The sequence below is a fragment of the Bacteroides sp. HMSC067B03 genome, assembly GCF_001811315.1.
GTDB classification, from domain to species: domain Bacteria; phylum Bacteroidota; class Bacteroidia; order Bacteroidales; family Bacteroidaceae; genus Bacteroides; species Bacteroides faecis.
Genome location: NZ_KV804471.1, coordinates 57,672 through 115,342, shown reverse-complemented (window position 1 = coordinate 115,342; position 57,671 = coordinate 57,672). Strand labels below are relative to the sequence as shown.

Below are 57,671 nucleotides of genomic sequence, written 5' to 3'. Positions count from 1 at the left end.
GCATACAGCGAAAGATTCAGTCCGTCTATTAATGGAGATGTTTCCTTTAGTTTCAGAATAAATAAAAAGGTAGTATCCCATGAATTCTCTGTAAAAGTCTTAAATGTAGGTATGCGTACCGGAATGCACTTCTACCAATATAATGAGAAAACCAATGAAATAGAAAAGAAGGACGGACTCGGCATGATACCTAATATAAGCTATAAGATTTATTTCTAGGCAATAGGATATCTTATCTCTGGATTCAGTTGAAGGCTTATCCTTCAACCTTTTTCAGTAATTGTGGTATAACAATCTGTAATATACCATCATCTCGTCTAAATACCTGTATATTTGCTACGTAAATAAAATTAGTCATTCATTATATGCGTATCATCAAGAAATTTAGAATCCGTATGATCATAGGAAGTATATTAGGTATAGCACTATTGCTGGTAGTGACAATCTTTGTCTTTATCAACCAGCCCAGTTTTGGCAGAACTCCCCGCGGCGAACGTCTGGAAAGAATAAAACAATCTCCCAACTATAGAAACGGAGAGTTCCAGAACCTTCATGAAACAACTTTAATGACCTCGGACAGAGGGCGGTTTGCAGGTATTTTAGAATTTCTTTTCCGAAAGATAGAAGGTCTGCGCTCCGACCAACCTGTAAATGCAATAAAAACAGACCTCCGACAAGTCGGACGGGACAAAGAAATGCTGGTATGGTTCGGGCATTCATCTTACCTGATTCAGACAGGAGGAAAACGAATACTAGTAGATCCGGTATTTTGCATGGCTTCCCCTGTTTCTTTCGTCAACAAACCTTTTAAAGGCACCGACATTTACAAACCGGAAGACATGCCGGATATTGATTATCTGATCATTAGCCATGACCATTGGGATCATCTGGATTATAACACTGTAAAAAAACTGAGAGACAGAATCGGAACTGTCATTTGCCCTTTAGGTGTAGGCGAACATTTTGAATATTGGGGATTCGACAAAAAACAGATTGTGGAACTTGATTGGAACGAAGATTCAAGTCTCGAAACTGGTTTCAAGGTCTACTGTTTGCCCGCCCGTCACTTTTCCGGGCGCGGTCTTTCTTCCAATCAGTCGTTATGGGCTTCTTTTTTACTGCAGGCTCCTTCACAGAATATTTATATCGGTGGAGATGGAGGATATGATACTCATTATGCGGAAATAGGTGAACGCTTCCCCAACATCGATCTTGCAATTCTTGAAAACGGCCAATATAATGAAGAATGGAAATTAATCCATATGATGCCGGAACAAATGTCACAAGCAGCTAAAGACCTAAATGCGAAGAAGATCCTTACGGTACATCATTCTAAATACGCATTAGCCAGACATCCTTGGGATGAACCTTTGCAAAACGCAGAGAATATGCGAAACCATGATTCACTGAATGTACTGATTCCGGAAATAGGAGAAATAGTCAAATTAGAATAGAAATATCAGTCAGAACTGCAATTATCTGATTCTGAAAATTTCATAATCTGTAATATTGGTATAACTTTCTGTAATTTATATAGTGTGATAACAAATCACTCTGCTTAAATTTGCATCGATAAAAAGACTAAAATTCGATTCGGATATTGAAAATAATATTGGGATATAACTACTATAAATTGATAATTTAATAAATTTATGCTGCGTACTATCAGACTTACAGCCGCAATCGTGTGTTTTGCACTTATTACCTTACTGTTCCTTGATTTTACGGGAACACTTCACACATGGTTCGGATGGCTGGCGAAAATTCAGTTTCTGCCGGCAGTATTAGCCTTGAATATAGGTGTTGTACTATTCCTTATTGTACTTACGTTATTGTTCGGACGTATTTACTGCTCGGTCATTTGCCCGTTAGGAGTATTTCAAGATGCGGTTTCGTGGATTTCCGGCAAACGGAAAAAGAATCGTTTTCGTTATTCTCCGGCTTTAAGATGGCTTCGATATGGAGTGCTGACCGTGTTTTTCATTGCCTTAGTTGCCGGATAGAACACTTTTGTAGTCCTATTGGCTCCTTATAGTGCTTATGGTCGTATGGCTTCCAGCCTGTTGGCACCATTCTGGCAATGGGGTAATAATCTTATGGCATATTTTGCCGAACGGGCAGAAAGTTATGCTTTCTACGAAGTGGATGTGTGGATGAAAAGTCTTTCAACACTGATCATTGCCATCATTACTCTCGTCGTTCTTTTTATTCTGGCATGGCGGAACGGACGTACTTATTGTAATACGGTTTGTCCTGTCGGCACAATATTGGGATTTATCTCACGATATTCAATCTTCAAACCCGTAATTGATACATCTAAATGTAACGGCTGCGGGCTGTGTGCACGTAATTGTAAAGCATCCTGCATCAATACAAAAGCTCACGAAATTGATTATAGCCGTTGTGTAGCTTGCATGGATTGTTTAGAGAAATGCAAACAAGGGGCTATCAGATACACAAGACGAATTCCGAAAAAAGAATCGGCTGCAACAGAAACAGTTCAGGTTAAATCAGTCACCGCAGAACAAGTGAACAATGCCCGCCGTAGTTTCCTTTCCGCATCTGCTGTCGTTGCGACTACTGCCGTACTGAAAGCACAGGAAAAGAAAGTAGACGGAGGTCTGGCAGCCATCGAGGACAAGAAGATTCCCAATCGGGAAAACCCGATTTATCCTCCAGGTTCATTGAATGCACGCAATTTTACCCAGCATTGTACTGCATGTCAGTTATGTGTTTCCGTCTGCCCCAATCAGGTATTACGGCCCTCCGGTAATCTGGCTACTTTAATGCAGCCGGAAATGTCCTACGAACGTGGTTATTGCCGTCCGGAATGTGCAAAATGTGCGGAAGTATGTCCTACGGATGCTATCCATCTGACCAGCCTCGCTGAAAAATCCGCTATTCAGATCGGACATGCAGTATGGATTAAAGAAAACTGTATACCGCTGACAGACGGAATGGAGTGCGGCAACTGTGCCCGTCATTGTCCGGTTGGTGCTATCCAAATGGTAGCTTCCGATCCTGATAATGAGGATTCATTGAAAATTCCGGTAGTAAACGTCGAACGGTGTATCGGTTGCGGAGCTTGTGAGAATCTTTGTCCGTCCCGGCCTTTTAGCGCCATTTATGTGACCGGGCACCAGATGCACAGAATTGTATAATCTAAATCAGAACAAGATTATGGAAGAAAAAAATAAAAAAGACATAAACAGAAGAGATTTCATAAAAATCGTGGGTATCAGCGCGGCTACATCAACAGCCATATTATACGGATGTTCTCCCCGAAAAACGTCTTCTTCAAGTAGTGTTACAGCGGAAGGAGAGGTACCCACCGATAAAATGACATATCGCACCTCTCCAACTACAGGCGACCGTGTTTCACTTTTAGGATACGGCTGTATGCGATGGCCACTCAAACCGTCTCCCGATGGTAATGGTGAAATCATCGGCCAGGATGCCGTGAACGGACTGATAGATTATGCTATCGCTCACGGAGTAAATTACTTCGATACATCTCCGGCATATGTGCAAGGTTTTTCGGAGAAATCAACGGGCATTGCATTAAGCCGTCACCCACGCGACAAATACTTCATAGCTACCAAACTGTCCAATTTCTCTCCGGATACATGGTCGCGCGAAGCTTCACTTAAAATGTATCATAAATCATTTGCAGACCTTCAGGTTGACTACATTGACTATATGCTGCTTCACGGCATCGGCATGGGTGGAATGGATGCTCTCAAAGGGCGGTATCTGGACAACGGAATGCTTGACTTTCTGATCAAAGAGCGAGAGGCTGGTCGTATCCGGAATCTTGGCTTCTCCTATCATGGTGATATTGAAGTATATGATTATCTGCTTTCCCGGCATGATGAAATAAAATGGGACTTTGTGCAGATACAGCTTAATTATGTAGACTGGAAGCATGCGAAAGAAACAAATGCCCGAAATACCGATGCCGAATATCTGTACGGAGAGTTACACAAAAGAGGTATCCCGTCTATTATCATGGAGCCGCTTTTGGGAGGCCGCTTATCTAAGTTGAATGACAACCTGGTAGCACGACTCAAACAACGGAGACCTGAAAGTAGCGTAGCTTCATGGGCCTTTCGTTTTGCCGGGTCGTTCCCCGATATACTGACTGTATTAAGCGGTATGACTTATATGGAACATCTGCAAGATAATCTCCGTACCTATTCTCCGTTGGAACCGCTTACTGATGAAGAAATGGATTTTCTGGAAGATACGGCGCAGTTAATGCTGAAATACCCCACTATTCCCTGTAATGACTGCAAATATTGCATGCCATGCCCGTATGGACTGGATATCCCGGCAACACTGTTACATTATAACCGTTGTGTCAACGAAGGTAATGTGCCTAAAAACAGGCAGGATGAGAATTATGTCAAAGCCCGTCGTGCCTTCCTCATCGGATATGACCGTAGTGTACCTAAACTCCGGCAGGCAAGTCATTGTATCGGATGCAATCAATGTGTACCGCATTGTCCGCAAAATATCGATATACCCAAAGAACTGCATCGGATAGATCAATTTGTAGAACAACTGAAACAAGGAACTTTATGATAGAAGAATTAATAGACTTATTACACTCGGGAGGATATTCCTGCGCGATTGCCAACGGAGATATCATACGCACTTTTACTCAACGTGGAGTGGCTGATTTGTATGATTTGCTGACACAGGAACCGGATTTCCTGAAAGGAGCGTTGATTGCTGATAAAGTGGTAGGAAAGGGAGCTGCCGCCCTGATGATTTTGGGTGGCATAAAGGAACTCCATACAGATATAATCAGTTCAAAGGCTTTGGAACTGTTTCAGGATTCAGATATAAAGGTCAGTTTCATACAGGAAGTACCTTTTATCTGGAATCGGGACCATACAGGCTGGTGTCCGGTAGAAACAATGTGCAGTGAAGAAAAATCTGCAGAAGCTATATTACCTTTGATTCATAACTTTCTCAAAAGAATAAGAAGTGGCAGGAAATAACAGAAGAAATAAAAATATGGAATAGAATATGAAAAGAATTGCAACATGTCTGTTTTTGTTTAGTAGCCTGCTATCTACTTCCGGAATGGCTCAGAGCGGAAAAGACACTACACAACTCAGAAGAAACTATATCATTGATGAAGTCGTAGTCACCGGAACACGTAATGAGACAGATATACGTCACCTTCCGATGACCATTTCAGTAGTTGGCAGACAACAAATAGAGAAAAGATATGAACCTTCACTTTTGCCATTATTGACAGAGCAAGTCCCCGGATTCTTTACTACCAGCCGCGGTATCATGGGATATGGTGTATCTACAGGTGCGGCAGGTGGTATGAGCCTGCGTGGTATCGGCGGTAGCCCGACGGCAGGTTTATTGGTCCTGATTGACGGGCATCCTCAATATATGGGATTGATGGGACATCCGATAGCGGACGCCTATCAATCTATGATGACAGAGAAGGTGGAAATATTACGAGGACCTGCCTCGGTACTTTATGGTTCGAATGCGATGGGCGGAGTCATTAATATCGTCACTCGCAAACAACAGCAAGAGGGAGTGAACACAAATATGCAAGTTGGGTATGAATCATACAATACGTTACAAACAGAGTTTTCCAACCGAGTAAAAAAAGAACGCTTCAGCAGCATCGTTACCGGCTCTTACAACCGTACCGACGGTCATCGTCCCGATATGGAGTTCGAACAATATGGAGGATATGCCAAGTTAGGCCATGACTTCAGCAACTCCTGGAAACTGTGGGGGGATGTGAATGTAACTCATTTCAATGCTTCCAATCCGGGGACGGTACAAGTTCCGCTTATCGACAATGACTCACGTATCACTCGTGGTATGACTTCATTTGCGTTGGAGAACAATTACGAAAAAACGGCAGGTGCCTTAAGCTTTTTCTATAATTGGGGACGACATAAGATAAACGATGGATATAAGACAGGAGAACAACCACAGGCATCGCACTTCAATTCTAAAGATAAAATGTTCGGCATCTCTTGGTATCAGAGTGCAACTTTCTTCACAGGCAATCGCCTGACAGCAGGCTTTGACTATCAGCACTTCGGTGGCGAATCATGGAACAAGGTAGTTGCTACCGGAGAACGCAAACCGGGCGTAGACAAGCAAATGGACGAGTTTGCGGGATACGTTGACTTCCGTCAGGATATAAATAGCTGGCTGTCGCTGGATGCGGGCATTCGTGTAGACCATCATTCACATGTAGGTACGGAATGGATACCCCAAGGAGGGCTGGCCTTTCATCTTCCGGAGAATGCGGAACTGAAAGCAATGGTAAGCAAAGGATATCGCAATCCGACTATCCGGGAAATGTATATGTTTGCTCCTGCAAACCCGGAACTGAAACCGGAAAAACTGGTGAACTATGAACTTTCCTATTCTCAACGATTATTGGAAGGAGCGTTATTCTATGGAATGAACCTGTACTATATCAATGGTGATAACGTAATTATGAGCAATGGCCTGACACCTCCACTAAATGTCAATTCCGGAGAAATAGAGAATTGGGGTGTTGAAGCAAACATCGGATATCGGTTAAGCTCCCACTGGAACGTGAATGCCAACTACAGTTGGCTGCATATGGAAAATCCGGTTCTTGCCGCTCCGGAACATAAATTATATGCAGGTGCAGATTATGTCAAAGGACATTGGACCGTATCAACCAGTATACAATATATAAAGGGACTTTATACATCTGTCATCATTAATAATAAAGGTGTTGAGCAACAGGATAGTTTTGTTCTGTGGAATCTGCGGGGAAGTTACCGAATCTGTCGTTTTGCCGACATCTTCGTGAAAGGTGAAAATCTGTTGGCGCAACGTTACGAGATAAATGCAGGTTATCCTATGCCCAAAACAACATTTATGGGTGGTATTAATTTGAACTTTTAATTTTTATCAGATAACAGGAACAGTGGGAGAATGGATCTATATAGGAAGCTTCTACAGTGCCATTCAGGATTTCCGTATTGGAATTCCCGGAATGTGCCTGCAAGTATTCGGAGGTTATCTGTTCATTAAATGCTTGATATGCAGCTAACATTCCGAATCTTCCTGAGATGCATCATCTTCAATGATACTGGAAGAAACACCATTTACCTTGGCATATTGGCTCGGACTCATCTTATATTCTTTCTTGAATACTTGCCGGAAATATTTACTTTCTGAGAAACCGCACATTTCTGAGATTTCAGTAATATTATGCACGCCTTCTTTCAATAACTGCGTAGCACGCTTCAAACGGATATTCTTAATAAACTCCTGAGGAGGAAGCCCTGTTAGCGCTTTCAGTTTGTTATAGAAACGGGTACGACTCATATTGTGCAAATCCTTAAGCACATCAACGGAAAAGGCGGGGTTATCAATATTGTCTTCGATGCTTTTCTTCACATCCGACAAAAATTGCCAGTCGAGACTATTTGTACATTTTGCCAACGGTGTTTTTTCTTCTATATCAATTTCAAGATTAGCATATTTGCTACGCAATAATGCCCGGTTCGCCAATAAATTAGCAATACTGGCTTTTAAGATTCTCACACTGAATGGTTTTACAATATATTCATCGGCACCAATATGAAGACCATCGAGAACATTCTGTTCTTCTCCCAAAGCTGTGAGTAACAAAACAGGAATATGTGATGTTTCAATATCATTCTTGATAGTGGTACACAATTCATCCCCCCGCATTTCCGGCATCATAATATCAGAAAGAATCAACTCCGGCTGGTATTCTTTTACAATGACCAACGCTTCCTTACCATTGCTGCAAGCCTGTACGTTGTACATAGGCGATAGTGAATTGACCAGATAAGCACGTAATTCATCATTATCCTCGACAATAAGAATACGCTGCAGATCTTCGTCGTTTGCCATGACAGGCGTTTCGGAAATCACCGGAGCATCCAATTCAGCTTCCTGTCTGCGGGGTTTCTCCGGTTCTATCAGATTCGAATGATGGAAATGTTTATTCCCCTTCGGGAAGACAACAGTAATAGTAGTACCCTGCTGTTCGACACTCTCAATATTTATCTTGCCACTATGGAGGTGAACTAATTTCCCCACCAACTTTAATCCGATTCCACTACCGGTTATCTTTGCATTAATAGCATTCGTACCCCGGAAGTGCATCTTGAATAATTTGCTCTGTTCATTCGACGGAATACCGATGCCGGTATCTCTGACCTCCAGCTTCCAAGAATCTTTAGTCTCAGAAACATATACACTGACCGTTCCATTCTCAGGAGTATATTTCAACGCATTGGATATCAGATTCTTTAAGATGGAGTCCATCTTATCTTTATCAAACCATACATTCAGATAATTAAAGTCACTCTTGTAAGTAAAATCAATATGCTTGATATTGGCATACGAACGAAAACTTTTATAGATTTCATTCATATACGTATTAAGCTCATATTCAGAGACATGTAGCTCGGAAGAATAGACATCCGCCCGTTCGAAGTTGATTAAATTAGTACTCAACCGTAAAAGAGCGTTTACATTTCTCAAGGCTGTATTTATACGCTGTGAACCGATCTCTGTCAATGTCTCTTCTTCAACAAATTCTTCCAGAGGAGCCTTTATTAAAGTAAGCGGAGTACGGATATCATGGGCAGTATTTATAAAGAAATGCGTCTTTTCATCTGATATCTTTTTCTGCTTTTTCAGAATCATTACCCGGAAGGCAATACTGAATATAAACACAATCAAAAGTATATAAGCAAATATAGCCCATCCGCTCAACCACAAAGGATGCGCCACTATCACTTCAAGCTGGCGTTCTTCGAAAACAATACTAGGCTCTTCTTTAGATATGGCGCGCACATAAAGTTTATATTTACCGGGACTCAAATTAGTGAAACGGATCAGACTATTGTCATTCAACTGCACCCATTCATTATAGGAAGAACCCTCCAGTCTCCAATAATATATGGAATGAGAAGGAAAATCATAATTGATGGAAGAAACACGAAATGAGAAAGTATTCTGACCATATTTTAAAGTCAGTACGTCTGTCTTATCAATATCCTTTTCCAAAGGGGAATCTTTATCTCCGGGATAAATAGGCTGATAAGAAATATGAAAATCGCTGAATATCATTTTTGAATACTCATAATCCGGTAACTTTATACCTGCGGGAAATTCCACAGCACCATCAACGCTTCCAAAAACAAAACTCTTGTTTTTTCGCAACACACCGGAAGTTGCATTGAAACAGGCAGACATCATTCCCTGCTCCCGACTCCAGTTATGGAATGATCTCTTCTCCACAGAAAAACTGGTGATTCCGTTTTCCGTACTCATCATTATCTGTCCGTCCATTTCCGGCAGAATGGTATAGATGCTATTTGAAACAAGTGCCGAATTTTCTGCAAAATAATGTTCGAAAGTTCTGTTCTTCGGGTTATATATAAGTACTCCCGAACCGTTTGTTCCAATATACAGTAATCCGTCATTCGCCTGATAAAGCGTGTTGATATAAGTCGATTCCACAGGCATTAATATATACTCATACTCACCGGAATTCCGGTCGAGCAGAAAAAGCCCCGTAGCTGTACCTACCCAAATAAAATGAGTATCTTTTTCCTCAATAGCGGTAACAGTGCTCACTCCGGGATACAGACGAACAGAATTCTTTATCGGATCGATACATTTAAGATTATAATATCCTCCCGACCATATATATCCTTTTGAATCTTTGATCATATCCCGGATGTATTTGTCCGGACGTATGTTGGCAGAACTTAACAGAAAAGGAGAGAAGTACTCTACAGACAGTGCCTTCTTGTTAATCTTATAGATCCCGGACGTAAAGCCTCCTGCCCAGATAATGCCCGGAGAAACTTCGCATAAAGTAATGAAAATATGGTTCTTATCTTTCAACTGCTTGTCGAAAGAACTTAAAAAAGAATGCCACTGACCGGTTCGGGAATTATAGAAACTTATTCCATTACTGGTACCAAACCATAAATCACCTTCACTGTCCTCAATGACTGCATGCACCTGATCGTTGACGATAGACTGCTTATTACCGATAGAATGTTTTATCCAATGATAATTCTTATAACGAGGATCGACTACCGTAACCCCTGCCGGATAATTAGCAAGCCAGATTCGTTTTTCTTCATCAATATAAATATCCGTGATGTTATTTCCGTTCATTTCATTATAGCTTTCGTAGTTGGCTACAATATATGGAGACGTTTTACAAGTATTTACATCAATTTTATGTACCCCCATTCCTTCTGTCGCAACCAATAATTCCTTTGGATTCAACGGTCGGATATGAGTGATACTCACATCACCCAAAGCTGTATCTGATTTTATAATCTTTTGAGTAGACATATCATAAGCAAAGGTACCGTCACTAAAAGTACCAATAAAAAGTCTTTGAAGTTGTCGGTGGAAATAGAGCCCGTTGATTTGTGTATAGACATTATCAAGTGTTTCTAAAGGAATAATATGCAGAGTTCCTTTATCAAGCTGGGTGTATCGGACTCCCATTTCTGTTGCTATAAAGAAATGAGTATCATCTGTTTGTTCCACTACTGTGATGTCATCATCCAATACATTGGGAAACTGTGTCGTTTGGGTAGTTTCCGTATTATACAACAAAATAGAATCTTTACTACATAACCAGATAGTACTGTTATGATCCATATAGCCATAATTGATAACGTCTGTGGCTTCCGGCAATTTATAAACCATTTTGAAATGATCATATTTCTCTTCATACCGGAAGATACGTCCTTTTTTCCCAACTACCCATATTCCACCTTTTTTATCTGCATACAACCATCCGAGATTTACCTCCGAATTTAATTCTCTGTTTGCCTCAATTAATTTATAGTGCCTTATATCATGACCATTATATCGGTCCATACCTTCGCTAGTGAGAAACCACATATATCCCTGACGATCTTTCTGGATATTGTATATTCTCCGATTACTCAAACCATCCTCTACTCCAATATATTTGTATGTCTGTCCATACGCCATCAACGGCAGTAAAAATAAAAATAATATAATATTCCTCATATAGATATTTGTATTTAAAGTAGTGCTATAGACCACCTCCAAATAATAGTTAACAAAATAAATAAAAAAGGACGAGATAATCAAGTAAAATGTTCAACAAAATTCACTTTATTTCCATAGTTAATTATTTGTTGGCTGAAATATTATAGTTTTGAGAAATAATTGTTTAGAATCTGCAACTAAAAGTATAGCTGTCAACCGAGTTTCCTTTTATAAACCCAGATGCTTAGCAGGAAATAAACAATCACCTGAATCCATAAAGTAATGTATTCAGGTCGGATATCCGCCATATTTGCCCCCATTGAGTTCAGTTGCACAAAGGCAAGTGTGGCAGGTGCTGCCGGAAAAATATAATGGGCAGCTTTCCAGTACCAAGGCATCAGCTCCATCGGATAGGAAACACCGGAAAGAAAAATCAGTCCTACCGAGAAAAAGGCAATCATAAGCAATGGTGCTTCCGAATCAGTGAAATATCGGGAGGCTGCCAGCCCCAGAAAAGAAGTCGCCAGCAAGTAAGGGATCATCATCAATACAATATACAATCCGTTTCCAATATTGGGAATGCTAAAGAAATGAGGAAGCAACCCTAACAGGAAAAAGGAAAAAACAGCATACAGACTACAATACACAAACGTTTTCCCTGCCACAATACGTATCGCAACTGCCCAACTTTTTCCGAAAGGAGTATAGGCAAGAATCCCTCTGGTCATATACTCTTCTCCGGTCACCATACCAATAACCATCAACAATGTCTGAAAAATGATAATTACCATAACAGCCGGAATCAGATAAGACCCATATCCTTCCGTATAATTATAGAGTGCAGTTCCTTCCACATTCACCGGTTGTGCCATAGCTACCGCCAATAATCCCTGAGGAGGTAGAAAAACCGCTCCGTCCGAACGATATTTATCATTGACAGCTAACATTACGCGCGAAGAAGCCCCCTGCAAGGCTTCAAAATACAGGAAAGCATCGGTCGTGGCATACAAAGAAAAAACAGCTTCATCTCCACGAAAAACCCGTTCCTCAAAATCATGCGGAAGATACAAAATACCTTGTACTTTCCCTTTTCTCATCCATTCTTTCGCTTCATGATAATCCATAGCCTGAGCATAAATCTCCGTTTGCGGGGTAGCATCCAGCCAGCGGATAAAATTACGGCTCAACTCACTATGGGAATTATCGACTACAGCAACCGGAACATCTGTCACGATATTGGGAGCATACATATAATTATATAGTAATCCGTACACGAAGATTCCCCCCATCAGTACCAATAAAACAGCATAGCTGGTACTGATAGCCAGATATTCACGCCGGATGATGAAGGATAACTGTTGTAACTTACTTAATTTTTTCATATTTATGACTTTCTATGTCTCGTTTCAAATGGGGAAGTAGCGCAAAAGCCAGCAACGGAAAGATACATAGTATCACAGCCGATGGCCAAAGATGAATGAAACCACTACCTCCGTAGAGTATGTTTTGTATTATTTCCGTAAAATGCCGGACAGGAAAAAGATAAGAAGCATCTCGTACCAAAGGATACATATTAGGAACCGGAAAAGTAACACCGGATAAAGTAGCTCCCAGCGAACCGACCATGGAAACAATACTTATGATCAGAGAGATAGCCGGAAATAGCGAAAACAGGAATAATCCCAGTGCCTGCGTTGCCACGACAAAGAGTGCTGTCAGCATACTCATCAATCCCCAACTCCCTTGAAACGGAATATGCAGAATACCGAACATGACATAATTTGCCAGCCACCCTATCAGGATATAAATAATCGTATAAGGAAGTAGTTTCCCTAAAACAGCTGTCACCATATTTCCTTTGGCGACAGATAACCATTCGTCGGCTGTACGAAATTTAATTTCAATGCCCACTGCATATACAGTAGTCAGCAAAATCAAGATTTGGAACAAAACGAAAAAAAATGGCTGGCTTAGGTAAACCGAATAATCCAGACTCGGATTATATATAGGGTGGTTGCTAGCTTGTACCGGCAACAGGAATGTAGTAATCTGGTTCTGGTCCACTCCAAGAGCAACGGCTTTCATCACAATGGGAGATAGCGACACAGGAGCCAGCGAGGTTTCGAAAGCAGCCATCAATTCGCCACCGACCGAAAGCAACGCATAATGATAATAATAGGAGAGAGTCGCATTCTTTCCCGATATGGCATCCTGCTCGAATCTGGGAGGGATAGAGAGATAACCATAAATTTCCTTTCTCTGCACGGCCTTCCGGGCAGCTTCTTCATTTACAAAGTGCTTTGTCACTTTAAATGTAGGCACAGCAGATATGTTTCGGACGATTGCCCGCGAAGAAGCAGTGTTATCCTGATCGACAATGCCGACAGGAATATTTTCCATCTGTCCGTTACCAAAGATGGTTGCCATGAAAAAAAGGGTAAATAACGGCAAAATGATACACACGCCGAAATAAAGCCGTCGTGAAGTCATCCGCCGCCACTCTCTGAGCAGCACGGCATGAAAAGGAGAATATGTTTGTGATGAACTCATTCTATCATTCATTTAGCGTCAGTAATACAGACATACCGGGACGCAAATCATCTACTTTCTGTGTAGGACGGGCGTGAATCTCGAAGGTGCGTAAGTCATAACTTCCGGTCTGTTTTGTTGATTTCCAGGTAGCAAAGCTTCCTAATGGGCTGATATAATAGATTTTAAACTCAAGACCTTTTTTACCGATTGCAGGTACATCTGCAACAAAGATCCCGTCCATCTTAAACTGTGGCATCAAGTCTTCACGTACATTGAGTACTACATGAATATCATCCATAATAACCAGATTCATAATCGGTGTTCCCGGTGCAACTAATTCTCCGCGTTTGGGGAAGATGGTAGCTATCTGACCGTTTTCCGGTGCTGTCAACCGGGCATCGACCAATAGTGCCGAGACTTCATCAACCGTACTTCTCGCAGCATTCACCATACTGGCTGCTGATTCTTTATCTTCTTTTTGTGCACCGTCAACTGCCATCTGATATTGCTCATAAGCTGCACGTTCGGCTGCAACGGCTGCTTTATACATAGCTTCCACTTCATCTTTCCGTTGGGAAGTGACCACACTATCTTTATATAAGGTAAGGATACGGTTATAAGTGGTTTGGGCAAGTGCCAGGTCGCTTTTAGTTTTGTTCCATAATTGCAGTGCGGTAGCTACAATCTGGCGGCGGGTACCAGCATCTATTTTCTTATTCTGCTGTACGGCTACCTGTTCCAATGCATTCACTTGCTGATACTTGGCATGTATTTCGGGGCTATTGATCACTACGAGAGTATCTCCCTGACGCACCCAGTCACCTTCCTGCACTAAAAAGGTATCAATACGTCCGGGAAGTTTCCCGCTAATACGGATTTCTGTCGCTTCTGTCTGCCCTTGCAGGACGAGCGGTTGTTTGTGCATCAATATTACTCCTGCAGCAGTAAAAATACCGACTGCCAGCATAATAATGACAAATGCCCAAGAGAGGGTTCTACTAGTTGGTTTCATTGTTCGTTACGGTTTAGGTTGATAGTTTACAAATTGTTCCGGTGTGCCACAGAGTGAAAGAAGATTCATCAATGCCACATCATATTCATAATAGGCTGCCAGACGAGCTACCTTCACAGTGGCAAGCATCGTTTCAGCATCAATAACTTCAGTGGAGGTCGCCATTCCTTCTGTAAAAGATTTCTTTCGGATACGTACCAGTTCTTCACTCAGTTCGATGGTCGCATTCAGCGCTTTCACATTATCCTGAGCTTTCTCCAATTGTGTATAGAGCTTATCCACTCCGACAGCCAGATCATCACGCGCTTTCATTTTTCCCAAAGTCAGCGTTTGTTGAGTTAGCTTTGATTGCCGGATTTTCTTCTCCCGGTCCAATCCGTCAAAAAGATTCCATGTAAAACCGATTCCTACCATCGTACGCGGTAGCAAATTGCTTTGGATACCATGCGAATAGAGGGTTTGTTTTCCAAAAAGGGCTATATTCGGCAAGTATCCACTTTGGGCAATTCGCACTTCCTGTTTGGCAATATGCTCTTGCAACTGTAACTGATTGAGCATATAGTTTCCACTGTTCACCGACATATCAAAAAGCATTTTTGGTGGCAACGAATCATTCATGAAAAGGGGAGAGGTAGGAACGATGTTCTCATCCGTATCTTTTTTATTTAACAAGGCCTTAAGGGCACTCTGCACCACTGTTTCTTCTTTTCGTGCAGCTTCCAATGACCGTTTTGCTTCATCCATATTTACTTGGGCAAACAACCGTCCTGCCTTGTCTATCATTCCGGCAGCTTCCAGTTTCAGTGCGTTTTCATAATGTTTTTGCAAACCTCTATAGGTTTCCTCACGTACAGCTACTACCTGTTGCGCCAATCGCAGACCATAATAGCTTTCTGCCAACAAGTTTTGCTGATTGGCAGCAGTCTGTGCACGATTCTCCCGTGCCAAGTCTACCATTGTCCGACCAATATTTGTTGCCCGAAATCTTTTTCCTCCGGAAAAGAGTACCCATTCTGCTGACAAATCAACAGTTGTCAAGTTTCTCGGAGTTAATGGAAAAACAAGCGTATTAGCTCCTATTTTATCCAGGATAGCCGAAATCATCTGATCATCCGGAATAATAGAATGAACGAAGTCCTTCGCCGGATCAGTAAACTGAGACAAAGGCTGCTTCACTTCAATCTTCTCGGACATGTGTACAAATGCACCTGTAGATTGCAAAGTGGGATACCAGAAAGCATTAAGTTTGTCACGTTCTGCTTTGGCAATCTCTATGCCTTTATCAGCTATCTTCAAACTCTGATTTCCCTGATTGAGCAGATGCAACGATTCTTCGAAACTTAATGGTGTCTGTGCATTTGTCTGAATGACGGAGAAACACAAAGCCCATAATACAAAAAGTATCTTATTTTTTTTCATGCTGGTTAGGTTAAATCTAAAATTGAGACTTTCTAACAGATGAGAGGATGGGTTTGTTCACTCCGGCAAATAGAGAACATATCTTGGGGCATGTTCTATTTTTAATATTTATTCAAAAACAGATTCGTACATATTTCATCAAACAACAGGAATAATGCATAAAATAATGCAATAATATGCAGAAATTCAATATACTTTTGTATATATACTATCTGGCTATACAGAAAAAGGACGTAATTTAAGCTATTTCGTTTTAAAGGAGCACTTCCTTGGTTTTAAACCAACAAGATGTTGGTCGGTGAGGAACGTCTTATTCCCTTAAAAGAAACTTGAAAACGGGAGGTGAAACAGCCGATTTGTTCTAGATGCCACTAATATCTACAAACTTCCATCCTTTCAATTTGAATTGACCAATTAATATCTAGCCATCTTATTGACAACATAAACAGACAAGAACTATATATATTAACAGAAAATAGTCCCAATATACCTAATTTCGCAATATACCTAACCGGAAATCCTGCTGATTTTATCGAATCATCTTGGTTCCGTCTGTATATTCTAAATTGTATGACAACCGAATATACGATTTCTCATATTCGTTCATTTTTCGCCTCTAACAGAAATTCATGAATGATTTTAATATAGTTTTTCTTCTACTAGAATTTGAGGAATTTTATTTGAGATATAAAAATTATGTTTACCTTTGCATCATCATTCCATAAGGCATTTTGTGAAAGATATATGTAATGCGGTAGTAGCTCAGTTGGTAGAGCATTAGCTTCCCAAGCTAAGGGTCACGAGTTCGAGTCTCGCTTACCGCTCCACTGAAATTCAAGCAGTTACAAATAGTGTAGCTGCTTTTTTTATGTACTTTTTCTTTTTTAAACCCCGTTTTTGAGTATTTTCAGTGGATATTTATCATATTTCCAGTCACAAAATTACATAATCATTTGTATATGCACGAATAATTAGAGGAATATCTGTATAGTCCAATACTATTTTTTTGTACTTTTGAGCACTATAGGCCAAGAATTTACGTAAACACACAACAACAATGAAGTATAAATCTTATCTGATAGCGATTTTATGGGGAATCCAATTCTGTTTTACCCTGCCTGTTTCAGCCCAAAACACCATCCAACAGCAAAAAGACTCTTTGCGCCGGGCTATCGAACAATCCGACGGAACTGACAAACTGAGGTCGTACAACAGACTATACTATTTATATATGTCTGAAATAGCCGATGACCGGAAAATGGATACACTGCTGACCCTGTTCGGGCAGACGGAAGCCGAGGCCATCAGACAGGGAAACGTAAAAATGCAAGGGATGGTGTATGGAAACACCATCATCTCTCATATAAATAGGAATGAATACGACAAGATCATTCAAAAAGCACCCGGTTATCTTGATTTCTATATCCTGCATGAACAATGGAAACTCTATTACCAGATACACATGCAACTTATCACTGCCTATAACTTGAAAGGAGATTATAAAAAAGCGGCGGAAGAAGCAAAACTAATGTTCGACCGTGCCAAAGCACGGAAGGATAAGGCGGGAATGGCAACAGCACTTTATGCCACTGCTATCACCTATAATGTTCAGGATAGATGGAAAGAGGAAGAAGATTGTTTCAGAGAATGCATCCGCTTATTATGGGAAGTTTCGGGATACGACAATATCCTGACACAAGCTTACGCATTCCTGTGTAGCTCACTTCGGGCACAAGGGCAATATGACAAACTATTACAACTCGTGCCCGAATATGAAAAAGCCATCGCCCGGTTTGAGAAAGCAGCCGGAAGAACCCAGCCTGAAGCGTGGGGAAATCTTTATGTGGCATTGATGAATACCTATATAGATACCAAAGACTATGACAAAGCTGGAGAATACCTCGCCAAGTTGGAAGGTATTGTCAATAACAATATCTCAAGATATGAATTGGCACGGGCAAAGGCGCTGATTTTACAGTCACGCGGAGATTACCGCAAGGCACTTGCCGCTATAGACAGCGCAGCGGTCGAAGTGCAGGAATCAGAATTTGACCTCAATGCCGTACGGAAGATAAAGATGGAGATACTTACCCGGATGGGGCGTTTCGACGAGGCATTCACGCTGTTCGATACAATCATTGCCGCCAATGATACTATAAAAGATGTAGAGATAAACGCCCGGTTCGATGAACTGCGCACCCAATATGAAGTGGAGAAACATATCGCCGAGAAAGAACGCAATCTCCATTACTTCCTTTTTACCCTTGGCATTTGCCTGGTACTGGCACTGCTCCTCACGGCTACTTTCTATTACAATCGGATTATTGCTCTCAAAAACCATAAATTATACGAACGAATAAAAGAACAGGACCGGCTGGCGAACGCAGTTGAAACTGCCAAAGCTACGGATACGCTTTCCCCTAGCAGCGAACAAAAGAGTCTGGTTATGCGGTTGCAGGAGTATCTACTTTCGGGTGAAAACTTGTCTAATGCCGATATGAACCGGGACGATATAATATCCGCCCTCGGCACTAACAGAAATACGCTGACCGAAGCGGTCAAAGCCGTCACAGGAAAGTCACCGATGGAATATACGCGCTTCCTGAAAATAGAAGAAGCACGCAGGATGCTCGACAGCCATCCCGAATTTACGATTGAAGCGGTAGCTTTCAGTTGCGGGTTCAATATACCGAGCACTTTCTACCGCTTGTTCCGAAAACAATACGGTATCAGTCCGGCAGAATACCGGAAAATGGCTAATTCATCCCCCAAAAAATAAGAAATAGCATACCGGAACCGGAAAGATTGTCCGATAAGCCCTAAAAAATGAAGTTACCCCCTGCTACAGATGATTGTAACAGGGGGTAACTGGTTAAAAGGAAGTCTGTCAGGCAGTCTTCTTTTCTATGTCCGAAAGCCCGTAAAACAGCAGAAAATGACAAAACGCCACAAAGTAGGGACAAAATGCAATACTTTTTCGACCGCATTTAACCTAATTTGCAACAAGAAAAAAAGCAGAGCCCCATGAATGATTACATCAACTTTATCTCTCTAGGAATTGCCTTTTGCTCGCTGGTAATTGTGACATCCGTCTTCCTGCATTGCCGGAAGATAGAAAAGAAATGCAATTATTATATGGCGAAAAGTATCCGTGAGCAAGATAGTCTGGTAAAGGAACTGGAACGGATACGTGTAGAAAAAGAAATGATGGAAAAGGTGCTCAAAGCGGAATTGTCGGAAGCCGTGAGAGCTACCATCGAGAACAAAGAGACCGGTGAACGCATGACTGACCCCATGACACACACGCCGCGAATTGATATAACTTATTTTATTTAACACACAACTAATATATGAACCTATGAAACATTTACAAAAAATTCTGTTGGCTCTCCTTGTCTGGGGTATTGCCGCAACCGGAAATTCTTTCGCGCAACTCCCCCGGGGAGTGCCGGATGCGATTGTCTCCTCACCGACAAACGCAGTTACCCCTGATGGAATACTGCCTTCAAAACCTTACTACTTCGCTGTGCGGACGAACATGTTGTATGATGCCATACTGCTGCCTACACTCGGTGTGGAGTGGCGGGTGAACCGCGACATGGGTATCAAGTTAGACGGTAGCTTTGGCTGGTGGGGAAGCAACAGCGATAAGATACAGAAGGTCTGGTTCCTGAACCCGGAAGTGCGTTGGTATCTGCTACGTGATAAACGATTTTATGTGGGCGCATCGGGCAGCTACGGGGAATACAATATATATAAGTATCCCGTGGGAAGCCTCTTCTCGAAGGACACCGGCTATCAGGGCAAACTGTGGGGTGGGGGTGCTACAGTCGGTTATCAACTTCACCTTTCCCATCATTTCTCGATCGATTTCAATATTGGTCTGGGATATACACATTCGGAATATGATAGTTATGGAATGATCGACAGAGTGCGTGTTTTTCAAGATAAAAATAAGGCCAAAAACTTTTGGGGACCCACTCAGATCGGAATTAGCTTTTTGTGGACAATAGTAGGAACCAAACAGAACAAATAAAAAACGATCGATATGAGAACAAAAGCAATTATCCCATTCTTTGGGTGCGCGCTACTGCTGGCAGTAAGTTGCGACGTGAAAGACCCGATCTACAACACACCGCATCCCGACCACGGCACGGTAACCCTTACCGCCGACTGGTCGCGGCGGGGCACGGACATTGACATCCCTGCATCCTACACGGTGCAGGCAGCCGACTACTCGACCACGCTCGACGGCACGACAAACCGCATAGACCACCTGTTCGAACCGGGCACATACCGTTTCTATATCTATAACACGCCGGAGCAGGTTTCGATAAGCGGCACAACCGCTACCGTTGCCGCTGCTTCCGGCAATTGGGACGGCGTGGGCGCGTTCGTGGCTGCCTCTCCCGGCTGGCTGTTCACGTGCGCTATGGATGCGGTAATCGAAAAGGACACCGAGTACGAACTGACCGCCGCCATGCAGCAGCAGGTGAGGCAGCTTACGCTTGTCATCGAACCGACGGGCGGCACAACCGACCGGATAGAAGGCGTTGAAGGTTACTTTTCGGGAGCCGCCGCCACGCTCGACATGGATAACGGCACATACGGCACTCCGTCGAATGTGGCACTGACGTTCACGAAGATCACCTCCGGGGCGGATGCCGGTAAATGGTCGGCAACGATGCGCCTCCTGGGCGTGGCAGGTACGGCGCAGCGGCTGACGGCGCAAATCCGTTTCAGCGGCAACAGCCCGCAGCCCGTGACGCTCACCAGCGACCTCACGACGATGCTCGCCACGTTCAATACTGACAAGACAAAGCCCCTTGCACTGGGCGGAACGGTGGCGGAAACGCCTACGGGCGCAGGATTCTCCGCGACGATAACCGACTGGAAGCAGGTAACGGGTGGTCCTGTAACCGCTGATTAATCATTGAAACAAATTAAAAATCACAGAATATGAAGAACAGATACTCAATCACACGATGGCTGCTCACGGCAGCGGTTCCGGCTTTGCTGCTCACGGCGTGCAGCAAGGACAACGACACCGGGGATTATCCCGGCACCAACGAATCACCCGGCGGAGACATCCGCTTCGAGATCGGTTTCGCCACTCCGGCGGCAACGGCGGGAGCAAACCTACCACAGACACGGGTCACCACCGACAGCCAGTTTAAAAGCACATGGGACGACGGTGACGCCATCGGGATATTCGCTTGCCGGAAGAGCGAAACTTTGTCGGAAACGCCCTCGGGCAATGTACTCAACAACATAAAGCTGACTTACAACAATGCCACTGGCACATGGAGCGGTTCCGCCTACTGGCCCGCGGACGGCAGCCGGATCGACTTCTACGCCTACTATCCCTATCAGGGCGACGGCACGCTCAACCCCGCCGCGATCGCTTTCAGCGTGAAGACCGACCAGCGAGCGGCGGCAGATTACTCCGCCAGCGACCTGCTGACGGCAAAGGCAACGAACGGCAGCGCCGGTTACGGCAAGGGCGAAACCGTTTCCCTCTCGTTCTCTCATCCGTTGGCAATGGTGCAAGTATCACTCGACAGCCAACTCGGGGCGATAGACCCGAACGAAGAGGTTATCGTAACCCTGCGGGACGTAAAAGCCAAAGCCGGACTTAACCTCGGCGCGGTCGATAATGCCACGCCGGGTAGCGGGGTAACGCTTGCCGGAAGCGATAACAACGCCACGGCTATAAAGATGTACCGCGTGGAGCAGCCGACGGACGCTAATTACCGCAGCAGCTTTACTTTCCGAGCTGTTGTTCCGGCGCAGTCGTTGTCTGAGAATGCAAATATCTTCCAGATCGCTAACGGCGACCTGCTATTGAGGAGTTCCGCGCTTACCGATAATATTACCATGACAGGTGGGAAGGCGGAAACGTTTACACAGAAACTGCCCGTATATATTCATCGTGTACGCATTAAAGCTGGTACTTTCCTGATGGGAGATGATGCAGGTAATAGCAATGAAAAGCCTGTACATTCTGTAACACTGGCCAAAGATTTCTATATGGGCAAATATCAGGTCACTCGGGCGCAGTATGCTGCTTTTCTGAATGCCGTGGGAGTAGCAGGAGTAACGATAGATAATTTGGCCAGACATAACGTTTCGGGTTATGGAGAGCAAAATTTGTTCACTGTGAACCAATGGGGCTAGACGCCCCGATACAATACGGAAACCAACCAATGGGAAGCCTCCGGCGACCAGCCGATGATCTATGTCACGTGGTTCGGTGCCAAGGCTTATGCGGATTGGATTGGCGGTAGCTTGCCAACGGAGGCCCAGTGGGAATATGCCTGCCGTGCCGGCACGACAACAGCTTATTCATTTGGCGACAACGAATCACTGCTTGGTGGATATGCATGGTATACTGTCACTTCTACAGGTATCGATGGCCCCAGTCCCGTGGGGAATAAAAAGCCTAATCCTTGGGGCTTGTATGATATGCACGGCAATGTGAATGAGTGGTGTAGCGACTGGTTGGGGGATTACGGTAGCGGTCCGGACACCGACCCTACCGGCGCTGTCTCGGGCCGCGCCCGCGTGCTTCGCGGCGGCTACTGGGGCAATAACGCCCGGTACTGCCGCTCTGCCTATCGCTACTCCGCCGGACCCGACGGCGCCTTCTACAGCGTCGGGTTCCGCGTGGTGGTCGTCCCTTAGTTCATCCGGCCTTGAGCGAAACGAGCCTGCCGTCAAAGCTGCGCGAGGGACGAGCGCGACGTATAAGGCAGGTGAGACAAATAACGATATCGGCTATGCCGGTCAGATTTTCAGGAAAATCCGCGCTGTCTTTTCGGCAGACGAATAATATAAATAATAAATAATGAAAAAATGAGTACACTAAAAAATTTCAGATACGTGGCGCGGACGCTTTCGGGCGGTGCGCTGCTGGCGGGGCTGCTCCTTTCGGGCGGCTGCTCAGAGGACGATGGTTTTGCGGCGGACGACGGCAGCGGCACAGCCGTGAATTTCACGGCGGGAATAGGCGAGGCAACGCCCGCACCCTCTGTGGCAACTATGCCGCAAACCCGTACTGCGACCACCGGCGGTAATAGCTGGGTAAAGGGCGAAGCCGTGGGCATCTTCATGGTCGATCACAGCACCCGGAATATCGTCGATGGAGCAGAAAACCGCCAATACGTCACCACCGCTGCCGGTGCTAACGTCAGCTTCTCTCCCGCCACGCCCGACGACGTAATCTTTTACCCGCAGGACAACGCCCGGGTGGACTTTATTGCCTGTTCCTACGTAACAGGTCTCCAATTCACTGGGGGTATCCATATTAACCTGAGTGAGCAGACCGCCGAGCGTCAAGCCGAGAACGACATACTCTGGGCGAAAGCCGACAAGGGCGGTGCGGGCTACAGCAAGGCCGAAAAAGCCGCCGTCGCCTTCACCTTCCGCCACTGCCTCGCCAAGCTGACCATACAATGCAAGGCAGACGGCAGCGTGGGCACTTTCGACCCTGCCGATATGACGGTCACCATCAAGGATATAAACGTTAAAGCTCTCGTAAATGTCGAAACCGGCTATACAGGAGTCGATAACAATAATCCGACAATAGGCAACATCATCCCCCGCACGTGGGATACCCCTGCCGAAGGCTGCTTTGCCACCTACGACGCCCTCATCCCGCCTGCCACTTACACTGACGGCGAGGTGACGGTAGAATTCAAGATTGGATCGGACATCTACAAGTGGAGCGTCCCGAGCGTTACCTTCGAATCCGGAAAAAATTACATCTACCCGCTAACGATCCGGAAAACGGGCATCGACGCCGGTACGCCCATCATCGCCGATTGGCAGACCAACGACCACGGCACGGGTACGGCGGTGGAGTTGAAGGACTTCGTGAGGATTCCGGCGGGGACTTTCCTGATGGGCAGCCCGGAGGACGAGCCCGGGCGTGATTCGGACGAAAAGCAGCACTGGGTAACTTTGAGTAAGGATTTTTACATGAGCAAATATCAGGTAACGAACGCTCAGTATGCCGCTTTTCTGAATGCGAAGCATGCAGAAGGAGTCTTGGAATACGGTGTGGCCTACCCTTTTAAGGATGCCGCTTACCTCACGGGAAGCACCGGCGAGCCTTTGGTTCGGGATTGCAACAGTATGTCAAAATGGGGAATAACTCGCAACAGTTCCGATGGAACCTGGTCACCGGTTTCCGGTTACGAGAATCATCCCGTGATTTACGTTACCTGGTACGGGGCGAAGGCTTATGCGGATTATTACGGTTACAGCCTTCCGACCGAGGCACAATGGGAGTATGCGTGCCGTGCGGGTACGACTACGGCTTACAGCTATGGCGATACGGCAGACGGGGACTATATGTGGTATACAGAAAACAATGATCCTCGCGGAACTAAGGAGGTAGGTACCAAGCTGCCTAATCCGTGGGGGTTGTACAATATGCACGGCAATGTGAGGGAGTGGTGCTCGGATTGGTATGGCGATTACAACGACTCTTCCGATACCGACCCTACGGGGCCTGCCGCAGGCATTTCCCGCGTGCTTCGCGGCGGCGACTGGGGCTATGACCCCAAAGACTGCGACTGCCGCTCTGCGTTTCGCTTCAAAGGCTATCCCAGCGACGCCGCCTACCTCGTCGGGTTCCGCGTGGTGGTCGTCCCTTAGCTCCGCTGCCCGTAATTTATCGGGGCCTTGAGCGAAACGAGCAACCCGACAACGATAAGAATAAATAAACAGGTTCAAACAAAATAAAAAAAATTATGACTATGAATGTAATGAAAAACTTAATGACAATGTGCGCGCTCGCCAGTGCAGTGTGCCTCGTGTCGTGCAGCAGCGACGACGAAATGAATGTGAATAACGACGGACAAGTACGCTTCACCGCCGCCATCGGCAACGAGGCAGTAGTGGCAACCCCCGGAACCCGCGCCTCGGGCACCACTTGGGGGCCGAACGACGACATCGGTATCTTTATGGTGGACCACGGCACGGAGCACATCGCCGAGATATACTCCAACCGACAGTTCCGCACCACGACCGGTAAAGAAAACTTTTCACCCGTCATAGGTCAGGAAATCTACTATCCGATGGATAACAGCCCGGTGGACTTTATCTCCTACTATCCCTACACGGACGGTGCCGCCCTCGACACACCGTTCCCCGTCACGATAGGAACCGCCCAGACCGATGCCACGCAACCCGCCTTCGACCTGATGTGGGCAAAGGCGAACAACGACAACGGCAAAGGATATAACAAGGTACGAAACGCCACCGTCGCCTTCACCTTCGGCCACTGCCTTTCTAAACTGACGATGAACTGCAAGCTGGATGCCAGCGTGGGAGTCGCCAACCTCGACGGTGCCAAAGTCACCATCCACGGCATGAACACCGTGAGCACCTTCGACCTGAAGACGGGTAAACAGCACGGCACACCGGAAAACCCCGCGGATATTACCCCGCGCAAGCTCGCCACCCCCACCGCAAACTTCGACGCCACCTACGACGCCATCATCCTGCCTGCCGGCTACAGTGCCGGAGCGGTGACGGTAGATTTCGAGATAGGCTCGGATACGTACACCTGGAACGTAGACACTGTAACTTTTGAAGCAGGCAATGAATACATTTATGAGGTAGAGATTACCCGTTCCAACGTGAAGGTTACCGGAACGATTAACCCGTGGAATCCGGTGACTCACCAAGGTCCGGTTTACGCGGAATAATACGTCCGTGCCGTCCTTTCAAGGCACGATAAAAAACAGCTTTTCCGGTGGCATACGGTAACGGAGCCACCGGGACGCTTTTCTCCCTATAATACGAATTAAAAAGATAAAATTTATTAATTAAAACCCGTCAGAAAGGAGGATAACAAAACAGAATGGGCATTTCAGTAATATCTGCTTGCAACTTTCAGATGACACTCTTACCAAGAACTGAATACTCCATATAAAATTAATGCAGGAAGAATAAGCACAGTTCGTTCCTTTTTCGTATTTTTGCACCTTGTTTTAACAATCAAGAAAACTTAAATAGAAAAATATAATGGCAAAAGAACTGAAAGACCTTACCAAACGTAGCGAAAACTACTCGCAGTGGTACAATGATTTGGTGGTAAAAGCTGATTTGGCAGAGCAATCTGCCGTACGCGGATGTATGGTGATTAAGCCTTACGGATACGCAATCTGGGAAAAGATGCAACGTCAACTGGACGATATGTTCAAGGAAACAGGACACGTGAATGCTTACTTCCCGTTATTAATTCCGAAATCATTCCTGAGCCGCGAAGCTGAACATGTAGAAGGCTTTGCTAAAGAATGTGCCGTAGTGACACATTACCGTTTGAAAAACGCAGAAGATGGTTCCGGCGTGGTAGTAGACCCTGCTGCAAAACTGGAAGAGGAACTGATCATTCGTCCAACATCAGAAACAATCATCTGGAATACCTATAAAAACTGGATTCAGTCTTATCGTGACCTGCCTATTCTCTGTAATCAGTGGGCGAACGTATTTCGTTGGGAAATGCGTACCCGTCTTTTCCTGCGTACTGCCGAATTCCTTTGGCAGGAAGGGCATACTGCTCATGCCACTCGCGAAGAAGCAGAGGAAGAAGCTATCAGAATGCTGAACGTTTACGGTGAATTTGCTGAAAAATACATGGCCGTTCCGGTAGTGAAAGGTGTGAAATCGGCTAACGAACGTTTTGCCGGCGCACTTGACACTTATACTATCGAAGCTATGATGCAAGATGGAAAAGCATTGCAAAGTGGTACATCCCACTTCCTTGGACAGAATTTTGCCAAGGCATTTGATGTTCAGTTTGTGAATAAGGAGAATAAGATGGAATATGTATGGGCTACTTCATGGGGTGTTTCTACCCGTCTGATGGGTGCTCTGATTATGACTCACTCTGATGACAACGGTTTGGTATTACCTCCACATCTGGCTCCGATTCAGGTAGTAATCGTTCCTATCTACAAGAATGACGATCAACTGAAACAAATCGACACCAAAGTAGAAGGAATTGTTGCCAAACTGAAAGCATTAGGTATTTCCGTGAAGTATGACAATGCGGATAACAAACGTCCGGGCTTCAAATTTGCTGACTATGAACTGAAAGGTGTTCCAGTTCGCCTGGTGATGGGAGGACGTGACCTCGAGAACAATACAATGGAAGTAATGCGCCGCGATACACTGGAAAAAGAAACAGTTACTTGCGATGGAATCGAAACATACGTCCAGAAACTACTCGAAGAGATTCAGGCAAATATCTACAAGAAAGCATTGGATTATCGCAATTCTAAGATTACTACCGTAGATACTTATGAAGAATTCAAGGAGAAAATAGAAGAAGGCGGTTTCATTCTGGCTCATTGGGACGGAACAACCGAAACAGAAGAAAAAATTAAAGAAGATACGAAAGCAACGATTCGTTGTATTCCTTTCGATTCATACGTTGCAGGAGATAAGGAACCGGGAAAATGTATGGTAACGGGTAAACCATCCGCTTGCCGTGTAGTCTTTGCACGTTCTTATTAAAAAAGACGTTTCTGCTTCATTATAAGCAAGAGTCCGGAATCCGATTTTGAATTTCGGACTCTTTTTTTATCCATTTCAGTTTTATTTCAGAAATATCCCTTTTCTTTGTAACAGATAAAAAAGAAGAAAGGAGAAGATTTTATGAAGATATTAATTGTAGAAGACGAACCCTCTTTAAGAGAACTTATCCAGCGCTCACTTGAAAAAGAGCGTTATGTTGTAGAAACAGCAGGAGACTTCAACAGTGCATTATGTAAAATTGAAGATTACGACTATGATTGTGTCTTACTGGATATTATGCTGCCGGATGGGAGTGGCCTTGAACTTCTCGAACGCCTGAAAGCTCTTCATAAGCGGGAAAATGTGATTATAATTTCCGCCAAAGACTCGTTGGAAGATAAAGTCTTAGGACTGGAACTGGGAGCGGACGACTACCTCCCTAAACCTTTTCATCTGGCCGAACTGAATGCCCGGATCAAAAGTGTCATCCGTCGTAACCAGCACGACGGTGAGATCACCATCCGTCAGGGAAATGTACGGATAGAACCCGACAAATATCGGGTCTTTGTCGACGAACAGGAACTGGAGCTAAACAGAAAAGAATATGATATTCTGCTTTATTTTATAAATCGTCCCGGTCGCCTGGTCAATAAAAGCACACTGGCAGAATCAGTATGGGGAGACCATATTGACCAAGTGGACAACTTTGACTTTATTTATGCGCAAATCAAAAATCTCCGCAAAAAGCTGAAAGATGCAGGAGCCAATATCGAAATCAAAGCTGTCTACGGATTCGGCTATAAAATGATTGTAGAATAATAAAAAAACAAGGAGCTATCATCCATGAAACTAATATATTATATCATTCTTCGTATCACACTGGCTCTGACTCTTATCTTAACTGTCTGGGCAGTCTTCTTCTATGTTACGATGATCGATGAAGTCAATGACGAAGTGGATGATTCATTGGAAGACTATTCGGAAACAATCATTATCCGCGCACTGGCAGGAGAGGAGCTGCCTTCCAAAAACAATGGTTCCAACAATCAGTATTATCTGAAGGAAATAACCGAAGAATGCGCAAAGAGTCAGGAAGATATCCAATATAAAGACTCTATGGTATACATCGTAGAAAAAGAAGAAACAGAGCCGGCACGTATCCTGACCACCATCTTCAAGGATAACGAAGGGCGTTATTATGAACTGACTGTATCTACCCCCAGCATCGAGAAAGACGACTTGAAAAGTGCAATTCAGGTCTGGATTATCTTCCTGTATGTAGCCCTGCTACTTTGCATCATCATTATATCCGTATGGGTATTTTATCGCAATATGCGACCTCTGTACGTACTTCTTCATTGGTTGGACGGCTATCAGACCGGAAAGAAAAACAAACCCTTGAAAAATGATACCCGTATTACAGAATTCCGAAAACTGAATGATGCAGCCGCCCGCTATGTGGACCGAACCGAACAAATGTTCGAGCAACAGAAGCAATTTATCGGAAATGCCTCGCATGAAATCCAGACACCGCTTGCTATCTGCCGTAACCGGCTGGAAATGCTGATGGAAGATGATTCTTTGTCCGAGAACCAGCTTGAGGAGTTGATGAAAACTCATCAGACACTAGAGTATATCACCAAACTGAATAAATCATTATTGCTACTTTCTAAAATAGACAACGGCCAGTTTACTGATACCAAAGATGTAGACTTAAACGTACTCCTTAAGCAATATCTGGAGGATTATAAGGAAGTCTACGACTACAAGAACATAGAAGTAAGCATTACAGAACAGGCAGACTTCCATGTTACAATGAACGAGTCTCTGGCTATTGCCTTGCTGACAAACCTGCTAAAAAATGCATTCGTACATAACGTAGACGGAGGACATATCCGGATCATAATAACCAGACATAGCATCACCTTCCGCAATACCGGAGAAAAACAGCCACTGGATGAGAACCAAATCTTCGAACGTTTCTATCAGGGTCATAAGAAAGAAGGATCTACCGGGTTAGGGTTGGCAATAACCGATTCTATCTGCCGCCTGCAACAGTTGAATCTACGGTATTACTTCGAACAGGGAGAACATTGCTTTGAAATCTCCAGCAAGAACTAAAAAAACAAAAAGCTGGTTTTACTATAACAACTTTTATCGGGTCAGTCCGAACGGAAATGAAGAATGATGAATGATGAATTGGCTGCGCTATCACGCTGCAAAGTAATTCATCATTCATCATTCTTCATTTCTCAAAATTACATCATAAACAGTAATTTAAGTCTGAACTCTTCTATATTATCGTGACCGGATCTCCCTTCTCATAAACATAATATATGAAATGGCAAAGCAGATAACCGTTGCCGCAATCAGCCCTGTAAGCTGCGGCCAGACAACAAGCAGACTCTGTCCCAACGGAAGCGGACTCGGAATAGCTCCTTGTACCTGCTCCATCGTTAGTGGTCCGATACTTCTGACGGAAGGCATCAACAGCGTAGTGGTAGCTTCATTAAACAACTCACTGGGTGCCAGCCGCATCAAACCAAGAATGAATTTCTGATAACTGATAATCTGATAAGGAGATGCCATCTGCGACGGACTTAACCCTTTTGCCACCAGATTCACAATCATCGTATAGAAGACACTGAAAAACAGCCATACAGCTACGGATGCCAGTGCAGAAGTGGCTGCCTGACGGAAACGGAGTGAAAACAAGATGGCCAGGTTCAACCAAAAAGCTACATAGAAGACACTCGTTATGAGAAAGAAAACAATTCTCCAGAATTCTTCCGCTGTAGGAGGAATACCAATGGCAATCAATCCGAATCCCATCACCAGAAAGCCCAGCACAAACAGCATAATACCTATTACAATCAGAGCAGCCACAAACTTCGCATTAATGATGCAATCGCGATGAATAGGCTGAGACAGCATACGGCTCAATGTCCCCTTATTCTGCTCCGAATTGACCGCATCAAATCCCAAAGCAATTCCCAGCAAAGGGCCCAGAAAGTTAATAAACAGCACAAAAGAGGGGAGAGTCCCGTCCGAAGCTGTGAATAACTTCAAAAAGAGGAACGAACTATCCGGATCATTCGGTTTGATAGCCGCACCAATATTAGTAAGCGCCGTATATAGCGATCCCATACAAGTAAGCGCTATGATACCGATCAGAATAAGGAAACGCCAACTTCTGACATGGTCGGACACTTCCTTATGAACGATAACCCAAAAAGGATGATTGACTTTACTCATGTCCTTCTCCTCCTTCCTCAAAATAATGGTTATAAATATCAGACAAATCCTGCTTCTTGTCTTTCAGCTCCGCCATGTCGATCAAAGCAAGTATTTTACCGTTACTGAACAATCCCACTCGGTCGCACACTTTCTGTGCCTGATCCAGATGATGAGAAGAAAACAGTACGGTCAATCCTTCTTCCTTACTCAGCCAGTGGATCAGTTCAATAAATTCCTGAACACCCGCAGGGTCAATTCCCGAAGTCGGTTCATCCAGAATGATGATTTCCGGATTTTTAATAAGCACATCAGCTAGTCCCAGACGTTGTCTCATACCACGGGAATACTTTCCGGTTTTCTTTTTGAGCTGGTCTTCAAGCCCTACACGTCTCATCAGTTCCAGCGCTTTTACTTTCGCCTCCTTATCCGGAATGCCATTCAGCCGTGCTGTATACATCAGGTTCTCCGGCCCGGTCATGTCGTCATAGAATCCTACATCCTCGGGCAAATAGCCGATTTTCTTCTTGACTTCAATAGGATGTGTAGTAGAATTAATCCCACATATCTCGACAACTCCCGATGTAGGTTCCGTCAATCCCAGCATCATCAAAATAGTAGTTGACTTTCCGGCACCGTTCGGACCCAGCAAACCGAATATTTCTCCTTTCCGGATACTCAGGCGAATATGATCTACAGCTGTAAAATTACCGTATTGTTTGGTTAATTCGGTAAGTACGATCACTTGTTCGCCCATGATTTACCTCCTTCCATATTTACGGAACAGATAGTAGACAACACCGATAGTGGCCAGAATAATCAAGACGCCTACCCATCCCCATATCATCGGAGTTTTTACTGCAATTCTGAACTGTGCGTCCGCATTCACTTCCGGAGTCTTGGCCATCATAGTAGTCACATAATCACCCGGGAGCGCTTTTTTAGAGGCCTTCAGGATAGCTACGGCGGTAGCAGTTTCTCCGGCTTTCAGCATTTCTATCTTTGACGGTTCGAAAGTAACATCCCAATCTACCGGCTTATTAGCGGACAGTTGGATGTCTTTTAATAAGGAAGAACCTGTATTTTTAATTTCCAGTTCAATTCTTTTGGTATCACCGGCAGTCACATCGGCACTCAATAACCCTCTCGGAGTGGTCAGTTCCATCTGATATGAACCGGTAACAACTACTTCCAGTTCCAGTTCTGCCGAAGTATTGCCTGTGGCGGCACGTACGGGAATTTTATAGCTGCCTGCTTCTACATTGGCAGGAGGAGTGATATCGATACTTACATTCTGGCTGCTATTGGCTTCTACTTGTGCAGAAGTTGCCTGCTTATAGTTAGGTTTGAAAATGACGTTCCATCCTCTCGGTGCCTTAGCCATCAGTGCATACAGTTGCTGATCGGCAGTCTGATTTTTCAGTGTGGCATTAAAAGTAAAAGTCGATTTGGAGTTCCCCTGCATATTGGGCTGGTCGGTGGTAAATTCCGTCTGATAAGTACCTTGCTGTGCTACAACGACATTCAAGGGGAGTTGTGCTTCTCCGGCAGACACTACAAAATGGTAACTGCCTCTACTTACTTTTAAGGGGACTTCTACCTTTAAGTTAAAGGTCTTCTTTTCTTTAGGGAGTACTGCCAGCTGACTAAGGTTCCAGCCGCCGGATTTCATTTCATGCTTCCAGCTGCTCGACAGGCCACTGACAGAAAGATTGGCATTCATCAACTTGTCTGTGTTGTTAATCAGATCGATGCTGTAGTCAATAGACGCCCCCGGTGAAACGGAGATTTTTGTGTAAGGTGTGTACAAAATCACGCTTTTAGGAATAGAGTCGTTAGCGTGTGTGTTACTCATGGGAAGTATTCCCAGCAAAATGGTTAATAATAAAAAACAATTTGTTCTCATAGTCATACGAAAGTTCTTATGGTTGATTTAATATGAATATTGCCCAATTTGTGCCTGCAAAAATAAGCGATGTATTTATTAGTTGCTGTTAAAAGAAACAAAAGAATATAATAAGAGCAATTTCCTTTATTTTTTTTAGATTTCTCTCAAAATTCCCAAATCTTTTCAGATTCTCCTCTCATCTTTGCATTATAAATTAAATGAAATCAGTAAAACCAATTAAAAAAACAATGATTATGAAAAAGTTAGTATTCTTATTAGTATGCTTGTTCACTCTACAGACAGTAGCACGTGCAGATGATGATAAACCAATTCAGGTAACTCAAATGCCACAATTGGCGCAACAGTTTATCAAACAGCATTTCTCCGACAGTAAAGTGGCATTGGCGAAAATGGAAAGTGATTTCCTTTACAAAAGCTATGAAGTGATTTTCACGAATGGCAATAAAGTAGAATTTGACAAGAAGGGAAACTGGGAAGAAGTAGACTGTAAACATTCCTCCGTATCTGTGCCCATTATCCCTGCCGCCATCCAGAAATATGTAACGACCCATTATCCGGATGCAAAGGTGCTGAAGATAGAACGTGATAAGAAAGATTACGAAGTAAAACTTTCCAACCGTACAGAACTTAAATTTGACCTGAAGTTTAATCTGATTGATATTGATAATTAATCTTCTTAAAATCAACAATAACCATGAAACTGAGAATTTATACATTATTGATAGCATTTTGTGCAGCTTGGAGCCTGCACAGCTGTGACAACGATGACGATGACTCAATTGCTGTTCCTGCCGCATTGCAAGAAGCATTTTCTTCTAAGTACCCCAACGTCAAAAATGTGAAATGGGAAACGAAAGCAGGATATTACGTAGCAGACTTTTATGATGGATATGAGGCATCTGCATGGTTTACTACGGATGGCAACTGGCACATGACGGAAACGGATATTCCGTATACTGCATTGCCTGATCCGGTAAAGAGCGCATTTGAAACCAGTGAATACAAGACATGGAAGAAGGATGATGTGGATAAGCTCGAACGCCAAGGCATCGAAACAGTCTACGTCATCGAAGTGGAAAACCAGAATCAGGAAATCGATTTATATTATTCTGCCGACGGAGTGCTGATTAAAAGCATCGCAGATACAGATGATGAGAACAGCCATCTTCCGACTACTCAACTGTCTGCTGCCATGAAGACTTTTATTGAAGAGAAATATGCAGGGGCCAGAATCGTGGAAGTCGATGTGGAAAATGATAAAAGCGACTGGGATTATGGATTTACAGAAGTTGATATCATCCATTTCGACAGTGACATCAACCGCAATACTTCTAAAGAGGTTCTGTTTGATAAAAATGGAGAATGGTATTCTACCTCATGGGATGTGCGGAAAAACGAACTGCCTGTGGCAGTGACTACTACCATCAGTAACCAGTATGCAGGATATCAGATTGATGATGCGGAATATTTCGAAATGGCAGCAGGAACAGCTTATTATCTGATTGAGCTGGAAGGAAATAACACTCCGGATATAAATATCAAGATAGCCGCAGACGGTACGATTCTTAAATGAGATAAGACACCCTTTTATACAAATAGTGACACTATCCGGTTGGTATAGTGTCACTATTTGTTTTTATTTCTGCGCCCGCTTTCTCTTTAGTTCCGACTTTGCTTTATCATCGGCAATACTGTCCGTCTGCTGCTGTTGTACCTTTTCTGTTTCTTCACGTTTCCGTTTGTTACGCAGCTTCCATTTATTCCAGAAGAAAAGATCGCTCCATTTATTGAAATCTTTCTTGTACATAATACCGACTCCCTGCGTAGTAAGATTTGTCTTTGTGTAGTAACGGTCATTTGTTTCATTGTAAGCTTTCAGGCGGATATCCCCCGAACGGTTAATCAGCCATTCAGCCTCAAAGTCACCTATAAAGTTCGTATTCGCCATTGGATTATCGCGGTATCCGAAATTACCATTGACCAGAAGACGGTTATTCAGCAACTGACCGGACAAGATACCTTCCACTTCCATATCCGTCCATCCTTTATCACCCGTGCTCAGATTGGTACCGATATTCCAGTTATTAGTTTCGAAAACCTGCGACAGGGCATTGTTCAGCTGACCGGACAGGGTAGAAGAGAGCACCGACGACATCACATTCGAATTCTGATTATTCCGTGCAGCATCTTCCGTATAGAACTTACCGATACCCAGCAGATATAGAATCTGCATATTCATCTGTTCCTCCGTACTAATATAGTTACGTACCAATGTCTGAATTTCATCTCTTTCATTCGGAAGTTCGATACCCAACTTAATGGTTGGCCGCCATAAGATTCCACTTAGATTCATGATACAATTTACCCGTACATTGGTCTGTTGGGCAATGGAAGAAACATCGGGATTCAAATCATTCAATGAAGCGGAATTTACAGTATACGAAGCCTGAATATCCATATTCGCATCCAAAGGAGCACCGTTGAAAGTAATGGTACTTCCATCTTTGATGATAAAATCCTTGCGAATTACTTCCTGCAAACTGAACTTATAGATTCCCTGGTTGATGCGGTAATTGCCGAACATCTTCACATCTCCTTTATTATAAAACTCCGTCCGTATATTTCCCGTCCCCTTTGCACTGATGTAGTCTCCGGCAATAGGGTCCATGATAATTTTCATGGTAGCATCGGGGGTAGCATCTACCAGAATGTTCAGACGGATATCTGTCTGGTGCTCCTCTTCGTCCGCCTGACGCTTCTGCTGCATCTGCTCAAAATAGGAAATGACCGGAATCGAATCCTGAATGCTGCGACGGGGAGTTTTGTCTACAAACTTTATAAACTGGTTGCTGGCAGCCGATGCCACATTTCCATTGACATAAGTGAACACCGTATTCCGGTTGGTCGTCATCGCGAGATTTACGTCCAGCCCCTGTATTGCATTACCCGCGAGCAACGCATTTCCCGTAGCATACACCGTTCCATAAAAAGGCATATCCGTCGATTCCTTCGTATTCATCAGAAGCATATTATTAGCCTGAATCTCAAAACGGTAATTAATATTCTTGAAATGCTTGAAACGCAAATATCCGTTCATTGTTCCCGAATGTCCTTCCAGGTCAGCAATGTGCATATTGTTGAACTCCAGTCCGGTAGGAGCCAGGCGAATCGTATCTCTAACGGCAAAGCGGGTATTCAGAATATCAAACTTCATAGAAGCATCCGTCATGACAGCCCCGTCCAGATTTAATCCCTTGAACTTTCCGTAAAAATGAACCTTTCCCGTTCCTCTTCCTTTTATATCCTGTGCTATTGATTTCATATAAAATTCGAGGAATTTCAGATTCAGTTCGTGGGCATCGATGTTCAGATCAAGTCCGCTTTCCGGTTTCAACGGATAAATCATACCGGTGACCCGTGATGGCGACGGCGCTATATCCTGAATAGATGCATCAAGATAAATACCTCTTTTCTCATTATCCCAGGCACCGTATACGTCCAGATCACCCAAACGCCCTTGATTGAGCGAGAAGTTCCTGACAAACAAACGGGTATTCATCACAGGTTTCTTGAACACGCCGCTGGCGTAGGCAGTTCCCGTAGCATCTCCTTCAAAGTTTACATCATCGGAAATATTTGCAATATCAAATACATACCCCATATTGATGTCCTTCAGATCCACCTTGACGGTATCCGCAGGATTGTCGGAAAGCCTTCCGTTGATGCGTACATAACGGTCATGATGACTGAAATAGAAATTATTCACATCTACCTTGCCGGAGTCTACCACTACTTGTGAAGGATGTATCTGCCAAAGCGTATCATTCAATATTACGTCAGTCTGCTTCACATCCACCATCGCTTTCAACAAAGGCTTTTCGCCTGCCGTACGCAGGAATTGTGCGACGGCAGCCAACTTTCCGCTATAAGTCGCTGTGGCGTTATTTCCCCAGTTCAAAGTGGTGCTGACTTTATCTTCTTTGGCCTGTGCATCCAGAGAGAGGTTCACGGCCCCATTCTTTTTCAGACTGGTCAGACGAACCTTCGCACGGATATGGTCCGAAGGATTCTCACACAGAATCATACCCGACTCGATAAAGTTATTCTTGTATTGCAGACGAGGGAAGTAACCTTCTACGCGCAGTCGCTGCAAAGCATCATTAAAGTATCCTTTCACCGTAGAATGTGTATATACAGTCAGCGGAATATCAAATATCGTAGATAAAATATCCGTATTATATATATTCACATCAAATGCGAAATTATTGTTCGTTTCTATCGGCTTCTTTGGCGGCAGTATCAAAGACGGAATATACCCGCGCATGATATTGAGAATACTTGCCGGCAATGTATGGTAGCGGAATTTCCCGGCTATGCTTGCTGTCAGAAACTCGGAAGTCAGTTTAAGCTGATTCTCATTGTCCTGCCGGGTAGCCCGCACATTCATGTTTTTCATGAAATACTCTTTATCCGGTGCCCTGAACTCCAGACTATCCACATTAATCTCTCCGATCATTTCGTCGATAGACCCGCCGGTGAAGTTGGCCTTTACCTTCAGCGAGAACTCCGCATCCTGATAGTTGGGCGTAAGATTGAGGTCATAGGGGCGAACCTTGTCGACAACGGCAAGGAAGTTGAAAGTAGGAACCTTGGATGCTACATTCACATCTCCATTCAGATAGATGGAACCATTCGGATCATCCAGCGCTATCTTTCCGTTGAATCCGCCCTGCTTATATTCTCCGTCCAGCGTAATATTCTCATATTTATATCTGCTATACTCCACGGAAGCGATCAATCCCTTCAACTCTACGGCAGGAAGCTGTTTTTCAATATGCCGTCCATGTACATCCAGATTAAAAGTGATTTCTCCCAACTTGTCATTATTCAACAGCTTACCCAGCCCAAACTCTTCCGTTTTCACAGCACCGGAATAAGCAAACAATCCCTTAGTTTTGTCGGAACTCAACTTTAAGTCAGTCTTTACATTGCCAAGCCCTGTACGCAACTGCCCGTAGGTAACCAGATCAGTGAAGTATCCGGAAATCTCCCCACGGAAATCAATATCGCCCAAACGTTCCAGAAGTGGAGGTACTCCATTGTAATTACTGCTCAAATTGCGGACCAGGAAACTGACTCCGCGACTATTGGCAGAAAGTTCGGAAAGCTTCCCGTACACATACGCATCCTGCGGATTCGAAAGTTCCTGAAGCGATACATCTCCCGAAAGCCGGAACTGGCGGTCATCAGCCGTAATCTCCAGATGGGAGCAGGTGAGTTGGTCTACCGTTCCTTTTACCTGCATATCCAATGTTATCGGTTCTTTGAAATGCGACAACACCGGTACAAAAGGAGAAATATCTTTCAACGTAATCTGCGAGGGCAGGGTGCGGAAAGAAAAGTGAACCTTCTCCGAGAACTGATCAAAAGCTTTCAGACTGTCATACACCAAATGAATGGTATCCATCTTCAGCGAAGTTTCGGGCAGCTCGATAGCAAAGTTCTCAATATTGGTCTGTTTGTCATTGGCAACCAATTTCAGACTCAGTTTCTTCAGAGAGAATCCGGAAGCCTTTTCGTCAAAACTCAATCGTTTGATACCAAGATTCAAAGAGTCCCTGTTCATAGCCTTCAGAGAGATGTTGGCTATGATATTCTGAAGCTGGACATGCTTGGCATTAAACTTTCCGGGAGTTTTTTCCTCAGATAACACATGATAAGCCATCCTTCCCCGACGAATCAGCACGGAGTTGATACGCAAATCCAGCGAACTTTCCTTTTTCACGGTATCTTTCGAAGCGAAAGCATCCAGCACAAACTTGAAGTTCGGAGGAGAGTCGGGAGTCTGTTTGTTCAGATTGATGGTAAAGCCAAACAACTGGACACTACTGATGGAAATCTTTCCTTTAAAGAAGGGAAGGATGTCAAACTTGGCGGACAAACGGGTCACTTTAAGCATTTCCTTGCCGCTCTGATCATCGAGCAGCACATCATCAATGATAATACGGTTCAATAAACCGATATTGATTTTGCCGATAGTCAGGCGTGTGTTCAGTACTTCGGATAATTCCTTGGCAATAAATGCACTCATTGCTTGCTGAACATTTGGAATATTCAGCAAAACAATAGTCCCGATATATACTCCCAGTACAATACCAACTACCCAGCGTACAGTCTTTTTCAGCGTTCTGATAAGCGATAACTTTTATTTAGCGAACAAAAATATAAAATAGTTCGTTATGAATCGTAGTTTTATCATTACTTTTGCACCGTTTAATAGTTTAAAAACTTATGAGTGCAATAATATTAGGAATTGAATCCTCCTGTGATGATACGTCGGCAGCCGTAATCAAGGATGGTTATCTGCTGTCAAATGTGGTATCAAGTCAAGCCGTACACGAAGCATACGGTGGAGTAGTACCCGAACTAGCTTCACGGGCGCATCAACAAAACATTGTTCCGGTAGTACACGAAGCACTGAAACGGGCAGGAGTTACCAAAGAAGAACTGAGTGCGGTAGCTTTCACACGCGGACCGGGATTGATGGGATCTTTGCTTGTAGGCGTTTCTTTCGCCAAGGGGTTCGCTCGTTCTCTAGGCATTCCTCTGATAGATGTTAATCATTTGACAGGACATGTTTTAGCTCATTTTATTAAAGCAGAAGGAGAAGAGAATATACAGCCGAAATTCCCGTTCCTTTGCCTGTTGGTATCCGGAGGTAACTCACAGATTATATTAGTAAAAGCCTATAATGATATGGAGATTCTCGGTCAGACGATTGATGACGCTGCCGGAGAAGCAATTGATAAATGTTCCAAAGTGATGGGACTCGGCTATCCGGGTGGTCCGATTATTGACAAACTGGCACGCCAGGGAAATCCGAAAGCATATACTTTCAGCAAACCTCATATTCCGGGCTTGGATTACAGTTTTAGCGGACTGAAGACTTCATTCCTGTACTCATTGCGCGACTGGCTGAAAGATGATCCTGACTTCATCGAACATCATAAAGTGGACCTGGCCGCTTCTCTGGAAGCAACCGTCGTAGATATCCTGATGGACAAATTACGGAAAGCCGCCAAAGAATATAAGATTAAAGAAGTAGCCGTAGCCGGTGGAGTCTCTGCCAACAATGGCTTGCGCAACTCTTTCCGGGAACATGCCGAAAAGTATGGCTGGAATATCTTTATTCCTAAATTCAGCTATACTACCGACAATGCAGCTATGATTGCCATTACCGGATACTTCAAATATCTGGATAAGGATTTCTGCTCCATTGATCTTCCGGCTTATTCACGCGTCACTCTATAAAGTTGTTTTTTTGCTGTCACCCGTCACTTTATACAATAACAAACTGTAATATAGCAGATTAAGCGGTGACAATTAAAGTGACGGAAGTAATAATAGTGACGGCAAACGGTGAAAAAGTGACACCAATCAGCTAAGCGGCGACACAAAGAAGCCTTACCAAAAAATAAAATGCACCTATATATAATAGGTAAACAAAGGAAGAAGAAGGATATAAGAAGCCTTCATTAAGAACCTTTGTTTATAGCATTTCTCCGTTTCACGTGCATGGACCGCTCGCTTCACGTACATGATCCATTCGGCTCACATACATGGAACGAAAGGACCACGTACGTGAAACGAAGAAACGAAGTAAACAAAATGACTAAACATAGCATATATACCTTATTAATATAGGTAACATATTCTATTAATTAACGTAGAAAAAAGATGTTTGCTGAGATTATTACCATTGGCGACGAACTGCTGATAGGGCAGGTGGTCGATACAAATTCTGCCTGGATGGGGCAGGAGTTAAATAAGATAGGTATCGAAGTACTACGCATCGTTTCCATCCGTGACCGCGAAGAAGAGATCATGGAGGCAGTAGATAATGCGATGAAAAGGGTGAATATTGTCTTGGTGACCGGAGGACTGGGCCCGACAAAAGATGATATCACCAAGCAGACTCTCTGTAAATACTTTCATACGGAACTGATATTCAGTGAAGAAGTATTTGAAAACGTAAAACGAGTGCTTGCCGGAAAAATACCGATGAATGCGCTGAACAAGAGCCAGGCAATGGTTCCCAAAGATTGCACGGTTATCAACAATCCGGTGGGAAGCGCATCTGTCAGCTGGTTCGAAAAAGAAGGAAAAGTGCTTGTGTCCATGCCGGGAGTTCCGCAGGAAATGACAACCGTTATGACAGAATCCGTACTGCCTAAGCTGCATGAGAAGTTTCGGACGGATGTAATCATGCACCGGACGTTTCAAGTGCAGCATTATCCCGAATCCGTACTTGCCGAAAAGCTGGAACCATGGGAAACAGCCCTGCCGGAAAGCATCAAGCTGGCATATCTGCCCAAACTTGGCATTATCCGCCTGCGGCTGACCGGACGCGGACAAAAGAAATCAGAAGTAGAAAACGCACTGAATCGCGAACAAGCCAAACTGGAAGCGATACTCGGCGATGATATTTTCTGTGAAGAAGATATTCCTTTGGAAGTAATCGTGGGCGAACTTCTGAAAAAGAAGAATTTAACCGTTTCCACCGCAGAAAGTTGTACCGGAGGAAGCATTGCAGCACGCCTGACGTCCATTGCCGGAAGCTCGGAGTATTTTAACGGAGGAATAGTAGCATACTCCAATGAAGTAAAAATGAACTTGCTTCATGTTTCGCCGGAAACACTGGAAACGTATGGTGCTGTAAGTGAGCAGACTGTAACCGAAATGGTAAAAGGAGCGATGAAAGCGATGAAAACTGACTGCGCCGTCGCAACTTCGGGCATAGCAGGCCCCGGAGGAGGAACTCCGGAGAAGCCGGTAGGCACCGTTTGGATAGCCGCTGGTTATAAAAATGAAATTCGTACTTACAGGCAGGAAACAAACCGTGGAAGAGCCATGAATATTGAAAGAGCAGGCAATAATGCCCTATTAATTCTTCGTGATTTGCTCAAATAAGGAAAAATTGGTGTCTACAAGTGAATTATTTTAAGAAATTCTTGTTTTATACGGATAAAAGTGCTTACTTTGCGTCCTGTTTGAAATAAGTATAGATATAAAACTATAAAAATAAGATAGAAATGTCGAAGATTTGTCAAATTACCGGAAAGAAAGCCATGATTGGCAACAATGTTTCACACTCAAAGAGAAGAACTAAAAGAACCTTTGATTTGAACTTGTTTAACAAAAAGTTCTATTATGTAGAACAAGACTGTTGGATCAGCCTTAGCCTTTGCGCTAACGGTCTGCGTATCATCAACAAAAAGGGACTGGACGCTGCACTGAACGATGCAGTAGCTAAAGGTTTCTGTGATTGGAAAAGCATTAAAGTAATCGGCTAAACGTAGAGGAGAAAACTTACAATGGCAAAGAAAGCAAAAGGTAACAGAGTACAGGTGATTCTGGAATGTACAGAACACAAAGAGAGTGGAATGCCGGGAACATCTCGCTATATCACAACTAAGAACAGAAAAAATACAACTGAAAGACTTGAGTTGAAGAAATACAACCCGATTCTGAAGAGAGTAACAGTACATAAGGAAATTAAATAATAATAGTATAACCCATGGCAAAGAAAACAGTAGCAAGTTTGCACGAAGGTTCTAAAGAAGGTCGTGCTTATACCAAGGTTATCAAAATGGTGAAATCTCCGAAAACTGGAGCTTACATTTTTGATGAGCAAATGGTTGCAAACGAAAAAGTACAAGACTTTTTCAAAAAATAATCGGAATAGCTTAAATCGCTATAAATACAAAATCCCCTCATTGGCAAACAGTGAGGGGATTTTTTATTGCTTCTTTTTTTACTTTTCCAATCCTTTGTTATATCTTTGTAGCATAATGTATTATACAAATAACTGTTGATATGGGATTTTTTAGTTTTTTTTCAAAGGAGAAGAAGGAAACTTTAGATAAAGGATTATCTAAAACCAAAGAGAGCGTATTCAGTAAAATCGCTCGCGCTGTGGCCGGTAAGTCGAAAGTGGACGACGAAGTATTGGATAATCTGGAAGAAGTTTTGATCACATCGGACGTGGGGGTAGAGACAACTTTGAATATTATCAAACGTATCGAAAAACGTGCTGCCGCAGACAAATATGTGAATACGCAGGAATTGAACCATATACTGCGCGATGAGATTGCTGCCCTTTTGACCGAGAATAATTCGGATGATGTAGCAGACTTTGATGTACCTATCGAGAAAAAGCCTTATGTAATTATGGTAGTGGGAGTAAATGGGGTAGGTAAAACAACAACAATCGGAAAATTAGCTTATCAATTCAAGAAAGCGGGCAAATCTGTTTATCTGGGTGCAGCCGACACATTCCGCGCAGCTGCTGTAGAGCAGTTGATGATTTGGGGTGAAAGGGTAGGTGTACCTGTTGTCAAACAGAAAATGGGTGCAGACCCTGCATCTGTCGCTTTCGACACACTGAGTTCTGCCGTTGCCAACAATGCGGATGTGGTAATTATCGATACAGCCGGTCGTCTGCACAACAAAGTAGGCTTGATGAATGAGTTGACCAAAATTAAAAACGTCATGAAGAAGGTAGTTCCCAATGCACCGGACGAAGTGCTGCTGGTACTGGATGGTTCTACCGGACAAAATGCGTTCGAGCAGGCCAAGCAGTTCACTTTAGCTACGGAAGTGACCGCAATGGCGATCACCAAACTGGACGGAACTGCTAAAGGCGGAGTGGTCATCGGAATTTCCGACCAGTTCAAGATTCCTGTAAAATATATCGGATTGGGTGAAGGCATGGAAGATTTACAGGTCTTCCGCAAGAATGAATTTGTTGATTCCCTGTTTGGAGAGAATGCATGAAAAGAAAGAGAATAGATATTATTACTTTAGGTTGTTCCAAAAATTTAGTAGACTCGGAGCAGTTGATGCGTCAGCTGGAAGAAGCAGGATATAGCGTAACTCATGATACTGAAAAACCGGAAGGGGAAATTGCGGTGATCAACACCTGCGGGTTCATCGGCGACGCGAAAGAAGAGTCTATCAACATGATTCTGGAATTTGCAGAAAGAAAAGAAGAAGGCGATCTGAAGAAACTTTTTGTAATGGGTTGTCTTTCCGAACGTTATCTGCAAGAACTGGCTATTGAAATTCCACAGGTGGATAAGTTCTACGGTAAATTCAACTGGAAAGAACTTTTGCATGACTTGGGAAAAACATATCATGAGGAATTATACATTGAGCGTACTTTGACGACTCCCAAGCATTATGCATATCTGAAGATTTCAGAAGGGTGCGACCGCAAATGCTCTTATTGTGCTATTCCCATTATCACCGGACATCATATATCCAAGCCGATAGAAGAAATTCTGGACGAGGTACGGTATCTGGTATCGCAAGGAGTAAAAGAGTTTCAGGTGATTGCTCAGGAATTGACATATTACGGAATTGACCTGTATAAAAAGCAAATGTTGCCCGAATTGATCGAACGTATTTCGGAAATACCGGGCGTAGAATGGATTCGTTTGCATTATGCGTATCCGGCACATTTTCCAACGGATTTATTCCGTGTAATGCGTGAACGTGATAATGTCTGCAAATATATGGATATTGCCTTGCAGCACATCAGCGATAATATGCTGAAATTAATGCGCCGGCAAGTAGGCAAGGAAGATACCTACAAGTTGATTGAGCAATTCCGTAAAGAAGTGCCGGGCATTCATCTGCGCACCACGCTGATGGTAGGACATCCGGGAGAAACGGAGGAGGACTTTGAAGAGCTGAAAGAGTTTGTGCGCAAAGCGCGTTTTGACAGAATGGGAGCTTTCGCCTATTCTGAAGAAGAAGGAACTTATGCCGCCAAACAATATGAAGACTCTATACCACAGGAGGTTAAGCAAGCCCGACTGGATGAACTGATGGATATCCAGCAAGGTATTTCAGCAGAATTGAGCGCAGCGAAAATCGGTCAGCAGATGAAAGTGATCATCGACCGGATCGAGGGAGATTATTATATCGGACGTACAGAGTTTGATTCACCGGAGGTAGATCCGGAGGTGTTGATCAGCCATTCTGGAGAGGAACTTGAAATCGGGCAATTCTATCGGGTAGAAGTAACCGACGCGGACGATTTTGATTTATATGCAAAGATAATGAACAAGTATGAATAATAAGGAATTTACATCGGAACTGGCAGACAGACTGGGATATACTATCAAAGACACTTCTGAACTGATAAGTTCTTTATTGTCTGATATGACACAGGAACTGGAAGATGGAAATGTGATTGCCATACAGGGCTTCGGTTCTTTCGAAGTGAAGAAAAAGGCGGAACGTATTTCGATCAATCCGTCCACCAAGCAGCGCATGCTGGTTCCTCCCAAACTGGTATTGTCATACAGACCCAGTAATACACTGAAAGACAAGTTTAAATAATATATATTTTCCCAATTATGAATGAAAGACTGACAATTCAAGACCTTATCGACTTATTGGCGGCTAAACATAGCATGACCAAGAAGGATGCCGAAGCATTCGTCAAAGAGTTCTTTCTCTTGATAGAACAAGCCCTGGAGAATGAGAAGACTGTGAAAATCAAAGGATTGGGGACTTTCAAACTTGTTGATGTCGATAGCCGGGAAAGCGTTAATGTCAACACTGGGGAGCGTTTTCAGATAAAAGGGCACACCAAAGTATCGTTTACTCCGGACACGACGCTCAGAGATACGATAAATAAGCCTTTTGCGCATTTTGAGACGGTAGTACTAAATGAGGGTACGGTATTGGAAGATACTCCGATGGAGGAATCCGATGAGGAAGAAGCCTCGGTTGCTGACAGTGAAGCCGAAATGGTCGATTCTGAAGTTACAGAGGATAAAAATACTGATGAAGATACTCAGGAAGAAATACAGCCGGAAGAGCCCGCAATAGAAGAACCGGCAACTGAAGCAGTGGCTGCGGTTAAAGGAGAGGAGACCGATACGAATGAAACCGTTCCGACAGAAACAGAACCGGAACCTGCTGTTATAGAGCAACCTATGACCGAAGAATTATTGGAATCAGAAGCCGAATCGGAATCAATACTTGAAGATTCTTCAGAAGAGGAACCTTCAGAAACTCCATTAGAACCTGACTTCAGTCCGGCAGCAACAGAAGAGCCGGTTGAAGAAGCTTCGGAAGAAACAATTATAGAAGAACCAGAAACAGAGAAGAAAAAAACAGAAACTACTGCAGAACAAATTATCGCCCAAGAACTTTATAAAGCGAATATGGAACCTGCAACACCGAAAAAAGAACCGGAAACAGAACAGCCGAAAGCCGCCTATACCGATAAAGACAGTGATAAAAAGGAGAAATCAGCGATTCCTTATCTGATAGCAACGATTATTATAGTCTTGTTATTGTGTGGAGGAGCTATTCTGTTTATTTATTACCCGGATTTATTCTCTTCTTCATCTGATTCTGATAAGGATATAGTCGACATGCCGGAGGCCGTTCAGCCTGTTCAGCCGGAAGCACAACTTTCTGATACAATTGTGCAAAAAGATACAGTAGCGGAGGCAGCTCCTGTTATGCCCGACGAAACTGTGCAGCCAAAACCTGTAGTCAAGAAGGAACCGGCAGCGGAACCTGTCAAAGCAGAAAGTAAACCTGCCCAACAGCAACAGCCTGCAACCTCGGTATATTCGGATTCTGCATCCTATAAGATTACCGGTACCAAAACAAAATACACCATTAAAGAGGGGGAAACTTTAACACGAGTTTCATTACGCTTTTACGGTACAAAAGCGATGTGGCCATACATCGTAAAACACAACCCGAAAGTAATTAAGAACCCCGATAACGTGCCATACGGTACAACAATCGAGATACCGGAACTTACAAAAGAATAAAAACAAAAACGATTCATTCACCCGGCTCATACAGTAATGTATAGCCGGGTGAAATGTTATGTAAGTACAAAAGCGTATGAAAGTACCTTAATCTAAAGATTTCGCATTGTTTTTTAATAAAAATTAGTTGCAATCGTTAATTATATGGCGTACTTTTGGGAGCGAATTTAGAAGCCTTACACACTGGTAAGTCTTACATCTAATTATTGAGAATTAAATAATAAAATATTAAGTATTTATGGCTGAATCAATTGATATCCGCGAACTGAATGAGCGGATTGAAAGACAAAGTGCTTTCGTTACCAATCTTACGACAGGTATGGACCAAATCATTGTTGGTCAGAAACATTTGGTTGAATCACTGCTTATCGGATTGCTTTCCGATGGACATGTTCTTCTGGAAGGTGTTCCCGGTTTGGCAAAAACTTTGGCTATTAAAACACTCGCTTCACTGATTGACGCGAAATATAGCCGTATTCAGTTCACTCCAGACTTATTGCCGGCTGACGTTATCGGTACCATGGTTTACAGCCAGAAAGATGAATCTTTCAAAGTACAAAGAGGACCTATCTTCGCCAACTTCGTATTGGCGGATGAAATAAACCGTGCTCCGGCCAAAGTACAAAGTGCTTTGCTGGAAGCCATGCAGGAACGCCAGGTTACTATCGGCAAAGAAACATTTATGTTGCCGGAACCTTTCTTAGTTCTGGCTACCCAGAACCCGATCGAACAAGAAGGTACTTACCCGCTTCCTGAAGCACAGGTAGACCGTTTCATGCTGAAAGTAGTGATTGACTATCCGAAACTGGAAGAAGAAAAACTGATTATCCGTCAGAATATCAACGGAGAGAAGTTCAATGTGAAACCTATTCTAAAAGCAGAAGAAATAATCGAAGCCCGCAAAGTCGTTCGTCAGGTATATCTGGATGAGAAAATAGAACGCTATATCGTGGATATTGTATTCGCAACCCGTTTCCCCGAAAAGTACGACCTCAAAGAACTGAAAGACATGATCGGATTTGGTGGTTCACCCCGTGCTTCTATCAATCTGGCTCTGGCTGCCCGTACATACGCTTTCATCAAGCGCCGTGGCTACGTTATTCCGGAAGATGTACGTGCTGTTGCACATGATGTTCTCCGTCACCGTATCGGATTGACTTACGAAGCGGAAGCCAACAACATGACTTCGGACGAAATCATCAGCAAGATTCTGAACAAGGTTGAAGTGCCCTAATTTGCGCTACTTAACTATTGCATAAATGGAAACAAGTGAAATATTAAAAAAGGTTCGTCAGATTGAAATCAAGACACGAGGACTGTCTAACAATATCTTTGCAGGCCAATACCATTCGGCCTTCAAGGGTAGGGGTATGTCTTTCTCGGAAGTCCGTGAGTATCAGTTTGGCGACGATATACGCGACATCGACTGGAATGTGACAGCACGATTCAACAAACCTTATGTGAAAGTGTTTGAAGAAGAGCGCGAACTGACAGTGATGTTGATGGTCGATGTTTCCGGAAGTTTGGAATTTGGTACAGTGAAACAACTGAAGAAGGATATGGTAACGGAAATTGCAGCTACTCTTGCATTCTCCGCTATCCAGAACAACGATAAAATTGGTGTGATCTTCTTTTCAGACCGGATAGAGAAATTTATTCCTCCCAAAAAGGGGCGTAAACATATTCTATATATTATCCGCGAACTGATTGACTTTCAGCCGGAAAGCCGCCGTACCAATATTCGTCTGGCATTGGAGTATCTGACTAATGTAATGAAAAGACGTTGTACTGCGTTTATTTTATCCGACTTCATCGATCAGGACAACTTCAAGAACGCTTTGACTATCGCCAACCGGAAGCATGACGTAGTGGCATTGCAGGTGTATGACAGGAGAGTGAGTGATCTTCCTCCGGTAGGACTGATGCGGATAAAGGATGCGGAAACCGGTCATGAACAATGGATCGATACTTCTTCCAAAGCTGTACGCCGGGCACACCGTGACTGGTGGATCAACAAACAGACTGAACTGAACGACACATTTACCAAAAGTAATGTAGACTCCGTATCTGTGAGAACCGACCAGGATTACGTAAAGGCATTGTTGAATTTATTTGCCAAACGAAATTAATGGAATCAAAAATGAATAGAAATATTATTCTGATAGCATTGTTATGTCTGCTGCCTATGGGTAGAACTGTAGCACAGTCTGTTACGGTTGAAGCCAAGATAGATTCGTTGCAGATATTAATTGGCGAACAAGCGAAAGTACAACTACAAGTAGCGATGGACGCCAAGCAACGTGCTGTCTTTCCTGCTTATACCGATACGCTGGTGCGTGGGGTAGAAATTATAGAAACTGTCAAACCGGATACGCAATTTCTGAATGATCGCCAACGGATGCTGATCACTCAGGAATATATTATCACCTCGTTTGATTCAGCTCTCTATTATCTTCCGCCAATGCCCGTCACAGTGGATGGCAAAGAATATAGATCAAAAGCACTGGCACTGAAAGTATATTCGATGCCGGTCGACACTTTACATCCGGACCAGTTCTTCGGACAAAAAACAGTGATGAAAGCACCTTTTGCCTGGGAAGACTGGTATGGACTAATCGGTTGCTCATTCCTTGCATTACCTTTGCTCGGTCTGTTAATCTATCTGATCATTCGTATCCGTGATAATAAACCTATTATCCGCAAGATAAAAGTAGAACCTAAGTTGCCGCCACATCAGGCTGCGATGAAAGAAATCGAACGTATCAAGAGTGAGAAGGTATGGCAGAAGGGAGAGCCGAAGACATACTATACAGAACTGACGGATACTCTTCGTACCTACATCAAGGATCGTTTCGGATTCAACGCACTTGAAATGACTTCTTCTGAAATCATTGATAAGTTATTGGAAATGAACGATAAAGATGCTATATCGGATTTGAAGGAACTCTTCCAGACAGCGGATTTGGTAAAGTTTGCCAAACATGATCCGCAAATGAATGAAAACGATGCGAATTTGATTAACGCAATCGATTTTATCAACGAGACAAAGCAACCGGAAGAGGAGAATCAGAAACCGCAACCAACGGAAATCACAATCATCGAGAAACGTTCTCTGCGTACCAAAATATTATTAATCTGCGGTATTGTATTCTTATCTGCAGCATTAATCGGTACTTTTATATATATAGGTATGCAGCTTTATGATCTCTTTGCATAATGTGGTGTGAATACTAAATAGTAAACTGTTAAATCGAAAATAAAATGGTTTTTGCCAATATTGAATATCTGTTTTTGCTATTATTGCTTATACCTTATATTGTATGGTATATCTTAAAGCGAAAGAAATCTGAGGCTACGCTCCAGATTTCGGATGCACGGGTATATGCGCATACTCCCAAAAGTTATAAGAATTATTTGCTGCATGCTCCATTTATACTACGTGTCATTGCATTAGCATTGATAATTGTAGTACTTGCACGTCCGCAAAGCACTAATAAGTGGCAAAACAGCGAAATAGAGGGAATTGATATTATGCTGGCTATCGACGTGTCCACCAGTATGCTGGCAGAAGACTTGAAGCCGAACAGACTGGAAGCTGCCAAAGATGTAGCTGCTGAATTTATTAACGGACGCCCGAATGATAATATTGGTATCACTCTGTTTGCCGGAGAAACGTTCACTCAATGCCCCCTGACTGTAGATCATGCCGTATTGCTGGATATGATTCATAATATCAAATGTGGGCTTATCGAAGATGGTACGGCAGTAGGTATGGGAGTTGCAAACGCCGTAACCCGCCTGAAAGACAGTAAAGCCAAATCAAAAGTGGTCATCTTATTGACAGATGGTACAAATAATAAGGGAGATATTTCACCATTGACAGCTGCCGAGATTGCCAAAAGTTTTGGTATCCGTGTATATACCATCGGAGTGGGTACGAACGGAATGGCTCCATATCCTTATCCGGTCGGCAATACGGTACAGTACATCAATATGCCGGTAGAAATCGACGAGAAAACATTGACTCAGATTGCCGGTACTACGGATGGTAACTATTTCAGAGCTACGAGCAACTCGAAACTGAAAGAGGTATATGAAGAAATAGACAAGCTGGAGAAAACAAAGCTGAACGTGAAAGAGTATAGCAAGCGGGAGGAAGACTATCGCTGGTTTGCACTGGCTGCCTTCCTTTGTGTATTGCTGGAAGTTTTATTACGTAATTCAATACTCAAGAAAATTCCGTAGGAATGTTGGGTCAATCGTGATTTGTAAATCGTAAAATAGGAAGAAGATGTTTCGATTTGAAGAACCTGCATATTTATATTTATTGCTGCTGTTACCGTTTTTAGCAGCTTTCTACTTGTATTCCAACTACAGGAGACGAAGAAATATCCGACGTTTTGGAGATCCGGAATTGTTAGCGCAATTGATGCCGGATGTATCTAAATATCGTCCGGATGTGAAGTTCTGGCTCATTTTTGCTGCTATCGGCTTATTCTCGGTATTGCTGGCCCGCCCGCAATTTGGTTCTAAGCAGGAAACGGTGAAGCGTAAAGGAGTGGAAGTGATTATCGCTCTGGATATATCCAATTCTATGTTGGCACAAGATGTTCAGCCTAGCCGTTTGGAAAAGGCGAAGAGACTGGTATCCAGATTGGTGGATGAGTTAGATAATGATAAGGTAGGTATGATTGTATTTGCCGGAGATGCTTTTACTCAGTTACCAATTACCAGTGATTATATTTCTGCCAAGATGTTTTTGGAATCTATCAGCCCTTCGCTGATTTCCAAGCAAGGTACAGCAATCGGAGAAGCAATTAATCTGGCAACTCGCAGTTTTACTCCACAAGAAGGAGTAGGACGTGCTATCATTGTCATCACGGATGGTGAGAACCATGAAGGCGGGGCTGTAGAAGCTGCTAAGGCTGCTGCTGAAAAAGGTATTCAGGTGAGTGTGTTGGGGGTAGGTATGCCGGAAGGTGCTCCTATTCCGATAGAAGGAACGAACGATTATCGTCGCGACCGCGAAGGTAATGTTATTGTAACTCGCCTGAATGAAGCTATGTGCCAGGAAATAGCCAAAGACGGAAAGGGTATCTATGTACGGGTGGATAATTCTAACTCTGCTCAAAAAGCTATTAACCAGGAAATTAGTAAGATGGCTAAGTCTGATGTAGAATCGAAAATATATACAGATTTCAATGAACAGTTTCAGGCTATTGCATGGATCATTTTACTGTTGTTACTAGCTGAGATGTTAATTTTGGACCGTAAGAATCCATTATTCAAAAACGTTCATCTGTTCTCTAATAAGAAGTAAGCTATGCGTATGTTAAAAATGAAATATATTCTATTCGCTGCCTTTCTGTTATCAGCTGCCGGTATCTCGGCGCAGAAAGCAGAGCGTGACTATATCCGTAAAGGAAATCGTCTGTTCAATGATAGTGTATTCGTCGATGCAGAGGTCAATTACCGCAAGGCTTTGGAAGTCAATCCTAAATCGACTGTATCTATGTACAATTTAGGAAATACGCTTTCACAACAGCAAAAGTTTCAAGATGCCATGGAGCAATATGCTTCTGCCAGCAAAATAGAAAAGGATAAAATGAAATTGGCACATATTTATCACAATATGGGAGTACTTTTTCAAGCTGGCAAGGATTATGCAAAGGCAGTAGATGCCTATAAAATGTCACTGCGTAACAATCCTGCAGATCATGAAACACGGTATAACCTGGCTCTTGCACAGAAAATGTTGAAAGATCAGCAGAACCAACAGGATCAAGATCAAAACCAGGATCAAAACAAAGATCAACAGCAGAAGCAAGATCAGAAACAGGACCAAAATAAAGACAAGCAAAACGATCAGAAGAAAGATGATCAAAAAGACCAGCAACAACCGCCGAAACCTGAAAAACAAGATAATCAGATGTCAAAGGAAAATGCTGAACAGTTGCTTAATTCTGTAATGCAGGATGAGAAAGACGTGCAGGACAAAGTGAAGAAACAACAGAAAGTTATTCAGGGTGGTCGTCTGGAAAAAGATTGGTAATAATAAAAGTTGATGATATAAATTTCATAAGCAATGAAAAAACTGATTGTTATATTGATGGCATTGATAGCATACAGCACCCAGGCGCTTGCCGACAAGGTGTCATTTACTGCTTCCGCTCCTGATGTAGTGGTGGTAGGAGATCAATTCAGGCTATCTTATACAGTAACCACACAAAAAGTAAAAGACTTTCAAGCGCCGTCTATCAAAGGATTCGATGTTTTGATGGGGCCGAGCCGTTCTCAACAAAGTAGTACACAGATAATGAATGGTAATGTCACATCTACGAGTAGCATTACATTTACTTATATATTGATGGCAAATACCGCCGGTGAATATACAATCCCCGGTGCTTCTATTGTTGCGGATGGTAATCAGATGGTTTCCAACTCTGTAAAGGTGAAAGTGTTACCACAAGACCAGGCTAGTAATGGAGGACAAAGTGATGGCAGTTCATCTGCACGTTCGTCTTCATCTGGCACAAGCGTATCCAATCAGGACTTGTTTATTACAGCTACAGCCAGTAAAACAAATGTATATGAACAGGAAGCATTCGTCTTGACGTATAAAATATATACCAGAGAGCATGACTTACAACTGAATAATGCCAAACTTCCTGACTTTAAAGGTTTTCACTCACAAGAAATTGAGATGACTACTAACGCAAGATGGACGCAGGAGCATTATAAGGGACGTAACTACAATACGACGATCTATCGTCAATTTGTATTATTTCCCCAACAATCGGGCAAATTATTTATAGAACCGGCACAATTCCAGATGACAGTGGGTAAGGCAATCCAATCCGATGATCCTTTCGATGCATTTTTCAATGGTGGAAGTAATGTTGTCAGAGTTCAGAAATCAATTGTTACTCCTAAAATAGCAATCAATGTTAATCCGCTTCCTGCTGGAAAACCCGCAAGCTTTTCAGGTGGAGTGGGAGAGTTCAACATCTCATCTTCAATCAATAGCAAAGAGCTGAAAACCAATGATGCTATTACCATCAAGTTAGTGATCTCCGGAACAGGAAACTTGAAACTGATTTCTAATCCGGAAATTAAGTTCCCGGATGACTTTGAAGTATATGATCCTAAAGTAGATAACCAAGTCAGACTAACTCAAGAAGGTCTCACTGGAAATAAAGTCATTGAGTATCTGGCTATTCCAAGACATGCTGGCAATTATAAAATTCCGGGAGTTTCTTTTAGCTATTTCGATATCCGTTCAAAATCTTACAAGACATTGAAAACGGAAGATTACGTAATCAATGTTGAAAAAGGTGCAGGAAACGCTGATCAGGTGATTGCTAATTTCACCAACAAAGAAGATTTGAAAGTACTGGGTGAAGACATCCGTTACATCAAGCAAAATGAAGTAACTCTCCAGCCTAAGGGTAGTTTCTTCTATGGCTCAGTGACGTATTGGCTGTTCTATATCATTCCCGCTCTTGCTTTCATCATATTCTTTATCGTCTACCGCAAACAGGCAGCAGCAAACGCTAATGTTGCTAAGATGAAGACAAAGAAAGCTAATAAGGTAGCAACTAAACGTATGAAACTAGCTGGTAAACTGCTCTCTGAAAACAAGAAAGATGCTTTCTATGATGAAGTTTTGAAAGCATTGTGGGGATATATCAGTGACAAACTAAGTATTCCAGTCTCTCGTTTATCAAAAGACAATATTGAAGAGAAATTGAGAAACCATGGAGTAAGTGAAGAATTAATTAAAGAATTCCTGAATGCATTGAATGATTGTGAGTTTGCTCGTTTCGCTCCGGGGGATGAAAATCAGGCGATGGATAAAGTTTATTCATCTTCAATAGAAGTGATAAGCAGGATGGAAAATTCAATAAAACATTAACCCTGAAGAGATTGTGTCATGAAAAAAATATTGTTTTTTATATTATTATCGATGTCAGTTACTTGTTTCGGACAAGGATCTCAAAACATTGATTCTATACAAACAACTGAAGTTGATTCTATCCATGCGGGTTCACATGCATTTCCCGATACGAAATTGGAAGATGCAACAAAAGCTGAAGGAGATTCCGCATATATAAAAGATGATTATACAACTGCTATCCAGATATATGAGTCCTTATTAAAAAATGGAGAGTCTGCAGATGTGTATTACAATTTAGGAAACAGTTATTATAAAATTGGAGAAATAGCCAAAGCCGTACTCAATTACGAACGCGCTTTGCTCATGAAACCGGGAAACAGTGATATCCGTGCCAATCTGGAAGTAGCGCGCGCTAAAACAATAGATAAAGTAGAACCGGTTCCGGAAGTTTTCTTTGTATCATGGACTAAGGCTCTGATAAACAGCATGAGTGTAGATGCATGGGCTACATGGGGAATTGTCTCATTCATTCTATTTATCATCACTCTTTATTTCTTTATCTTCTCCAAACAGATTATGCTGAAGAAAGTAGGGTTTATCGCAGGCATCGTTTTCCTGATCGTTATGATATGTTCTAATCTGTTTGCCTCAGAACAAAAAGAACGTCTGGTAAATCGAAACGAAGCGATTGTCATGAATCCTAGCGTAACAGTTCGCAGCACTCCAAGTGAAAGTGGAACTAGCTTGTTTATTCTTCATGAAGGACGTAAGGTCAGTATCAAAGACAATTCAATGAAAGAATGGAAGGAAATTCGCTTGGAAGACGGCAAAGTAGGATGGGTACCGGCTTCCGCTATTGAAGTGATATAAAATTCATAAACAGAATAGATGAATTTAGGAAAAAAGATAAGCAAATAATTTGTTTTATCTTTTTTTTTTGCTTAAGTTTATAGCGTGATAAAAAATTAAATACAATATAGTATTAACCATTAAATTTATGAGACATGAGAACAATAACATTTAATGAACTTCGCAAGATTAAAGATTCATTGCCTAGCGGTAGCATGCATAGAATAGCAGACGAACTTGGTTTGCACGTCGATACAGTGCGCAACTTCTTCGGAGGGCACAATTTCAAGGAAGGAAAAAGTGTCGGAATACATCTTGAGCCCGGTCCGGATGGCGGGCTTGTAATGCTGGATGATACAACTGTTCTCGACCGGGCTCTAAAAATCTTAGATGAAATAAACTTGAGTATGCAAAAAGAACAAGCTACCGAACCTATGCAAATTTAAAATATAAAACAGAATCCCAATTGCCCAAACAATTGGGATTTCTTATTTGTTTACCTTCAAAAATAGATAAATTATGGAAGATAAATTAGTAACCTTAGCTATTCTGACTTATACAAAAGCTCAGATTCTAAAAAATGTCCTCGAAAATGAAGGAATAGAAACATATATTCATAATGTAAATCAAATACAACCAGTTGTCTCTTCAGGAGTACGCCTGCGAATTAAAGAAAGTGATTTACCGCGTGCATTAAAAATAACTGAAAGTTCTACTTGGTTATCTGAAAGTATAGTGGGAGAGAAGACGCCAAAGTCGGACAGTAAATCAAACAAAATTTTAATACCTGTCGATTTCTCCAGTTATTCGATGAAAGCGTGCGAATTCGGCTTTAATTTGGCAAAAACAGAGAATTCTGAAGTAATTCTATTGCATGTTTACTTTACACCTATATACGCTTCATCATTACCATATGGTGACGTTTTTAATTATCAGATTGGAGATGAGGAATCTGTTAAAACAATCATCCAACAGGTGCATTCTGACCTCAACATACTATCTGATAAAATAAAGGAAAAAGTCGCATCTGGAGAATTCCCTGATATTAAATATAGTTGTATATTACGGGAAGGTATCCCTGAAGAAGAAATCTTAAGGTACGCCAAGGAGCAACGTCCTAAGGTTATCATTATGGGTACACGTGGAAAAAGCCAGAAAGATATCGACTTGATTGGTAGTGTCACAGCTGAAATCATTGATAGAAGCCGCACAGCAGTATTAGCCATTCCGGAAAATACTCCGTTCAAAGAATTCAATGAAGTAAAACGCATTGCTTTCCTAACCAATTTTGATCAAAGAGACTTGATTGCTTTTGAAGCTTTTTTCAATACGTGGAAATCCTTTCATTTTTCTGTCTCATTAATACATCTGGCTGAATCAAAGGATACTTGGAACGAAATTAAGCTTGCTGGTATCAAGGATTATTTCCAAAAACAATATCCCGGGCTTGAAATCCATTATGATGTGGTAATGAATGATAATCTATTGAAAGGACTTGATCAGTATATCAAAGATAATCAAATAGATATAATAACATTAACTTCCTATAAAAGAAATATATTTGCTCGCTTATTTAATCCAAGTATCGCTCGTAAGATGATTTTCCATTCCGATACGCCATTGCTTGTTATTAACGGTTGATCGGAAGGAAGCAAAATAAGTTGTTTACGTTTAGGGAATAATGATGATTATGTTTAATAGAAAAAAAAGATAATACTAATAACGACTCTCTCTTCTCTCTCTAAAATAAAAGCGGCATCCCAAAAATAAATGTAGATGCCGCTTTTTCATTCTCCCCTCAAAAACATCAAAACTTAAGATAAAAATAAAAAAGACCATCTCATTAATATTGAGATAGTCTTTTTTATAATAACTGATTAATGATAATTATTTCATCATCTTATCAATTTCTTCAAATTCAGGCCCCATGTTCAAATTGTAATAAACACGATAGAGACCCTGCAACCACAAATCTTTCTGATCTGGCTTCAAAGCTCTGGCTTTTTCGTAAAATGGCTTAGCTTCTTCATAGAATTTCTTCACTGTAGCCTGTGCCTCTGCATATTTAGGATCATTGATATCTGTTGTAGCTTTATCAGCATAATCTTGAGCCTTCATCAAATATACCAGTCCTACATTAGAATATGCTTCTGCATATTCAGGATCTGCAGCGATAGCTTTTTTGTAAAATTCAATAGCATTATCATACTCTTTCATATTATGATAAAGATATGCTTTTACATATAAATATAACTTGTTGTTGGCATCAGTAGATAACATTCTATCAGCAAATTCCATTGCTTTAGATGCTTGGTTAGAACTAGTGTAGTAATCAACCAAATTCGCAAAGAAATAGTCATTTCC

Annotated in this window: 45 protein-coding genes, 1 tRNA gene and 3 pseudogenes (2 of these 49 cut by a window edge); 39 read left to right on the top strand and 10 right to left on the bottom strand. The window is 42.8% G+C overall.

From position 1 onward, the window contains the following. The 7 genes and pseudogenes from HMPREF2794_RS24425 to HMPREF2794_RS29720 form a co-directional block, all read left to right on the top strand. On the top strand, positions 1-219 hold the 3' end of the coding sequence (locus HMPREF2794_RS24425) for a carboxypeptidase regulatory-like domain-containing protein (protein WP_070752934.1). Its footprint begins 2,403 nt before the window's first position; only the last 219 of its 2,622 coding nucleotides appear in the window; the start codon falls outside the window, past its left edge; the stop codon is at positions 217-219. Between the two features lie 137 nt (positions 220-356). Next, complete coding sequence (locus HMPREF2794_RS24420; protein ID WP_083312182.1) at positions 357-1,454, top strand: MBL fold metallo-hydrolase; 1,098 nt, start codon at positions 357-359, stop codon at positions 1,452-1,454. 198 nt (positions 1,455-1,652) lie between these two features. After that, positions 1,653-3,161, top strand: a pseudogene (locus HMPREF2794_RS24415) (4Fe-4S dicluster domain-containing protein). 19 nt (positions 3,162-3,180) lie between these two features. Further along, positions 3,181-4,584 (top strand): aldo/keto reductase, encoded by a 1,404-nt coding sequence (locus tag HMPREF2794_RS24410; RefSeq protein WP_070752931.1) that lies wholly within the window; start codon positions 3,181-3,183, stop codon positions 4,582-4,584. Then, a complete protein-coding gene (locus tag HMPREF2794_RS24405) occupies positions 4,584-5,006 on the top strand; it encodes a DUF1893 domain-containing protein (RefSeq protein ID WP_055268913.1) in 423 nt (140 codons plus the stop codon). Before HMPREF2794_RS24410 ends, HMPREF2794_RS24405 begins: the two co-directional genes overlap by 1 nt. Before the next feature lie 28 nt (positions 5,007-5,034). After that, complete coding sequence (locus HMPREF2794_RS24400) at positions 5,035-6,933, top strand: TonB-dependent receptor plug domain-containing protein (RefSeq protein WP_070752928.1); 1,899 nt, start codon at positions 5,035-5,037, stop codon at positions 6,931-6,933. 4 nt (positions 6,934-6,937) lie between these two features. Next, positions 6,938-7,081 (top strand): annotated as a pseudogene (locus HMPREF2794_RS29720) (ECF transporter S component); the annotation flags it as partial. On the opposite strand, the gene HMPREF2794_RS24395 reads toward HMPREF2794_RS29720, so the two are convergent. The 5 genes from HMPREF2794_RS24395 to HMPREF2794_RS24375 all read right to left on the bottom strand — a co-directional run bounded on the left by HMPREF2794_RS24395 (position 7,078) and on the right by HMPREF2794_RS24375 (position 16,024). Continuing rightward, a complete protein-coding gene (locus HMPREF2794_RS24395; RefSeq protein ID WP_070752945.1) occupies positions 7,078-11,079 on the bottom strand; it encodes a hybrid sensor histidine kinase/response regulator transcription factor in 4,002 nt (1,333 codons plus the stop codon). The pseudogene HMPREF2794_RS29720 and the gene HMPREF2794_RS24395 overlap by 4 nt on opposite strands. Positions 11,080-11,273: 194 nt before the next feature. Then, entirely contained in the window at positions 11,274-12,443 is a 1,170-nt protein-coding gene (locus HMPREF2794_RS24390; protein WP_022300955.1) for an ABC transporter permease, read from the bottom strand. Next, complete coding sequence (locus HMPREF2794_RS24385) at positions 12,427-13,611, bottom strand: ABC transporter permease (protein WP_083312181.1); 1,185 nt, start codon at positions 13,609-13,611, stop codon at positions 12,427-12,429. The genes HMPREF2794_RS24390 and HMPREF2794_RS24385 overlap by 17 nt, the downstream gene beginning before the upstream one ends. 4 nt (positions 13,612-13,615) lie before the next feature. Next, positions 13,616-14,605: an HlyD family secretion protein gene (locus HMPREF2794_RS24380; RefSeq protein WP_070752923.1), complete on the bottom strand. Its 990-nt coding sequence runs from the start codon at positions 14,603-14,605 to the stop codon at positions 13,616-13,618. Between the two features lie 6 nt (positions 14,606-14,611). Then, positions 14,612-16,024 (bottom strand): TolC family protein, encoded by a 1,413-nt coding sequence (locus HMPREF2794_RS24375; RefSeq protein WP_010537975.1) that lies wholly within the window; start codon positions 16,022-16,024, stop codon positions 14,612-14,614. A gap of 751 nt (positions 16,025-16,775) precedes the next feature. On the opposite strand from HMPREF2794_RS24375, the gene HMPREF2794_RS24370 reads away from it, so the two are divergent. The 11 genes and pseudogenes from HMPREF2794_RS24370 (at position 16,776) to HMPREF2794_RS24310 (ending at position 29,674) form a co-directional block, all read left to right on the top strand. Further along, a tRNA-Gly gene (locus HMPREF2794_RS24370) sits at positions 16,776-16,851 on the top strand. A gap of 230 nt (positions 16,852-17,081) precedes the next feature. Next, on the top strand, positions 17,082-18,803 hold the full coding sequence (locus HMPREF2794_RS24365; protein WP_010537976.1) for a helix-turn-helix domain-containing protein: 1,722 nt from the start codon (positions 17,082-17,084) through the stop codon (positions 18,801-18,803). Positions 18,804-19,048: 245 nt separating this feature from the next. Further along, entirely contained in the window at positions 19,049-19,360 is a 312-nt protein-coding gene (locus tag HMPREF2794_RS24355) for a hypothetical protein (RefSeq protein WP_055268894.1), read from the top strand. Positions 19,361-19,382: 22 nt separating this feature from the next. After that, the gene (locus HMPREF2794_RS24350) at positions 19,383-20,060 is read left to right on the top strand and encodes a DUF3575 domain-containing protein (protein WP_010537978.1); all 678 of its coding nucleotides are present in this window, start codon (positions 19,383-19,385) and stop codon (positions 20,058-20,060) included. Between the two features lie 12 nt (positions 20,061-20,072). Beyond that, positions 20,073-20,954, top strand: coding sequence for a FimB/Mfa2 family fimbrial subunit (locus tag HMPREF2794_RS24345; protein ID WP_055268893.1), 882 nt, complete (start codon positions 20,073-20,075; stop codon positions 20,952-20,954). Positions 20,955-20,983: 29 nt separating this feature from the next. Beyond that, positions 20,984-22,708, top strand: a pseudogene (locus HMPREF2794_RS24340) (SUMF1/EgtB/PvdO family nonheme iron enzyme). A gap of 171 nt (positions 22,709-22,879) precedes the next feature. Next, positions 22,880-24,685, top strand: coding sequence for an SUMF1/EgtB/PvdO family nonheme iron enzyme (locus tag HMPREF2794_RS24330; protein WP_055268890.1), 1,806 nt, complete (start codon positions 22,880-22,882; stop codon positions 24,683-24,685). Positions 24,686-24,786: 101 nt separating this feature from the next. Further along, the gene (locus HMPREF2794_RS24325) at positions 24,787-25,740 is read left to right on the top strand and encodes a fimbrillin family protein (protein ID WP_168166630.1); all 954 of its coding nucleotides are present in this window, start codon (positions 24,787-24,789) and stop codon (positions 25,738-25,740) included. Between the two features lie 319 nt (positions 25,741-26,059). After that, on the top strand, positions 26,060-27,553 hold the full coding sequence (proS, locus tag HMPREF2794_RS24320; RefSeq protein WP_055268888.1) for a proline--tRNA ligase: 1,494 nt from the start codon (positions 26,060-26,062) through the stop codon (positions 27,551-27,553). 141 nt (positions 27,554-27,694) lie between these two features. Further along, entirely contained in the window at positions 27,695-28,372 is a 678-nt protein-coding gene (locus HMPREF2794_RS24315; protein ID WP_010537986.1) for a response regulator transcription factor, read from the top strand. Positions 28,373-28,396: 24 nt separating this feature from the next. Further along, complete coding sequence (locus HMPREF2794_RS24310; RefSeq protein ID WP_010537987.1) at positions 28,397-29,674, top strand: sensor histidine kinase; 1,278 nt, start codon at positions 28,397-28,399, stop codon at positions 29,672-29,674. Between the two features lie 177 nt (positions 29,675-29,851). Here HMPREF2794_RS24310 and HMPREF2794_RS24305 read toward each other — a convergent pair whose 3' ends face one another. Genes HMPREF2794_RS24305 through HMPREF2794_RS24295 form a run of 3 tightly spaced genes read right to left on the bottom strand, consistent with a single transcriptional unit; the run spans position 29,852 to position 32,699 of the window. Next, positions 29,852-30,808 carry an ABC transporter permease gene (locus HMPREF2794_RS24305; RefSeq protein WP_010537988.1) on the bottom strand — a complete coding sequence of 319 codons (957 nt, stop codon included), beginning with the start codon at positions 30,806-30,808 and terminating at the stop codon, positions 29,852-29,854. Further along, complete coding sequence (locus tag HMPREF2794_RS24300; protein WP_055268887.1) at positions 30,801-31,544, bottom strand: ABC transporter ATP-binding protein; 744 nt, start codon at positions 31,542-31,544, stop codon at positions 30,801-30,803. The genes HMPREF2794_RS24305 and HMPREF2794_RS24300 overlap by 8 nt, the downstream gene beginning before the upstream one ends. A gap of 3 nt (positions 31,545-31,547) precedes the next feature. Continuing rightward, complete coding sequence (locus HMPREF2794_RS24295) at positions 31,548-32,699, bottom strand: COG1470 family protein (protein ID WP_010537990.1); 1,152 nt, start codon at positions 32,697-32,699, stop codon at positions 31,548-31,550. 230 nt (positions 32,700-32,929) lie between these two features. Here HMPREF2794_RS24295 and HMPREF2794_RS24290 point away from each other — a divergent pair, with 230 nt between their 5' ends. Both HMPREF2794_RS24290 and HMPREF2794_RS24285 read left to right on the top strand, forming a co-directional pair. Continuing rightward, on the top strand, positions 32,930-33,367 hold the full coding sequence (locus HMPREF2794_RS24290) for a PepSY-like domain-containing protein (protein ID WP_070752944.1): 438 nt from the start codon (positions 32,930-32,932) through the stop codon (positions 33,365-33,367). Between the two features lie 23 nt (positions 33,368-33,390). Beyond that, positions 33,391-34,269, top strand: coding sequence for a PepSY-like domain-containing protein (locus HMPREF2794_RS24285; RefSeq protein ID WP_055268886.1), 879 nt, complete (start codon positions 33,391-33,393; stop codon positions 34,267-34,269). Between the two features lie 63 nt (positions 34,270-34,332). Here the strand turns inward: HMPREF2794_RS24285 and HMPREF2794_RS24280 are convergent, their stop codons facing one another. After that, positions 34,333-38,787, bottom strand: a complete 4,455-nt coding sequence (locus HMPREF2794_RS24280) for a translocation/assembly module TamB domain-containing protein (RefSeq protein ID WP_055268885.1) — start codon at positions 38,785-38,787, stop codon at positions 34,333-34,335. A 200-nt stretch (positions 38,788-38,987) separates the two neighbouring features. On the opposite strand from HMPREF2794_RS24280, the gene tsaD reads away from it, so the two are divergent. From tsaD to HMPREF2794_RS24190, 19 genes are all read left to right on the top strand, one after another. Next, positions 38,988-40,007, top strand: coding sequence for a tRNA (adenosine(37)-N6)-threonylcarbamoyltransferase complex transferase subunit TsaD (tsaD, locus tag HMPREF2794_RS24275; protein WP_010537994.1), 1,020 nt, complete (start codon positions 38,988-38,990; stop codon positions 40,005-40,007). A gap of 426 nt (positions 40,008-40,433) precedes the next feature. Continuing rightward, on the top strand, positions 40,434-41,666 hold the full coding sequence (locus HMPREF2794_RS24270) for a competence/damage-inducible protein A (protein ID WP_010537995.1): 1,233 nt from the start codon (positions 40,434-40,436) through the stop codon (positions 41,664-41,666). 122 nt (positions 41,667-41,788) lie between these two features. After that, positions 41,789-42,049, top strand: a complete 261-nt coding sequence (gene rpmB, locus HMPREF2794_RS24265; protein WP_008765736.1) for a 50S ribosomal protein L28 — start codon at positions 41,789-41,791, stop codon at positions 42,047-42,049. Positions 42,050-42,070: 21 nt separating this feature from the next. Beyond that, positions 42,071-42,259: a 50S ribosomal protein L33 gene (gene rpmG, locus HMPREF2794_RS24260; protein WP_008761579.1), complete on the top strand. Its 189-nt coding sequence runs from the start codon at positions 42,071-42,073 to the stop codon at positions 42,257-42,259. Between the two features lie 14 nt (positions 42,260-42,273). Next, positions 42,274-42,432 (top strand): DUF4295 domain-containing protein, encoded by a 159-nt coding sequence (locus HMPREF2794_RS28195; protein ID WP_010537996.1) that lies wholly within the window; start codon positions 42,274-42,276, stop codon positions 42,430-42,432. A gap of 140 nt (positions 42,433-42,572) precedes the next feature. After that, positions 42,573-43,532 (top strand): signal recognition particle-docking protein FtsY, encoded by a 960-nt coding sequence (gene ftsY / locus HMPREF2794_RS24255; protein ID WP_010537997.1) that lies wholly within the window; start codon positions 42,573-42,575, stop codon positions 43,530-43,532. Then, entirely contained in the window at positions 43,529-44,839 is a 1,311-nt protein-coding gene (gene rimO, locus HMPREF2794_RS24250) for a 30S ribosomal protein S12 methylthiotransferase RimO (RefSeq protein ID WP_055268884.1), read from the top strand. Before ftsY ends, rimO begins: the two co-directional genes overlap by 4 nt. Beyond that, positions 44,832-45,104 carry an HU family DNA-binding protein gene (locus HMPREF2794_RS24245; protein WP_010537999.1) on the top strand — a complete coding sequence of 91 codons (273 nt, stop codon included), beginning with the start codon at positions 44,832-44,834 and terminating at the stop codon, positions 45,102-45,104. The genes rimO and HMPREF2794_RS24245 overlap by 8 nt, the downstream gene beginning before the upstream one ends. A gap of 17 nt (positions 45,105-45,121) precedes the next feature. Then, a complete protein-coding gene (locus HMPREF2794_RS24240) occupies positions 45,122-46,561 on the top strand; it encodes an HU family DNA-binding protein (protein ID WP_010538000.1) in 1,440 nt (479 codons plus the stop codon). 238 nt (positions 46,562-46,799) lie between these two features. Continuing rightward, positions 46,800-47,795: an AAA family ATPase gene (locus tag HMPREF2794_RS24235; RefSeq protein ID WP_008761573.1), complete on the top strand. Its 996-nt coding sequence runs from the start codon at positions 46,800-46,802 to the stop codon at positions 47,793-47,795. Between the two features lie 25 nt (positions 47,796-47,820). Continuing rightward, positions 47,821-48,690 carry a DUF58 domain-containing protein gene (locus HMPREF2794_RS24230; RefSeq protein ID WP_008761572.1) on the top strand — a complete coding sequence of 290 codons (870 nt, stop codon included), beginning with the start codon at positions 47,821-47,823 and terminating at the stop codon, positions 48,688-48,690. Then, entirely contained in the window at positions 48,690-49,778 is a 1,089-nt protein-coding gene (locus tag HMPREF2794_RS24225; RefSeq protein WP_010538001.1) for a BatD family protein, read from the top strand. The genes HMPREF2794_RS24230 and HMPREF2794_RS24225 overlap by 1 nt, the downstream gene beginning before the upstream one ends. 44 nt (positions 49,779-49,822) lie before the next feature. Further along, positions 49,823-50,806: a vWA domain-containing protein gene (locus HMPREF2794_RS24220; protein ID WP_010538002.1), complete on the top strand. Its 984-nt coding sequence runs from the start codon at positions 49,823-49,825 to the stop codon at positions 50,804-50,806. A gap of 46 nt (positions 50,807-50,852) precedes the next feature. Continuing rightward, positions 50,853-51,881, top strand: a complete 1,029-nt coding sequence (locus tag HMPREF2794_RS24215; RefSeq protein ID WP_010538003.1) for a VWA domain-containing protein — start codon at positions 50,853-50,855, stop codon at positions 51,879-51,881. 9 nt (positions 51,882-51,890) lie between these two features. Then, complete coding sequence (locus HMPREF2794_RS24210) at positions 51,891-52,613, top strand: tetratricopeptide repeat protein (RefSeq protein ID WP_171033391.1); 723 nt, start codon at positions 51,891-51,893, stop codon at positions 52,611-52,613. A 33-nt stretch (positions 52,614-52,646) separates the two neighbouring features. Next, entirely contained in the window at positions 52,647-54,476 is a 1,830-nt protein-coding gene (locus HMPREF2794_RS24205; RefSeq protein ID WP_022301483.1) for a BatD family protein, read from the top strand. Between the two features lie 18 nt (positions 54,477-54,494). Beyond that, entirely contained in the window at positions 54,495-55,328 is an 834-nt protein-coding gene (locus tag HMPREF2794_RS24200) for a tetratricopeptide repeat protein (RefSeq protein ID WP_022301484.1), read from the top strand. Between the two features lie 134 nt (positions 55,329-55,462). Continuing rightward, the gene (locus tag HMPREF2794_RS24195; protein ID WP_029425549.1) at positions 55,463-55,753 is read left to right on the top strand and encodes a hypothetical protein; all 291 of its coding nucleotides are present in this window, start codon (positions 55,463-55,465) and stop codon (positions 55,751-55,753) included. A gap of 73 nt (positions 55,754-55,826) precedes the next feature. Continuing rightward, positions 55,827-56,948, top strand: a complete 1,122-nt coding sequence (locus tag HMPREF2794_RS24190; protein WP_010538008.1) for a universal stress protein — start codon at positions 55,827-55,829, stop codon at positions 56,946-56,948. A gap of 246 nt (positions 56,949-57,194) precedes the next feature. On the opposite strand, the gene HMPREF2794_RS24185 is transcribed toward HMPREF2794_RS24190, so the two are convergent. Beyond that, positions 57,195-57,671 carry the 3' portion of a tetratricopeptide repeat protein gene (locus tag HMPREF2794_RS24185; RefSeq protein ID WP_022302163.1) on the bottom strand. It continues 741 nt past the right edge of the window, so 477 of the gene's 1,218 nt are visible here — the last part of the coding sequence; its start codon lies off the right edge, out of view — the gene reads right to left on this strand; its stop codon occupies positions 57,195-57,197.

Bases quoted from the DNA above. Each gene is read 5' to 3' on its own strand.
- HMPREF2794_RS24410 (WP_070752931.1), top strand. From the start codon at position 3,181: ATGGAAGAAAAAAATAAAAAAGACATAAACAGAAGAGATTTCATAAAA.
- HMPREF2794_RS24400 (WP_070752928.1), top strand. From the start codon at position 5,035: ATGAAAAGAATTGCAACATGTCTGTTTTTGTTTAGTAGCCTGCTATCT.
- HMPREF2794_RS24395 (WP_070752945.1), bottom strand. From the start codon at position 11,079: ATGAGGAATATTATATTATTTTTATTTTTACTGCCGTTGATGGCGTAT.
- HMPREF2794_RS24390 (WP_022300955.1), bottom strand. From the start codon at position 12,443: ATGAAAAAATTAAGTAAGTTACAACAGTTATCCTTCATCATCCGGCGT.
- HMPREF2794_RS24385 (WP_083312181.1), bottom strand. From the start codon at position 13,611: ATGAGTTCATCACAAACATATTCTCCTTTTCATGCCGTGCTGCTCAGA.
- HMPREF2794_RS24380 (WP_070752923.1), bottom strand. From the start codon at position 14,605: ATGAAACCAACTAGTAGAACCCTCTCTTGGGCATTTGTCATTATTATG.
- HMPREF2794_RS24375 (WP_010537975.1), bottom strand. From the start codon at position 16,024: ATGAAAAAAAATAAGATACTTTTTGTATTATGGGCTTTGTGTTTCTCC.
- HMPREF2794_RS24365 (WP_010537976.1), top strand. From the start codon at position 17,082: ATGAAGTATAAATCTTATCTGATAGCGATTTTATGGGGAATCCAATTC.
- HMPREF2794_RS24355 (WP_055268894.1), top strand. From the start codon at position 19,049: ATGAATGATTACATCAACTTTATCTCTCTAGGAATTGCCTTTTGCTCG.
- HMPREF2794_RS24350 (WP_010537978.1), top strand. From the start codon at position 19,383: ATGAAACATTTACAAAAAATTCTGTTGGCTCTCCTTGTCTGGGGTATT.
- HMPREF2794_RS24345 (WP_055268893.1), top strand. From the start codon at position 20,073: ATGAGAACAAAAGCAATTATCCCATTCTTTGGGTGCGCGCTACTGCTG.
- HMPREF2794_RS24330 (WP_055268890.1), top strand. From the start codon at position 22,880: ATGAGTACACTAAAAAATTTCAGATACGTGGCGCGGACGCTTTCGGGC.
- HMPREF2794_RS24325 (WP_168166630.1), top strand. From the start codon at position 24,787: ATGAATGTAATGAAAAACTTAATGACAATGTGCGCGCTCGCCAGTGCA.
- proS (WP_055268888.1), top strand. From the start codon at position 26,060: ATGGCAAAAGAACTGAAAGACCTTACCAAACGTAGCGAAAACTACTCG.
- HMPREF2794_RS24315 (WP_010537986.1), top strand. From the start codon at position 27,695: ATGAAGATATTAATTGTAGAAGACGAACCCTCTTTAAGAGAACTTATC.
- HMPREF2794_RS24310 (WP_010537987.1), top strand. From the start codon at position 28,397: ATGAAACTAATATATTATATCATTCTTCGTATCACACTGGCTCTGACT.
- HMPREF2794_RS24305 (WP_010537988.1), bottom strand. From the start codon at position 30,808: ATGAGTAAAGTCAATCATCCTTTTTGGGTTATCGTTCATAAGGAAGTG.
- HMPREF2794_RS24300 (WP_055268887.1), bottom strand. From the start codon at position 31,544: ATGGGCGAACAAGTGATCGTACTTACCGAATTAACCAAACAATACGGT.
- HMPREF2794_RS24295 (WP_010537990.1), bottom strand. From the start codon at position 32,699: ATGACTATGAGAACAAATTGTTTTTTATTATTAACCATTTTGCTGGGA.
- HMPREF2794_RS24290 (WP_070752944.1), top strand. From the start codon at position 32,930: ATGAAAAAGTTAGTATTCTTATTAGTATGCTTGTTCACTCTACAGACA.
- HMPREF2794_RS24285 (WP_055268886.1), top strand. From the start codon at position 33,391: ATGAAACTGAGAATTTATACATTATTGATAGCATTTTGTGCAGCTTGG.
- HMPREF2794_RS24280 (WP_055268885.1), bottom strand. From the start codon at position 38,787: ATGAGTGCATTTATTGCCAAGGAATTATCCGAAGTACTGAACACACGC.
- tsaD (WP_010537994.1), top strand. From the start codon at position 38,988: ATGAGTGCAATAATATTAGGAATTGAATCCTCCTGTGATGATACGTCG.
- HMPREF2794_RS24270 (WP_010537995.1), top strand. From the start codon at position 40,434: ATGTTTGCTGAGATTATTACCATTGGCGACGAACTGCTGATAGGGCAG.
- rpmB (WP_008765736.1), top strand. From the start codon at position 41,789: ATGTCGAAGATTTGTCAAATTACCGGAAAGAAAGCCATGATTGGCAAC.
- rpmG (WP_008761579.1), top strand. From the start codon at position 42,071: ATGGCAAAGAAAGCAAAAGGTAACAGAGTACAGGTGATTCTGGAATGT.
- HMPREF2794_RS28195 (WP_010537996.1), top strand. From the start codon at position 42,274: ATGGCAAAGAAAACAGTAGCAAGTTTGCACGAAGGTTCTAAAGAAGGT.
- ftsY (WP_010537997.1), top strand. From the start codon at position 42,573: ATGGGATTTTTTAGTTTTTTTTCAAAGGAGAAGAAGGAAACTTTAGAT.
- rimO (WP_055268884.1), top strand. From the start codon at position 43,529: ATGAAAAGAAAGAGAATAGATATTATTACTTTAGGTTGTTCCAAAAAT.
- HMPREF2794_RS24245 (WP_010537999.1), top strand. From the start codon at position 44,832: ATGAATAATAAGGAATTTACATCGGAACTGGCAGACAGACTGGGATAT.
- HMPREF2794_RS24240 (WP_010538000.1), top strand. From the start codon at position 45,122: ATGAATGAAAGACTGACAATTCAAGACCTTATCGACTTATTGGCGGCT.
- HMPREF2794_RS24235 (WP_008761573.1), top strand. From the start codon at position 46,800: ATGGCTGAATCAATTGATATCCGCGAACTGAATGAGCGGATTGAAAGA.
- HMPREF2794_RS24230 (WP_008761572.1), top strand. From the start codon at position 47,821: ATGGAAACAAGTGAAATATTAAAAAAGGTTCGTCAGATTGAAATCAAG.
- HMPREF2794_RS24225 (WP_010538001.1), top strand. From the start codon at position 48,690: ATGGAATCAAAAATGAATAGAAATATTATTCTGATAGCATTGTTATGT.
- HMPREF2794_RS24220 (WP_010538002.1), top strand. From the start codon at position 49,823: ATGGTTTTTGCCAATATTGAATATCTGTTTTTGCTATTATTGCTTATA.
- HMPREF2794_RS24215 (WP_010538003.1), top strand. From the start codon at position 50,853: ATGTTTCGATTTGAAGAACCTGCATATTTATATTTATTGCTGCTGTTA.
- HMPREF2794_RS24210 (WP_171033391.1), top strand. From the start codon at position 51,891: ATGTTAAAAATGAAATATATTCTATTCGCTGCCTTTCTGTTATCAGCT.
- HMPREF2794_RS24205 (WP_022301483.1), top strand. From the start codon at position 52,647: ATGAAAAAACTGATTGTTATATTGATGGCATTGATAGCATACAGCACC.
- HMPREF2794_RS24200 (WP_022301484.1), top strand. From the start codon at position 54,495: ATGAAAAAAATATTGTTTTTTATATTATTATCGATGTCAGTTACTTGT.
- HMPREF2794_RS24195 (WP_029425549.1), top strand. From the start codon at position 55,463: ATGAGAACAATAACATTTAATGAACTTCGCAAGATTAAAGATTCATTG.
- HMPREF2794_RS24190 (WP_010538008.1), top strand. From the start codon at position 55,827: ATGGAAGATAAATTAGTAACCTTAGCTATTCTGACTTATACAAAAGCT.